We start from the raw sequence: 57,671 nt of genomic DNA on the forward strand, positions 1-57,671 counted from the left end.
AGCGCTCCGACTCCCATTGTTTACCATCGCTCGTGATAGCGACGTGCGCCATATACAGCTGCTGACTCGCCCATCCTTCTTTACGATCCGGTGCTAATGCGCGGCGAAACAATGTCCATTGCACGCCATACGCTTGTCCACTAGCGTCGGTTAAGGTCGCGGTCAAATACCACCATTCAGTAGCAAAGCCTGAGTGTGCCGCCATGTCTTGGGGATAGGAAGGCGTATGGTCTGGGGTTACAGGGGCAAAGCCACTTTGCGAATCAAAAACGGCAAAATTTCCACTGGTATCAGGAGACGATGCGGACTGCTGACCCCACCATACCAGCGCGCCGAGCGCGATGATCACTCCGCCTCCTAACAATGAACGTATCATTTTCCGCTTCCATCGCTGAATCACTTCACTGCCTCTTTTTTACTGCGCATCACGCAACGACGCCGCCGCGGTGCGTTTTAGCATGCGATAAACAGGCCAAGCCCCTGCGACCATAAGCGCCAACATGGATAGCCCGATCGTGGTGGCATAGCTGATCGGGAAGACACTCATGGTCATGGTCCACCCAAACGATGCTTTCAGGACAACATGGATCAACATGCCCGCCAGCACAAGCCCCAACGGGATAGCAATCAGCGCACTGGTGAGACCAAGCAACACTAACTGTCCTCCCCCGAGCGCAATGAGCTCACGCCCTGACAGGCCAAGGTAACGTAGCAAGCTATATTGCCGTTGGCGCGATAGCTCAGTCGCCAAGGTCGAAAAGAACAACCCACATATCGCGACAACCAACATCAGTGCACACAAGCTTTCCGTCACAGTAAACGTGCGATCAAAGATACGCATTGCATAACGCATGATATCCGCCTGGTTTTGCACCTGCCCGGTGGTCAGCAAAAAACGGTGATTGATGCGATCAACGAATTGCTCAGTTTGCGTGTCCTGATTCAAGACCACCGCCAGTGATGATCGGCCTTTCTTTAGCCATTGTCCCGCATCACTGCGTGTAGACACCACAAGCTGGCCGTAGGGGTTACCATAATCGTAATAGATCCCAGCGACCTGCCAGCGCTCGCCCATCGGCGCAGGAAGATTGATGCTCTCCCCCACGCCCACGCCAAATTTAGCCGCTAACGCCTCGCTGAGTAATACGACACGCTCTTGGTGCACTTGTGCCCAATAATCAGGCTGAGCCGCCTTCATCGCCAACGTTTGTTTCTCAGACGGACGGTTTCCTACCGACAGCACTTCAAGCCGTCCTTGGTTTGCCGTCAGCTCACGCCGGTAGTTGGTCCAAAATTGCGCCACGTCTTTATTGTTGACCAACCATGTTTCCATCTCATCGAGAGCGGCATGACTCGGCCGAACATAAACGTCCGCAGCCAAGCGCTGCTGTAGCCAAGTTTCAGTGCTGGTGCGAAAGCTACCGACCATGGTTTCCATACCAATATGCGCCGAAATCGCGAGCATAAATGCCATCGCCGCCACACCACGGTAACTTAAACTTGCCGCCGCATCGGTGAAAAACCATCGCCATCGCGCGCCCGTATAGGCTGCTGCGCTGGCATGAAACAGCCAGCCACACAAATAAGGCAGCGCTAAAGCAGCACTTAACATGGTAAAGGCAATCAAGGTAAAGCCTTGCCATTGGCTGGTCTCCCAATACGATACGCCCCACGCCGCCACGCCAAGCAACACCGCTAAGATCGCCTGCACGGCATACTCTCGATGTGTGCCACGCATCAAGGTCATCCGTTGCGATAAGCGCCCTGGTGAGGTGCTGACTAAGCGCACTAGCGGCCAAGCTGATGCCATCGCCGCCCCCAAAATAGCGAGGAGTAAACTGTAGAGTCCCCATTGCCACTGCCAATGCATGACTAAAGTGATATCTGCGCCGTACAAATCAGACAAGGTCGTAGCAACCGCGGGGAGTAATTGGTTGGCAAGCAACATACCCAACACATTGCCACTGACCACGCCAAGTAGCACCCAAAGTAATAACTCTGTCGCCATAACACCAGAAAGCTGGCGTCCATCAACGCCTAGCTGCCGAAGGGTACCGACCAAGGGCTGACGCTGGGTCATGGAAAGGGAAATCGCCTGATAAAAAATAAACAGCCCCACCACAAAGGCCAATAATCCCATCGCAAGCAAATTTAAGTGAAAAGCACGGGTGAGTGGGCCTAGTTGGGTTGATTGGGTTTTGGTCAGCGTCAAGGCTGAAGGTAAATTGTCACGAATCGTTTGTCGTTCCGCTTGAGACAAATCCCCGCATAACACCTCGGTAAACCCAGTACGAGGCGAAAGCTTACGCAGTAGCGCCATATCCGCCACCAAGTAGGTGCCCATACTCAGCGCATCATTATCGATAATACGCAAAGGGCCGATCGGCGGGTAATCCAACAAATCGATCATTTGCCCCTCTTCCCAGCCTTTGTGCTCAGCCATGGCTTCTCCTACATAGACAGGATAAGGCACTGAAATGGCATCCATGGGAGACAATGAGGGGGCGTCATCTGTACGCTGATTCGCGATAAATGGCAGCATCGCGATCGCATCCACTCCCATCAGATGAATATCGCTAAGTGACGGTGTCACAACGTCGAGACGATCAATCGGCACACATTGCGTCAAGCCTTGACGGCGCAAGCCAATGTAAAAAGCATGCGGCACGCGCTGTGTTCGCTCGGTATGATGAATGCTAAACGGGTACGGATTGCTAAAAAGCTGTGCACCTTGGCGATAGCTTTGCTGCGCATGCTGGTTTATCGATAACACACCAACCAGCAAAGAGACCCCCAGGGTTAACCCAAGCCAGACGAGAAAGACTTGAAACGGGTGGCGGCGATAATGCCCCCATAAAGCGCTAGCGACGGGCCCGAACACTGAGCACGCCTCCTTGTAGCCCCACACTACCTTGCAAGTAGCTGGCCACGGTATCACTGTGTGTCACCAATAGCAGCCCAGCTTCCTGCTGACCGGTTAGCGTGATAAGCAGGCGCATCACCGCGTCCGCATTACGCTCATCCAAACTTCCCGTTGGCTCATCGGCAAGTAGCAGTTTGGGCGACATATATAACGCGCGTGCGATGGCGGCGCGCTGCTGTTGACCACCAGACACTTCTTCTGGGTAACGATTGAGCAATGGCATCAAATCAAGCTGAGAGACAATTTGTCGCCACAGACAACCGTCTTCTTTCAAACCTTTTAATTGGCGACAAAAGCGAATGTTATCCGCAATAGAGAGGGTGGGAAGCAGGTTAAATTGTTGGAAGATCAAGCCGATGTTTTGACGTCGAAACTGCGTGCGTGCCGCCTCGCTCAATCGGTGAAGGGGGGTATCGTCAAACCAGATCTCGCCACTGTCGGGTTTATCCAGTCCCGCAATCAAATTTAACAAGGTACTTTTACCCGACCCACTTTCGCCCATCAACGCCAATTGGCTAGTCGACGACAGCGACATCGCGGCGCCTTGCAGCACAGGGTGGAAATCGCTCCCATCCTGATAACCTTTACACAGCCCTTTAATTGCTAACATGCCAATGCACACCCTTATAGTGTCTTAAAAACAGCAATAAACGAGAACTAGGTCACACTGTTTGATTAATTTGGCAATGTACCCCAATTAAGAGGCTGAGAAAAGCGTTAAAACCGATGGGCAGCTTCCCAATTTATATTTCGTTTATCCTTAGCCATCATTAACAAGATTATTTAGCCAAACGCCCGACTTCACCCGAATCAAGGACCCTATCCATTTGACCACTTCTTCCACTCCCAGGAGCACATACACCCAATAAACCGGCCACTCAAAAACCGCCGCGGCGGCCAATACCACTGGAATGCCGATGAGCCACTGTGCAACAAAATCTTGCCCCAAGCAGTAGCGCACATCACCACCAGCACGCAGTACCCCAACAATCATCGCCATGGGGATCGTTTTCACCACAATCAACGCACACATCGCCCAGTAAAAATAAGCCGTGATCTGTGCGGTCTCACCCGTTAATGCAGGGAAGAAACTTAACACCCAGGGCTGAATCATCAGCATCAAACAGGCAATTGCCACGCCGGCAATAAAATTAAATACCGCCACCTGCCAGGCTTGGTGGTAAGCGGTGTCCGTTTGTTGCGCCCCAAGGTTATTGCCGACCAAAACGGCGGCAGCATTGGCGGTGCCAATCAAAAACGACAGTGAAAGTGACTCGACGGGCGTGATAACCGCAATAGCCGCCAAGCCTGATTCGTTAACGTGACCGATAATCGCGTGGTAAACGAACAAGCCTGACGACCACATTAAAAAATTAAATGCCGTCGGTAACGAAAGTGATAAAAAGCGCTTTACGGCGAGTAGCGTTAATGACGCACGCCAATCAGCCAAAGAGAAGGCAACCAAGTGTTGACGGCGATACAAATAGACATACAAGGCAACAACCTCAACCATACCGCTAAGTACAGTCGCCACCGCTGCCCCTTTCGAGCCCAGTTCAGGCGCGCCCAGATTACCGAAGATAAATACCCAGTTGAGCACCACGTTGACACTGATCCCGACCCCACTAAAAAAGGTGCTGATCCCTGGCTTATGCATGGCACGAAGCCCGGCAGCCAACCCTGATACACTGGCCAGACAAAACAGGGATAAACCGGCAATTTGCAAGTAGTCTTGGCCCAGCGCAATAACGGTGGGATTATCACTGGCAAACCCCACAATGACATCTGCATAAGCCCAAAAGACAAACGCACTTAACGCCGCCGTGGCATTGGTTAAAGTCACAGTCAGCGCCGTTTTTTCACGAAAGCCTTGCCGATCACCCGCGCCCCAATATTGTGCCACCAGCATAGAGCCGCCGGTCATGGCGCCGAGAATCAGTAAGGAGGAGACAAACATCGCTTTACCGGCAATACCAATGGCGGCGACATCCGCTTCACTCAACTGTCCCACCATCAGGATATCGACCAAACTGCGGCTCGAAAACATCATGGTTTGCAGCGCAATCGGTACCGCAATTAAAAGTAAGCGTTTTAAAAACACAGGATCAAAGAAAGGACGGGAAAGTACGGTCACACACGACTCCAACCTATAGGTAACCTAGTTAGTTTACGTGCCTTTAAAACAGAAAAAAACGCCCGAGGGCGTTTTCTTATCTGCGAAGACACTCCGATTAATGTGGCATCACCATTAAGCCATCGGCTTGATTGTTCGGCCAAATACGGTACTCAGCATGGTATTTGACGATCGATTTATAGGCAGTCACTCTCGTCGGTGCTATCCATGCCTGATGCGCCCAGGCTACGACCGCCTGCTCAGGCCCCCGGACATAAACGCTCAGTGGTGAGACCAAGCGCTGCTCATCATCAAAAGCCGATTGCATCGCGTCTGGACACACGGCCATTGAATGCTGCCCACCCGATATGATTTTCACTTTTCGGTCAATCGTATCTTGTGTATGTACGCACCAACCCGCTTCAACCGCACAATCAATCCACTGCTGTAATTGCGATTTGTGGACAGGCTTGGCAGGTTCGCCAACCGGAAACCACTCGGCATACACTGTTTGGATTTGAGCAAATTCAGCGCCGAGACCCGCCTGCGTGCCGGCACTGCGGGCACGTTGAGTCCAACGTTGTAAGTCCGCTTTAACGCTGTGATGAAAACGTTGTTGCTTCACCGCTTGCGCCACCCAGCGACCAAGAAACGCCTCACGCGCATGGGGCGCATCGGCCACTTTTTTGGCGGCGATCGCTGCCGCGAGATCGTCAAAGGCGGCGGCCATCACAGTTTGAATTTCGGTGACATAACTCATGGTTCTTTGCTTGCCAATAGCCAATAGAAAGCGGCAGAGAGTATCGCACAAAGGGCGATCGCGCCAACCATCCCCCAGGGCGTACCGTCTGAAGCAACGGCAACCCCTGCACCAACCAACGAGCCAATACCAAACCGTATTGTCCCCGCTAAAGAAGACGCGGTGCCTGCCATTTGCGGATAGCAGGCCAACAAGCAAGCCATGCTATTGCTGCCGATGGTTGAAATTACCCCAACATACATCATCACTGGAATCACAGTGCCCCAAAGCCCAATATCTAACCATTGGAACACGGCAATGGCTATCCCCGCAGCCAGCTGCAACCCCAGCCCTAAGCGCAGCATCCAATGCGAGCCCATTTTGCGAACCAAACGGCCATTAATAAAGGTCATCACAATCAGACAGACAATGTTTAACGCGAACAAGTAGCCAAACATCTTCGCGCTCACACCGTAATAATCAATGTAAACAAATGAGCCTGCGGTTAAGAAAGAGAACATCCCAGCAAAGGAAAACCCTGAGCAGAAGATCATTCCTACGGCAAACGGTGTTTTGAGCATGCGGGCATAGTTACGCAATGACGCGCCAATACGCATAGGCGGACGATTGTGTTTAGGTAAGGTTTCAGGGATCCGGACAATAATGCAAAGCATCACAAAACACGCCCAACCAGCCAGTACCCAAAAAATCGCGCGCCAATCAAACCAAGTGAGCAAATAGCCACCAATCATCGGTGCCGCTAAAGGCGCAATCGTCATCACCAAGGTGATAAAAGACATGGTGCGCGCAAACTCTTCACGCTCAAACATATCACGCACCAAGGCTTGAATAATCACCGCGGCAGCGGCCCCCGCAAATCCTTGCGTTGCACGCACAACAGTGAGTACGTCGATATCTTGGGCCATCGCACTGACCACTGCACAAACGAAAAATAGTGCCACACCGGCCAGCATCACTGGTTTACGACCATAACTGTCAGAAATCGGACCATGAAAAAGCTGTCCAATGGCAAAGCCGGCCGTGTACGCAACCAAGGTTGATTTCACCGCACTGCTTGGTGCATTTAAATCCGCGGCAATCGCTGGCATCGCCGGGAGGTACATGTCGATCGCTAACGGTGTCAACGCAGCAATCGCACCAAGCACCAAGATCAAAAGCCAACTTAATTGAGTCGGGGACGACGTGACAGCCGATGATTGCGACATAACTCTCCTTAACGTAAAAGACAGGACAAAGGGAAATAACGTGAGCGTGGTCAAAGTGTAACAATTTATTGTGTCGCCATGGGAAAGAATGTCTTTCTTTTGGTCACGTTGTCGTAACACATGCTTCTCGATGAGCAATAAAAAAGCACAGCCCATGCTGTGCTTACCGTTACTCAACGAGAGGCAACAATGACGGGGCTAACCAGTCACCTGCGTTAACCCAGTAACGCGATCTCTTCGTCTGTTAATGGACGATATTCACCGGGCTCTAAGTGTTCGTCTAAGACCAAGTCACCGATTGACTCTCGATGCAACGCATCGACTTTATTGCCCACTGCCGCAAACATACGTTTTACTTGATGATACTTGCCCTCTTGAATAGTGAGCAGTGCCTCATAATCATCAACTTTCTCGAGGGTTGCTGGTAGCGTGGGTTGCTTCTCGCCTCGTAGCATCACCCCTTCTTCAAAGGCTTTTGCCGTCTCCGCGCTGATCGGATCAGCCAGCCACACACGGTAGGTTTTGGTGCACTGATGTTTAGGAGATGTAATACGATGTGACCACTGACCGTCATCGGTAAACAACAGCAGTCCCGTTGTGTCCGCATCCAAGCGCCCAGCAATGTGTAACTTTTCCGCATTGACTTCATCGAGCAATACAAAGACCGTCGGATTAAACGCATCCTCATGCGAGCACACCACGCCAGCAGGCTTGTGCATCATAAAATAGCGCGGGCCTGACAACGTAAGGGCACGTCCCTCAAACGCCACTTCCACTTGATCGCTCACTTTGACGGCACCCGACTTGATCACCTCACCATCAACCGTCACCAGCTCGCTTTTAAGCACACGCCCTGCTTGCTTTCGTGTCACCCCTAAGGTTTCACATAAAAATTTATCTAATCGCATATTACCGCTTATTGCACCTTTGTTTGCCGCGGATTATACGTCACATTGCGGCTCAGACACAGATCAAGTTTTACGAGATCTGACGGAAAAACACGCCTTGATGGGATAAACTGATTATCATCGTCCACGTGATGGACATATGTAAATGCAAGCAAAACAAAACGCTTTTTGCTGAGACGCCGAGTCTGTCACAACCTGCCAATCAAAATATTGTTGGTGATTGAGCATGCCAATTTGGCGAGTATGATACGGTCGTCTTGACCAATCAGTGATAAAGAAGGAAACACCATGATTGTCTCTCTTCGCCGCCCTGACGCCGATGCCTTTGAAACCTTATTGACGCTGTCACACGAACAGCACGACCACGAAGCGCTGCCCTTTGATCGTACTCCCGTCGCGGCCACTTTCAACACCTTGCTCTCACAACCCGAGCGTGGTGATGTTTTTCTGATTGATGTTGAGCATGAGGGAGAAACCGAAACGATTGGCTTTTTAGTCGTCGCTTACAGCTTCAGCGTGGAAAACGGCGGTAGCGTCGGTGTGATAGACCAATTCTTTATCCAACAAAGATGGCGACGGCAAGGCGTGGGGTCGCAAGTGATCCCACACGTTGAAGCGCGAGCCAAAGAAAAAGAGTGTGTGGCCGTCATCCTCGAGGTCAATATTGGCAACAAAGGCGCTCGACTTTTCTATGAGCAGTTCGATTACCAGCCTCGCCGCCAGCACTGCATTATGACTAAACGACTTTAATTCTGTACCTGACGTCACATGTCAGTAAACTAAACGGCCTCACTTAGGCCGTTTTTTCGTTATGTATACCCTACGCCCCTATCAATCTGACGCGGTTAAAGCCGTGCTGCATTATTTTCGCCGCCATACGCCTCCTGCTGTCGCCGTGTTACCGACCGGTGCGGGAAAAAGTTTGGTGATCGCAGAGCTCGCACGTATCGCCAAAGGTCGAGTACTGGTGCTCGCTCATGTGAAAGAACTTGTCGAGCAAAACCATGCCAAATATGAAGGCTATGGATTAACGGGCGGGATCTTTTCCGCTGGACTCGGCCGCAAAGACTCTGACGACAAAGTGGTTTTTGCGTCAGTTCAGTCAGTGGTAAGAAACTTGGATGCCTTTGCAGACCAGTTTTCCTTACTGGTGATAGATGAGTGCCACCGTGTTCCTGACAACCAAGACAGTAGTTATCGCCGCGTCATTGCGCATCTGCAAACGGTCAACCCTGGCCTCAAAGTGTTGGGACTCACTGCCACCCCTTATCGACTCGGACAAGGCTGGATTTATCAATACCATACCAGTGGCAAAGTGCGTACGACTGCTTCCCGGTTTTTCCGCGACTGTGTTTTTGAGCTGCCGATTAGTCACTTACTTGATGAAGGCTTCCTTACCCCTGCCCATGTTCTGGATGCACCGCTACTTAGCTATGACTTTTCCCAAGTATCACGCACCGCGAACGGTTATTATCGGGAAGCGGATCTCGAGAAGGTGGTTGCCAATGCCCCTCGCGCGACACCGCAAATTGTCGAACAAATTATTGCGTATGCACAAGAACGCCAAGGGGTGATGATCTTTGCCGCCACGGTCAATCATGCGCGGGAGGTTCTCTCTTATTTGCCAGACGGTTCCGCCGCGTTGATCGTAGGTGACACGCCTGGTATCGAGCGAGATCGCTTGATCAGTGCTTTCAAACAAAAAGCGCTCAAGTACTTAGTGAACGTATCGGTACTCACGACGGGCTTTGATGCGCCTCATGTGGACTTGATCGCGATTTTACGCCCCACGGAATCGGTCAGTCTCTATCAACAAATTGCCGGGCGTGGTCTTCGCCTCGCGCCAGGAAAGCAAGATTGTTTGATTCTCGACTACGCCGGGAATGTCTACGACTTGTACCAACCAGAAATAGGCATGCCCAAACCTGATAGTGACAGCGAGCTGGTGACGATCCCCTGCCCCGCATGCGGGTTTAATAACAGCTTTTGGGGCAAACTGGACGACAATGGCTTTTTGATTGAACACTATGGCCGCCAGTGCCAAGGCTATTTTGAGGATGAAGATGGCGAACGCGAGATCTGTGGTTACCGCTTTCGTGCCAAGTTTTGCGATGAGTGTGGCGCCGATAACGATATTGCCGCACGTCGCTGTCACCAATGTGACGCCCCCTTAATTGATCCAGACAAAACACTCCGTGAAGCGCTCAAGCTCAAGGATGCACTCGTGGTCGCATGCACCGACATGACCCTCACCGCTGGCAAAAACCGCTATCAAAAACCACAACTTAAAGTGACCTATCACACCCACGAGGGCAACGATTTACACGAGGTGTGGCCGCTGGCCAGCAAAAAACAAAAACAAGACTTCCTGGCACGATTTGTCCGACCTCACCTGGTCGATCGGCACCGCCCCTTCGACGCCACCGCCCCGACCAAAGTGGCCGCGTCACAGCACCGATTTCGTCCGCCCGACTTTGTGATTGCACGTAAACAAGGCCGATTCTGGCATCTGCGTCAGAAAATCTTTGATGTGGAGAGCTTTATTGGCCAAGACAGGCTAACGGCCATGTTAGCGCAAAGCCGAGGGCAAGCTTTCGCAGAATCCGACGCGAGTTGAAAGCACTAAGGGTCCATTCAAAGACGCCTCCACGAGCAAAAGGCACCGTGTGGGCGGCTTGGGCGGTGATGAATCCCGCCTGTAAAGCTTGTTTTAGTGGTCAAGCAGTGCTAATATCCGCGCTCGTTTTTGGGTACTGAGTTAGGTCGCTACGCTCAGTACTGTGTTTTCACTCTAAAGAGAGTTATTAATTATGTTTAAGTTCGAAGCTGAAGTACGTACAGAAAAGGGTAAAGGTGCGAGCCGCCGCCTACGTCATCAGAAGAAATTCCCTGCGATCGTTTACGGTGGCAACCAAGAGCCTGTATCAATCGCACTTGACCACCCAGTGGTTGTTAACCAAATGGACAAGCCTGAGTTCTACGAAGGCATCATCCTGGTTATCGATGGCCAAGAAGTAAAAGTTAAGCCACAAGACATCCAGCGCCACGCGTTCAAGCCAAAAGTTGAGCACATGGACTTCATCCGCATCTAATCGCATTTGCGATCATGATGAGATGAGAGAAGGCGCCTTTGTGGCGCCTTTTTTGTTTTTATTGACTGCTCGTCTAGCGTAAAAATCAACTTCGTGTGTCATATTACCGTCATAATTAGAGACCTTGATCACTAAAAAGAAAATGAAATTAATAACAGTACTCCACTTTGCCTACCCAGTTAGTTAGTATAGCCACCCTTTCAATACACACGTTATGTCTCACTATGAAAAACAATATCTTTCTCGTGGCGTTAATATCGCTAACTCTTGCGCTGACTGGCTGCTCAGCGACCAATACTCTCGTTAAAAAGCGTAACCTTGAAGTTCAGACAAAAATGAGCAACACCGTTTTCTTGGACCCAGTAGCTCCATCAAAACGAACAGTATTTCTGCAAGTTCGGAATACCTCTGACAAGCCTAATCTTGATATTAAATCTAGTATCAAAGAAAAAATTGAAAGCCGCGGATATAAAGTCCTCGAGGACCCTAGTAAGACTCACTACATGATCCAAGCCAATATTCTGCAAGTTGGTAAAGCTGACTTACGTGACAGCGAAAACTTTTTGTCACAAGGGTTTGGTAGTGCTGTTGGTGGCGCACTGGCTGGCGCGCAGTTTGGCGGTGGTTCAGCACGAGGAGCTACGTCATTAGCAGGGGCTGCAGTTGGACTAGTAGCAGATGCACTCGTTGAAGATGTATATTACTCAATGATCACCGATTTACAGATCTCTGAAAGAGCGTCAGATGGTGTTGTTGTGACTGAGGCTTTGGACTCTCAACTCGCTCAGGGCTCTACTAGCAAAAAGGTAGTAACGTCCACGGAGAAGACACAGTGGAAGAGATATCAGACTCGTATTCTCTCCACAGCAAATAAGGTTAACCTAGAATTTGCTGAGGCAGAGCCTGAGCTTAAGAAAGGATTAACCCAATCAATTAGTGGTTTGTTATAAATGGCTTTAATGCGCTCTTTCTAAGGGCGCATTCGCTTATATCAAGCAGTATTAGCCTCTCTTCTTTATAGTGATTTCTACCTCGTCATCTTCTTCACGAACACCACCACAAAGAGCGCCATGGTAAAGCTCCCCAGAAATGCCTCAAAAGCAGCAATAAAGCGAGCAAAGCCAGACGGTGTAATATCGCCATATCCTAGGGTGGTAAAGGTCACCACGCTGAAATACAGCGCATTCAGCAACTCATAAAAGCGGGCTTCGACGCCAGTCAGATCCGGATAAATCGGGTTGGCTTGTGTGGTACCCAGCGCAAAATACGCCAGCGCACAAGACGCAATCACTAATACGGAAAAAATCACTACCCGTAACGGATCCTCACCGTAACCACAAAACAAATCGACCGTCTTCGATAGTGCGCGCTGAAAGCCGAGCTTCGGCATCTGATAACGGCGAAACCGCATTTCCTTTTTGAAAAAATATCCCGCTACATCAAACAGCCCTTGTTTTTCACATTGTTTGCGGATGTTGCGGCATACCTCTTCCGATTCTTGGAACAAAGATTGACGCCGAGACGGATCCTTTTCCAAAAAAGCCAACCGCTCTTGCTTAAGTTGCGCTCCCCAATCGACATTTTCGAGCCCCGTGCGCGCCATATCCGCCCCCAATAAATTGCTGCCATCGAGACGGGTACAATTAAGGTTGGCGCGCAGTAAATTGGCTTTCATTAGCGACGCATTGCGTAAGTCCAGGCCAAAGCAATGCGCTTCGGTTAAATTCGCACGATAGAAATCCGCACCTTGGCAGGAGTAACCTTGCTTGTTACCACGATTGACCAAATGAATGTCAGTCAAGTTGGTGCGCGCCAGCTGAAAACCATCCAGTGGCCGGCCCGAAGCTGCCCACGCTTCTACATCCGCTTTTACGTCATGGTGTCGCTTGTCAATGTTAGGATCATGCCAATAGCAAAGACCGGACTCACCCGCTTGCTGATCACATTGCCACCCATTTCGCGCTTTAAACCCACATACTTTACCGCTCATCGCTCGCCCTCCTATTTCTATTTTAGAAAGGACGTGCCAACTCGCCAGCGAACATGCCGTTCAATCAAGGGAGAGGGAAAGCAAATAACTAAGACGAGGAGTCGTCGTTTAGTTCATCGAACAAAGAAGGTTGGTAAGGCAGGGGCTCTGCGTCTAAAGCCGCATCTTGCGCCTGTTTTCTTTTCGCACGCAAGATGCGCAGGTAACGCTGATGGCAAAGGCGGACGACATTGCGTTTTTGCTCGTTGGTAAACGTATACCAGTGAACACGCTCGTCGCGGCTGCGAAAGCATCCTTTGCAATAGCCTTTATTGTTGACCTGACAGATGCCTTTACACGGGTTCGGCACCTCGAAAAAATCGAGCTGTTCCACGTCGACCTCCCTGCTGATTCTTTCATTCAAGCGGGTGGGCAACGAAATTGCAAATTTAGATTAAAACAACCCCAGTTGCGGCAGCGCCAACGTATCAAACTCTTTGCCAATAAAAGGTAAAATACCGTCAGCAATCGGCTTAAGCTGTTTATCGATATAGTGCTGATAGTCAATTGGACTACGCAAATAATCGCAGGGTTCCGGGCCATTTACCGTGATCACGTATTCTATCCAACCACCACGCTGATATTGCTCGGGACGCCCAAGTTTACGGTTTTCGCTCTCTGCCATCCGCGCCGCGCGCACGTGCGGTGGCACATTTTTTTGATACTCCGCCAAGGGTCGGCGCAGCCGTTTGCGATAGACCAATGCATCGTCATGCTCACCCTGATTGGTACGCTCGACAATCTCACGAATAAACCCGTCTACCTCGTCACCATCAAACACACGTTGGTATAACTGTTTTTGGAAAGTTTGTGCCAACGGGGTCCAATCGGTACGAACGGTTTCTAACCCCTTAAACACCAGTGTTGCCTCGCCAGACTGTCTGTCTACTACGCGGCCGGCGTAGCGCTTTTTACTGCCCGTTTCTTGACCCCGAATGGTTGGCATGAGAAAGCGTTGGTAATGGGTTTCGTATTCGATTTCTAAGGCCGAGTCTAACCCATATGTGTCGCGTAAATGGCTTTGCCACCAGCGATTGATTTCACTCACTAATTGCTGACCAATACGGTCCGCTTGTTCGCTCGATTGCTCACCACCCAAGGACACAAACGTCGAGTCCGTATCGCCATATATGACCTCAAAGCCCTGCGCCTCAATCAATTCACGGGTGGTTTTCATGATTTCATGGCCACGCATGGTAATCGACGATGCCAAACGATGATCAAAAAACCGACACCCTTGTGAGCCCAGCACCCCATAAAAGGAATTCATTATGATTTTTATCGCTTGTGAAAAGGCTTTTTCACCGGCTTTTTTTGCCCGGTCGCGGGCTTGCCACAAATCATCAATCAAGGCGGGGAGATAATGTTTTTCACGATGAAAGACGCCGCCTCGAAAGCCTGGCACCGTGTCCGCGTCCTGCCCTGCCTCTTGCGCTTTAAGTCCTTCGATAAGCCCTAAGGGATCGATAAGGAAGGTGCGGATAATAGAGGGATAAAGCGATTTGAAGTCCAAGACCAACACCGAGTGGTACAACCCAGGCTTTGAGTCCATCACATAACCGCCGGGGCTTGCTATCCACCCTTCACTGGCAAGGTTAGGCGCCACATATCCCGATCGGTGCAGGCGTGGTAAAAACAAGTTGGTAAAGGCCGCTACCGAGCCCCCTATACGGTCAAGTTCCACCCCGGTTAACCGCGATCGTTCAATGAGAAAGTCGAGTAAATGGGTGTGATCAAATATACGGTTGACTAAAACACAGTCTTGTAAGTTGTAGGTCGCCAGTGCGACTTTGTCGTGATGAAACATGCGATTGATGGAGGCCATGCGATCATGGGGATTATTAATCGCTTTTCCCTCTCCCAATAACGTTTGTGCAACCGCCTCTAGCGCCCATGAACGAAACCCATAAGTCGCGGTTTTTAGTGCGTCGATACCATCAATCACCACCCGCCCCGACAAACTGATAAAACCAGGTTTATTGCTCCCCCCATCCCGCCAATAAGCTCGCTCTCCGCCACGCCCAAGACGTAGATCACGTTGATAGATGTGGGCGCGCTTCACAAGCAAGCGAAAGTCAAAATCAATCACATTCCAACCCACCACAACGTCAGGATCGTAATAGGCAAACCACCTTTCTAGCGCGCTCAGTAATGCTTCTTCGTCATCGACCCACTCTATCCAATCAGGGGCATTGTCTTGCGGGCTGCCCACCATGATCACTCGGCTATCTTTTTCACTCGCGAGTCCCACTGAATAAAGTTGCCCTTTTTGTGAGCATTCAATATCCAAAGACACATGATGCAATGTGGGGGTGTAGTCTGCTTGTTTCGCTTTGCCTTGCGTCACCTCTAGGTAGCCTTGACGTTGACGTGCTTGACCGGTGAACAACAAGCTGCCACAAATGTATCGCTCCATTAAATAGCGGTCGGCGAGCCGAATATCCCCTTCATACAAAGGAATAGCCGCCCCGCTTATCACCCTCTGCCCCTCTTGCGCGCGCTTCACACTACTGAAATAACAAGCCGCCACGGGGGTGTGTTGAAAGGTGGATAATGACACCGCTTTACAGTAAGCGTGAGGATCAACCGATGGGAGTAAAGCATCCACACGCGCTTTTTCTTCTTGAGGCACAAAAAACACGCTTTGCTGATCATCAATACACAGCTTTACGGGACCATCTGGCGTCGATAGCCACAGTACAATCGACGTGGTTTGGCCGCGATCACGCTGTTGGCGCGTGATCACGAAGCCTTGCTGCATGTAGGACGAAGAGAGTGAGGGCACAGGCGTTATCACGGTTGCATTGTGTAGGTCATGCATTCAGTGTAACAAACCCCACCAACCACTGTATAGATAAACAGCCCTAAGTAAGTTGGTCGGGATCCTCAGCGCGCCCGGCAACACCAATGACAACTACCCCAACCACCACGACCACAGCCGCGCTAGTGAGTCGCATATTCATCATGCTACTTTGATCCCAAGCCACCAGACCCATTAAGGCGAGCAAGACGGCCACCCAAATGAGCTGTTGTGCCAACAATCTCTGGGTTGATGCCATCATGCGCCAAAATACCCCAGCAGCGAACACAAACAATGCACCAGCAAGGACAGCAAACCCGACACCGCGCAGCGAAAGAAAACCATTGGGTAAGGTAAAGATGATTAGGGGCAACACCAACAATAAACTCATCCGTAAACTGGTCGCCACGATAACGTCGGCTTGATGAGCACCTTGGGTCACTTGCAGCCAAAAACTCGCCCATGCAGCACCACTAATCAGCCCTAGCACCATGCCTAACGGACTGGGGGCATACATGCCCGGCGCGAGTAAATATCCCAGTCCTGCGAAAATCAACATTAACCCCATCCACAACCAATGTTGATGCGTTGAACGGGATACCAGCCCCAAGACACCTTGCACACTCGCCACCACGACCAATCCCAAGGTGGCGATATCAAGTAATCGGCAGGCGAATACCGCGCTGGTCACCGCCAGGAAAAGCAAGCCTGCAAGGCGCCATGTGGTAAAAGGCGGCATTTGACGCGAGGCGAGAGCTTCCCCTTGCCAACGGTTGGCCACGTCCTTTAGCGGGGAAAGTCGCTGTCCTACCAACGCCATGACGGCGGCAGATAACAACCAAAGGCCAATGTAACTGGCCGGATCAATCCATTGATTAATCACACGGCGGCCCACCTCGGCATTGATCACCGCAACCACAACCACCACTAACGTGCCAATGACACGATTCGCTCTTTTCATTCGTCCTCATACCTTATTACTGATTCTTTCAACAAGACCGAACGCAGCCACCCATTCTTTCAACCCTTTGTTGTCTCTTGCGGACGCGATACAATACGCGTTTGTTCGTTTCCGGGAAGTATGCATGTCAGATCCGAAAAGCAAAGCGCTCAAAAAAATTGCTAAGTGTCTCGAGCTCAGCAATTCCGCCAATGTGAATGAGGCAGCGCAGGCGATCAAAATGGCCGAGCGGCTGATGCGTAAGCATGGTCTCGACCAGGACGACATTGACTTCATCAGCATGGGCAAAACGCGCTCAGAAAAGCTATTACCCGCTTCAATTGGCCAATCGATCTTAAAAATCATTCGCGGTATCAATAGCCGGTTTGGGGTGGAGTGTGTGCTCGTCAATCACAAGGGGCTAAAGCAGGCCGAGTTTATTGGTGATGCAGACCGTGCCATCTTTGCGGCCTTTGCCTTCGATGTGGTCTATCGTGATATGAATGAACATATCGGCCAGTTTCGCAATAGCTTTGCAGGCACAGGCACCAGTACGCAAGAGGTGACGCGGCGCGTACAGTCATTTACCACAGGCTGGCTTGAGGGCGCGCTCGATAAACTTCCTCAGCTTGACGCGCGTGATAGCGACGACAAAATCAAAAGCTATATCGATAAAGAGTTCGCCAATATTGACCGCGAGACCTTTAAGCAGCAACTGAAAGAAGCCATGGCGGCCATGACCGATGACTACGAGCGTGGAATGAAAAAGGGCCGTGAAATCTCAGTCAGTCGTCCCGTAAGTGGTCAAGGCCCTCAAAAGCGCCTGACGGGAACCCGCAAGTCATAATCTTGTTGAGTGACAGGCCGGCTTATGTCCGGCCTGTGTCAGTACTTTCCCATCGATAAGACATCTGTGTTAAACCTCGTCAAATCAAGGTTAAATCCCTTTTCTCCGGTTGAGTTACACTGCGCTGGCGTCTAGCCTAGGATCAGTGTCACGTTATCAATGGCTATTGGCGCTGTCCGCTGGCAGTCCAGTTGCTATGAGCTAATGTGAGCCTATAACAAGCAGCAAATGCGTAAAATAATTCTTCATATCCTTACTGAGGAGACAGTGGCATGAAAAAAATAGTGACAAGCCTAGGGTTATTAATCGCGGTGGCACCTACCGCCTATGCACAGCAAGACAGTGGCCTATATATGGGTGGCCGCATTGGTCCTTCGTTTTTAGAAGATAGCTGTGTGACTGACACCGATTGCGGAGATTCAGAGCTCGGCGCGGGGATTATCACCGGGTATGATTTCAACGATTGGTTTGCGCTCGAAGGCACCTATGATTACTTAGGCCGCTTTGATACCGCATTTGACCAATCAGGCACCACTGTTGGCGCCTCGGGCGATCTGACCGCACTTACACTTGCGCCCAAATTTTCTTATCACTTCAAACCTGATACGGCGCTTTACGGTAAGCTTGGTGGCGCCATGTGGGACTTTAATAGCAACGCCGGCGATCGTGACGATGTGTCACTAATGGGGGCGTTAGGTGTCGATCACCAAGCAACAGAAAAACTTAACGTTCGCCTTGAATATCAGCACATCAACGATATGGATGATGGCTACTTCTCAAGCGTCGATAACAATTTGGTCACTGTCGGTATGACGTATCACTTTGGACGCACTAACCACGAGCCAATGCCAGAGCCAATGGTTGAAGAGCCGGTGATGGAAGAGCCAGCACCAGAGCCACAACCTGTGGTTGAGCCGCAATCGATCGTGCTATCAGAAGCTGGCGAAACAGAAATGTTTGGTTTTGACAAAGCCACACTCTCTGAACAAGCAGCGGCGTCGTTACAGCCCTTAGTTGATCGCTTGCTTCGCCACGAAGAAGCCACCGCGACGATTGTCGGTCACACGGATAGCAAAGGCCCTGCGGCTTATAACCAGAAGCTGTCTGTTGAGCGAGCGCAAGCGGTGGCAGACGTGTTCTTGGATGCGGGTATCGATGCTAGCCGCCTCACCGTGGAAGGCAAAGGCGAAGCCAATCCTATCGCCAGTAACAACACGCCGGAAGGACGCGCACAAAACCGCCGCGTTGAGGTAACCTCGCCTGAGATAGTGTACGTGGAAGTCAATTAACTCCACCCGCACTTAAAATCACTAAACACCCAACAGGCCACCGTTTGAGCGGTGGCCTGTTTTATTGTGCTCGCGAGATTAAAAATTGACGGAGGGCGCGACAACACCTTGTAAATGGTTCTGCATCAAACGGTCTATTTCGATTCTGTCTTGATCACTCACGCCCGCCACCCGCGGGTATCTTGGCGCTGAGCGATCGTTATGATAAGCGCCTTCCCATCCCTGAGTGGTGGTTAAAAAGGCGCGAGCAAAGTCCGTCGAATAGCGCAAACACCCTGCCATTACCGTATCCACATAGGATTGCGCAATCGGCTTATCTGCATCTGGAGCACGCCGTGCATCAGCAACGTATACATACACGGGACCATCCAGGATAACGTCTTCGGGCAAAACAATGTTTGATTCGGCTAACTGTAAACGCTGATAACCCGCTTCGCGCCGATCAAAATCGGGCAGTGATTGTGGGTCAATGTTTACCAATACCCCGTTGCATTCACCCTCCCCTTCAAGCACCACCAGCGGTGAGATAAATGCCTCACTCACATTGCTCCAATGGCGGCTAAGTCCACTGACAGTCACCGGACAGGCCCACCCTGAGTCGCCTGTCAGCGCCCGTGAGGCTGGATTCATCAAACTCCCGTACCCAAATAGATACATGACGTTGCAAACTCCTTTATTGCATTCGCTGGCAGAACCAGAGGCGCTGCCTTGCTTTTCTCTCTGAAATTGCCAGAATATCCGGCAACGTTGTAAACAAGGAAAGTGATTATGGAACAACTAGATAAGCTGGAAGCTCACTTCAAACGTCTATCGCATTTTCAGCACCTTGCCGCAATCTGCGGTTGGGATCAAGCCACCATGATGCCAGATGGCGGCAATCACGCCCGTGCCGACGCCATGGCAGAACTCGCCCTCTACTGTCATCAACAAATGACCCAGCCAGAGCTGGGTGACTGGTTCGCGGACGTGGATGAAAAATCCCGCCACCTAAGCGCCACACAAAAAGCAAGCGTGGCAGAGATGAAGCGCCAATGGCAGCAAGCCAGCGTACTTCCCGACACCTTAGTCAAAGCCAAATCTTTAGCGGGCGCTAAATGCGAGCATGCTTGGCGTCAGCAACGCCAAGATAATGACTGGGACGGGTTTGCCAAAAATTTAAAAGAAGTGGTCGCCCTGGCGCGTGAAGAAGCCCATATCCGCGCTGACCAGAAGCTGTGTGCCCCTTATGATGCGCTCCTTGATTTGTACGAGCCCGGGATGACGGCCGAGCGTATTGATGAAGTGTTTGGTGCCCTCAAACAATGGCTACCAGAGACCATCCAAGCCGTGGTCGACAGGCAAGCACAACAGCCGGTGATCACGCCCAAAGGCCCTTTCCCACAAGCGCAACAAAAAGCCTTGGGTGAACACGTGATGAAGCAGCTTGGGTTTAGCTTTGAGTATGGTCGACTCGATATCAGCACGCACCCATTTTGTGGTGGTGTGCCCACCGATGTGCGCATTACCACCCGCTATGATGAGCAAGATTTCACCTCGGCATTAATGGGCGTGATCCACGAAACCGGCCATGCGCGCTATGAACAAGGATTACCTCAAGACTTAGCAGGCTTGCCGGTGGGCCAAGCGCGCTCGATGGGCGTACATGAAAGCCAAAGCCTGTTTTTTGAAATGCAGCTCGCCCGCAGCGCCCCCTTCGCGACTTTAATCTGCCAACAAGCCAAACAGGCCTTTAACCGCCAGGATGATCCCGCGTTTCAGATCGAAAACCTCCACCGCGTGCTCACTGAGGTATCACCTGGCTATATCCGTGTTGATGCCGACGAGGTCACCTACCCCGCGCACATTATGCTGCGCTATGACATTGAACGCGATCTGATCAGTGGCAAGATGGAGGTCGAGCATATCCCTGAGCGCTGGGACAACGCAATGCAGCAATACCTTGGCCTCAGCACCGCCGGGAATTTCAAAAACGGCTGCATGCAAGATATCCACTGGACCGATGGCAGCTTTGGCTACTTCCCTACTTATACGCTAGGGGCCCTCTATGCCGCACAATTAATGCAAGCGATGCGTCAGCAGTTGGACGTGGATGGCATTATCGCCAGCGGCAATCTGTCACCGATTTTTGATTGGCTGTCCCAACATATCTGGCAACGCGCCAGCACCACCTCAACCGATAACCTACTCAAAGACGCCACCGGCGAAGCCCTTAACCCCGCCCACTTTCGCGACTACATTCAAGGGCGGTATTTGTAAGCCTCTCTACATTCCCCACGCCAGCCCAGCTGGCTTGGGTTTCTTCAGGTTAATCTGTTAATTCCATCACATTTCTGTACAATGCGCGCTCAGTCATATTTATCTTTACACCCTCCTCGCTGGGCCGTGAATTTATCGCTTGTCATAAACGATACGGGCCTTGGTTGAGTACAGTCGCTAGGAAACTCTTTTGATTTCAATCGCCAATATCACCATGCAATTTGGTGCCGAGCCGCTATTCGAAAACATCTCTGCCAAATTTGGTAACGGAAACCGCTACGGGTTAATCGGTGCCAATGGTTGTGGCAAATCAACCCTGATGAAAATCATGAGTGGTGCGCTCACGCCTACCGCAGGCAATGTGTCCGTCACCCCAGGACAAACCTTGGGCGAGCTCAGCCAGGACCAATTTGCCTATGAGCAGTATTCAGTGATTGATACGGTGATGATGGGTGACCGCAAGCTGTGGGAAATCAAGCAAGAGCGAGAGCGCATTTATTCTCTGCCGGAAATGAGCGAAGAAGACGGTATGGCCGTGGCGGAACTAGAAAGCCAGTTCGCCGAAATGGACGGTTACACCGCCGAGAGCCGCGCGGGCGACATTCTGCTACAAGCGGGTATTGCCGAAGAGCTGCACTTTGGCTTGATGTCGCAAGTCGCGCCAGGCTGGAAATTACGCGTGCTGCTTGCTCAAGCGCTGTTCGCCAATCCTGATATTTTGCTGTTGGACGAACCAACCAACAACCTGGATATTCATACCATCAACTGGTTGGCCGGTGAGCTGCAACAGCGCCAGTGCACCATGATCATTATTTCGCACGATCGTCACTTCTTGAACGCCACGTGTACACACATGGCCGATATCGATTTTGGTGAGCTTCGTGTTTACCCCGGCAACTACGATGACTTTGTCGCAGCATCTAGCTTGGCACGCGAGCAATTACTGGCCAGCAATGCCAAAAAAGAAGCCGAACTGAGTGAGCTGCAAGACTTTGTTAACCGTTTTGGGGCCAATGCCTCCAAAGCCAAACAGGCCAGCTCTCGCGCGAAACGCATGGAAAAAATCCAACTTGATGAAGTCAAAGCATCCAGTCGCGTGCACCCTTACATCCAGTTTACTGAAAGTAAAAAGCTGCATCGTCAAGCGGTCGAATTGCGCGAGGTAGGCCATGCCTTTGACGATTCGCCCCTGTTCCGCGGTGGCCACTTCTTACTGGAAGCCGGCTCGCGTCTCGCCATTATCGGCGAAAACGGGGTGGGTAAATCAACGCTGCTGCGCTGTTTGGTCGGTGAGCTTGCGCAAAGCGAGGGCACGATCAAATGGTCAGAGAACGCATCCATTGGTTACTGTGCGCAAGATAACAGCGCCGAGTTTGATAACGATCTCACCGTGTTTGAGTGGATGTCGCAGTGGCGTACGGCCAAGCACGATGATTTGATGGTTCGTGGCATTTTAGGCCGCTTACTGTTTTCGGCTGATGATGTGAATAAAAAAGCCAAAAGCTGTTCAGGGGGCGAGAAAAACCGCCTGATGTTTGGCAAATTGATGATGCAAGATATCAATGTGATTGTGATGGATGAGCCGACTAACCACATGGATATGGAAGCCATCGAGTCACTCAACAAAGGGCTAGAGCAATTCCCTGGCACCTTAATTTTTGTCAGCCACGACCGTGAATTTGTTTCCTCACTGGCCACCGACATTATTGAGATAAAAGATCAGCAATTGATCCACTTTAATGGCAGTTACGATGAGTACCTCGCCCATCTAGAAAAAGTGCGTGCCGTGGCTTAACGCTGAGACTCACCAACACTTTGCCGCTGAGGTGCTTTATTTCAGCGGCGATCCTCGCTATACCTAGATCACGGTTCTCTTTTCTGCTAATGGATGATCATGATGAAATACGCGGCGACCTTTCTGACGCTCTCAAGTCTTATTTTCGCAACACCAAGCTACGCACTGTTCGGCCAAGGCGATAAAACGACCGATGTGATGACGCAAATGGCGACGCAATTCGCGGATGACCAGGCCAGCCAATCTCTCCTTGTCCAGTCGATTACCGACCAAGTGGATGTAAGTTCAACGCAAGCCGCCGGCGGCGCCAGTGCATTGTTAGCGATGGCAGCTAATAACCTCACCGGTAACAACCAACAAGAGCTTGCCAATCTCCGCCCCGATTTAACGTCACTGTCTTCGCTCCTTGGCGGTTCAGGCGTCAGCAGCGGCATTGGCTCCATCAGTGCATTATACGACGTCACACAGCAGCTCGGGATTGACCCTGCAACGCTTCAACAATTTGTGCCCATTGTGCTTGAGTACCTTGGGCAACAAGGTGCCAGTCAAGGGTTGCTCAGTTCCCTAACCCAACTTTGGCCCTAACCTCACACTCGCTTTCCACACGCGGCCTTGAGGGTCGCGTGTTTATTTAACAAACCGGCAAGAAAAAAGCATCGAGACGCGTTATCATATCCGCCTTGTTGTTCAACGCCGTGTGATTATGCCTGCCTTATCTCTCTCTGCGATCCCCATTGGGATCCGCTATATGCTCCTCTCTGCACTCGGGTTCGCGCTCATGTCGGCCTGTGTGAAATATGTCAGCATTAACGGCATCCCAGTGTTTGAGATTGTGGCATCGCGAGCCTTGGTCTCGCTAATCATCAGTTATACCGATGTCAGACGCAAAGGCCTATCACCTTGGGGCAACAACAAACCGTTACTTTTATTGCGCGGCGTATTGGGAACCATGGCATTAATGTGTGTGTATTATGCGGTAACGACGCTGCCACTCGCCGAAGCCACCGTGTTGCAATACACCCACCCAGTATTTACCGCCATCCTTGGGCTCGTGCTGCTCAAAGAGCGTTTACAAGGGGCGACGTTAGTGTGTATCGCCCTGTGTTTAACCGGGCTCTATATTATGGTGCAACCTAACCTCAATGCATCCATTGACGATGCACTTCCTACCTTTAGCGTGGTAGTGGCGTTAATGGGCGCATTCGGCAGCTCGATTGCCTATGTGATTGTGCGCAAACTCAGTCGCACCGAAGACAGCTCAGTGATCATCTTGTATTTCCCCATGATCGCCTTACCGGTTTCCACCGTGCTGATGTGGCCGTCTTTTGTACTGCCCAGCCTGTCACTGACCTTGCTGTTGGTGTTAGTCGGCGTCTTTACCCAAGTTGGCCAATACGGCTTAACTAAAGCGATGCAAACCCAACAGGCGGGACAAGCCTCTGCCTACGCCTATATTCAAATCGTGTTCTCGACATTAATTGGGGTATGGATATTTAACGAAGTGCCCTCGATCTGGACATATATCGGTGGCGGGTTAATTGTCGCTGGCGCGTTGTTCAATGCCGTGGGACACCGCCTCTTTCGGCGACGTATCGTATAACACTCGCATATTCAAAGGTTTAATACGAGCAAAACTGGCTTCATTTGAGGCCAGTTTTGGTTTGCGAAGCCTCCTTCGTCAATGGCATAAGCGCCAACTCGATCGTACAAGCTTGGTGTGATTTGCGCCGCGCGCCTCCGACATTGAGGCTAACGATTAACCTCGATCGTGACAGGCGCCCGTTGGCAATTTCCACATATCCAACACCGTGCTGGGGCTTGTGTCACCCACGCTGCCTATGCGGCAGTGAACCATCATGGCTAACATCGACGGCCAGCCGAATTTTTCTAAGCTGCCTGTGCGTAGGTCGGACAAGCGCCAGTGCAATGTCAGCCATCTATTACCCAAGCGGCCTGCGCGCCTCCGACATCGGCGCCAACGATTCACCTCGATCGTGACAGGCGCCCGTTAGCAATGTGCACCTATCCAACACCGTGCTGGGGCTTGTGTCATCGTCGCTGCCTGTGCGTAGATCGGACAAGCGCCAGTGCAATGTCAGCCATCTATTACCCAAGTGGACTGCGCGCCTCCGACATCGGCGCCAACGATTAACCTCAATCGTGACAGGCGCCCGTTGGCAATGTCCCCTATCCAACATAGTGCTGGGGCTTGTGTCATCGTCGCTGCCTGTGCGGCAGTGAACGTAAGACCGTCAATATCACCCATATCCAGCTTTTTCTAAGCTGCCTGTGCGTAGGTCGGACAAGCGCCAACTCGATCGTACAAGCTTGGTGTGATTTGCGCCGCGCGCCTCCGACATTGAGGCTAACGATTAACCTCGATCGTGACAGGCGCCCGTTGGCAATTTCCACATATCCAACACCGTGCTGGGGCTTGTGTCACCTACGCTGCCTATGCGGCAGTCAACCAAAGACTTGGTTTCTTGAGGGGGCGATTAGATTTTCTAAGCGGCCTATGCGGCAGTGAACAGCCCCTTTCGCCATATCGTCTGCATCTAAGCTTTCTAAGCTGCCTATGCGGCAGTGAACTCTTGCCGATATCGATCAGAACATACAGTCGTTTTCTAAGCTGCCTGTGCGGCAGTGAACACCGCCGTCAACAATATCAGCAAGGTCTTGTATTTCTAAGCTGCCTGTGCGGCAGTGAACACGCTAGACTATCCACTGCTTGCTCTAGGCGATTTCTAAGCTGCCTGTGCGGCAGTGAACAAAAAACAAGTATGGAGTGCCGACACCCTTATTTTCTAAGCTGCCTGTGCGGCAGTGAACAAGAACAACAAAGGAATGTGCCCCCCGTAGTTTTTCTAAGCTGCCTGTGCGGCAGTGAACACGCCAATGGCGACCCTGTTGACGATGTGTCATTTCTAAGCTGCCTGTGCGGCAGTGAACAGCACCAGACTATTATGCCTCTAGCTAATGGATTTCTAAGCTGCCTGTGCGGCAGTGAACCGTAAGTCGGTTGGCCTGCCTGCAATATTGATTTTCTAAGCTGCCTGTGCGGCAGTGAACAAAAACTGGTCGAGGGTTTTGCCCTGGATGTTTTTCTAAGCTGCCTGTGCGGCAGTGAACTAAGCGATTAGTTAAGGACTTTAAAGCAACAATTTCTAAGCTGCCTGTGCGGCAGTGAACTATAGAATAACGTAACAATCGTCAGTGACAACAGGCCGTTAGGATAAAAATGGACTTTTACCCTTGTTAAAAAGCACCTGCTGTAACTGACTGTATTTTCGGTTTATTTTTAAAGAGCCAAAAAGAAGGGGTAAAGAGGGGTTGCCCCCTCAAAAACACGGCACCGCACTTTGCTGGTCGGGCTCTCGTCTGCTTAACCCATAACAGGTGAATGGTTGGCCATTATTGGGCGGCTGTTTGGTGAGTTCCCGCTCGATATACAGGGCGAACTCGGTATTTGGCTGCCCTGCTCGTTTTTGGCTCGACAGGCTGGTCACTTGAATAAAAGGCAGGGACCAGCGTTTGTCGTCCGTTTTAATGTTTTCCAACAAACGACGCTTTACTTCCTCCTCATCGTAACCATTTTTGCTGGCAATCGCGGCCGCTCGCCGATCGAGTTTTTTATACAGTCGCTGCGGCGATTTGTAGTTCCAGCGTTTAAAGTAGGCATAGTCTTTCACCCCGTCTGGCACCGGCTTAACGGCTTTGATATGCACGTAATCGGTCAGGCGTGACAGCCAGCGCTGAATATTAAGCTGCTCAAATGCCGCCTCAGTTTGCGCAAACAGACGCAACCGATGGCCGAGTGGAAAATCACCTTGGCGGTAATCCGGAAACCCCACCGCAATGGCCGATTGATTCGGTCCGATTTTGTTTTCCGCTAAGGCAATGTGCACTTGCTGAAACACCTTGTGCCAGAGAAAATCTGCCGAAATATCGGTGTCGGGCAACAAGGTGATATCAATGTAATACTGCATTGTGCCTCCTTACGCGCCAAACACGCCGCCGCGGATCAGCATCGCCATAATGTAATGCTGCTGCTCGAGCGTTGGGGTTTTGTCTTTTAACATCCATCCATCGAGCAAGTTGTAAAAGTCGTTCTTTTCTTTGGGCTGACGATACGCCGCTCCGCGGTTAGTTACTGAGCCATAAGGTTCAATGGCAATTGCGCCCACTTCATCATAGGCAGGATGCCAGGTATCAATAGTGCGCAGCGCGTTGCCGATTTTTTGTGAGTGCATCGCGGCTTGGCCATCTAATTGATATAAGAACTTGCTTTTATCGCCTTTACCGCCGCCCATCACCAGCTCTTGAGAGGGGTAGACCGCTTGCCCTTCGCCCAGTTGGCAGTAGGCTTCAACATGAATAAGCGCATGCGCTTCTGTCAGGCCATATTGGATCACCTCTGCCAGCGCGGTGACATCCGGGTGCGCGTCAAAATCGTGCAAGCTAAATTCGTAGCTATCAAAACTAAATTGCTTCTCGCCTGCGGTGACCACCACCTTAACTTGCTCAGCACCGACACGGTTGCGCCACAAAAAACGCCCATTAGCAATGTTGTGTGCATAACGTTGCGCCAGTTCTTTAAAACCGGTTTCTGATTGATAGTCACGCACTTTATCAGCCAGTGCTTGCTGATAGTCTGGATTGTTACAGGTTGACGGCACATGCAACCCACTGAGCACACGCAGCGAAAAAGCCACTTTGAGCGTATCAGCATCATGCGGTAGCGCTGCAATATCGACCGTTTGCAGGTTGGCTTTAGATACTTCCGCATCCAGTTTGGCGGGATCATTGGCAGTGGCCGCTTTTAAGCGGTTCGAAATCGTGCCTCGCACCGATTTCTCTCCCACTTGAATGGGTTGCCAATCGCCTTTTTCCCAGTTCCCCGCATACATTAGTGCATCGGAAGGTACCAGTTTCGCTTCAAAGGCAAGCACGGAAGGGGTGGTCAGTTTTTTATCAGCCATGATGAAGTCTCCTTAATTACAAAAAGTCGGGGTCAAAGTCAGTGTTATCATCCGTTGTGGGAACAACGTCTGGTTCAATGGGTTCGTCATGTGTTGCTGCCATCACACGGGCAAGATACCAAGGATGCTCACCGTGATAACGCCAGCATGCGTCGTCGATATCCTTAAGGCGGTGGACGCTACGCCACTCACCTACGCTGTATGCCGCTTCGACAAAACTTACTGGTACCTCCGGATCGCGCACATTGGCGACCTCACCTGCGGCATAACAAGGGGAAATCGCGCGGTAGCCCGTCATGATCGGCACCAAATATCCTGGCTTAGGTTTGGGCACGCGTTGCCATTGCGCCGGAATCGGTTGGTTATCGTCGTCAGGTACGTGTTCATCATCAGCGACAGCGTGGTACGTCAACATGGCAAACTCACACCACGCATCAAATAAGCTGGCTTGCGCATTGTGTTGCAATAGATGTTGATGATGCTGGGCGAGATAATCATGTCGGTCGCAAAGGACAAAGCCCGGCATGAGGCGGCGCAACGCTTTTTTCTGCATGCTTGCATCCGCGAGCAAATCAACCTCGCCAATGGTTAAGATTTGCCCACCAGCGAGCCGTCGCTGAGGCGCCAAATCTTTCACTTCTGCGATCAATTGTGCTGCCGCGGCTTTATCACCAGCAATCAATCCCTCAACCTCGATCAGCAAAGAGACTTGCATGTTCATGCGTCCTTCTTCATTGATCGATGCTGTTTCTCCTTTGGCGGTGACCGGATTGCGGGTTAAGGCAAAAACATAGTCGCCCCACCCTGTGGGCTGCCGCACATGAACATTGTTTTCATGGCTGACCACGGTCACGCCACCTAACCGCAACCCCAAGGCACCAGGAAGTTGACGTGATAGCGCATGGGCAAAGCCGAGAAAGTGCGTGATCGCCGGAAAACCATAAGTCAGCCCTGCGATCGCATTCGCGTTTTGCACCTCAATGTGCTTAAGCAATAAATACTGTGCCATTATCGGTTCTCCTCAAATTGAGGCGTGTCGCGCTCAAACGCTTTGAGCTGGGTTAGGAACACTTTGCGGATATAATTGAACTCCGTATCACCAAGCAGGTAGTGTTGTTTGTCCTCAAGCTGGCGCAGTAACCAAGCGGCAAAATCAGAGGCAACAGTGTCCAGCCACGCTTGTGCGTCACGCTCTCGCTGAAATTGATCGTCAGGGTTGTACACATCCAGCCAAAGTGCATGTTCACGTTTTAGTCGGCATGCTTGATCATCAGTGCCTTGACTCCAACCGGCTGGAACTTGCTGCTGAACCCGCGCGGCATAGTCAAACACCAAGTCAGTGAGTGGCAGAATAAAGTCATGATCGCGCCGATAACGGGTGGCAAAATTACGATCCCGTTCGGTAAGGCTTGCCAGAAATGCGCGAAAATCGTGAAGCAAGTGACTGGCTTGGTAGGCTAAACGGCGATTAAAGATGCTGGTTTGCTTGCTTGGATCCTCCGGCTGCTGCTGATAGCTTGGCGGGGCGGCATTGAGTAAAAAACCCTCGCCATGACGCTCACTATTAAGCTGTGACACGTTTTGCGGTTTAGAGCCGCCAAAAGTTTGTTTAACAGTACGCGGAAAGGCTTCTAACCGCTCTGGGTGATAATGCTGTTTGTTCTTTGCCTCACGAATCGCTTTTATTTTTTCACCAAACCGTGTCGCACGGACCTTAGTGTACAGCGTGTGCGCGAGGCTGGATGAATATAGCGGACACAGCAGGTGATACTCACCTTCATTCACTGGAAAGTAGGTTTGCTTAATCAAATTATGAGCCGATAACACCTGATCGCCGAGTGCCAGTGAAAAGCCCGCACGCCAAGTCTCTAGCAAGGTAGCGTCATCAGTGAGTAGCTTAAGCACGTTGATATGGCCGGCTTGTAACTGAGAAATGAGTGACTCACCTTCCACTGTGATTTTTAAAAAACGCGCCACATCCAACGCAGCCGCATTGCCGACCGCATCAATGGCTTTATCGGTCAGCGAATAGCTGGTGAGGTAGTGAAATTCACTCTTATCGATCTCAGTCACCAGCATGCTACTCGCTTTAGCATCACTGTGAACAAATTTGGGGCAATGGGTGGCGAGACTGATTTGCTTGGCTCGCGTTGCGGCGTCTGTGATCCAATGAATTGGCTCAAACTTCGCTTCGATCGGCGCCGCTTGTTCCGCATAATCGGCATTGGCGATCGCCTCTTGCTCTTGGCTGGCCGCGGCTTTTAAGGCCTTATCGCGCGCCTTTTGCAAGGGCTCAAGCTTCGCCTGTTTGCGCTGTCCAATATATGCCAGCAGCGCATCGTATAGGCTGTGTTCCATAAGCGCTTCCTTTATCCTATTTGTTCCATTAAATTTTTTATTCCCGATAAGCACCCAGTTGTGGATGCCAACACCAAGTGATATTTTGGCCTTCCCGCTCAGCCGCGAGACGTATTTCGCCCAAGTGCTGGCTCGCTTTTTTTACCGGCCATCCCAGTTGGTCAGCAAAGTGCTGATAAACCGCTTCAGGATCAACGTCAAACCACCAATGGCAACCGGCTGCTAGCGATATATCGACGGGTTTAAAGCGATATGAGTGATCGGCGTATTGGTAGGGATAACGTGAGGTATCTAACTGCTGCCAAGCCAGTGTGTCATCGTCGTTATAAGCCAACACAAAGCTTTCTTGGGGCTGGCTGTGACGAAACGGAGTACGCCGGATCAGTTCGCCGCTCCAGCTAGCATGTTTTCCGGGGTAACGTAGTCCAGCGGCTTGACTGATCAGTGTTTCATTCCACCAAAGCTCGGCTTCCTTGCCAGTTCGGAAAAAATCAGACTGATATTTTTCCCCGCCCGTCAACTCCAACGTAAAGCGCAACGCACGGTGTTCCTGTACGCCCCAGTGGCTCACCGGCTTAGCCGCTCTTTTTGCCGACGAAGCAAATATAAATGCAGATTTTTCCAGCTTAGGGATTTCCTGAATACGCGGCGTAGCGGAAATTGCAGTCAGCCCTTCATCAAGCGTGACCTTGTAACCTTTTTCAAGCGGGATAGCAGCGCTTTCAAAGCCTGGCTTACAATAAGCGGGATGCCTGCCTTTTAACCCACGGACGTTCTGCTCGAGCACATGAATATTGGCGGTCGCCGGCGCTTGCTGGCGGTGACGTTGTACCCGCCCCGCCAACTGAATTAAGGCACGCATTGAACTCGGCTCGGCAATGGCCCAGTCGTAATCGTGATCGCGTCCGACTTCCACCACCGCCGTGCCCACCACCACAAACATTAAATGGTTGGCATCACAGTGTTCAATGGCATCGCGAATCTCTGGCTGCTCGAAAATCGCCGCTTCATCATGGCGATTTAACGCCGCATCGAGGCGGCTCTCTCGATAAGACCGCAGCGCCAGCGGAAACTGTGAGTGGTACGGGCAAACAAAGAGCGCATGATCCGGATCTGGCGAGATTTGCACCAGCGCGCGGGTCAGCGCGACCATAGGGTTTATATTGGCCATGCGCACCACGCCTATCGACACTGTTTTGCCGGATGCATGAGTTTGGTGATGCGCATGGTGCAGCTGATGAATATGGGTATGGATAAGTTGCGCTAGCGGCCCAAAATCGAGATGAGATTCGCTGGACTTAGAGGGAACAGCCAAAGAGGTAATCGCGGAGGTGTCTACCGCCTTCCCTTTGCGTAGCACCTGTTGCTCGCCCTCTAATCGCTTAACGCGTTTTGCGACAAAGTCGCGGTGGTAAGTCACGTAACCGGTTTTACTCGTCACCGTCTGGATCTCGCTGGTAAACTCATCAAACCAGCCGCAAATCACAGGCGCATCGTCAGCCTCATGCGTCGAAGCGTTGTCGCCAAACTGGGCATGATTAAACTGCGCCCTGCCCGCACGATAGGCATCAAACAAGCTTTTTACTAACGAAGGCGGCAAGGTCGCCGATGACAGCAGCACTCGCGATCCCAACATGCCTGCCCAATTTACCAAGCGGCACAGCGCCGGTAAGTCTTCAAGACCAAAATCATCGGGCTCATCAAGCACTAAGTCGGTACTGAGCAAACGCAACATAGGCGCAATTTGATGGCCGCCGCGCAGGCTTTCAGTGGCGGGCATCAGATGATCAATCGTGCTCACCAACACCGGCGCACTTACCAATTTCTCCAGCTTAGGCTGACTACTTAGCCAGTGTTTCAACCGGCCATCGTATATTTGCCCTTCGTAGCTAATAAACAGTTGCTTGAGAAAGTCTTCGGTAGATTCACTGCCGCCGGAAGACTGATGTGACGTATTTTGCGCCTCGTGCAAGCGCTGGATTGCTTGCGAGCCAACGAGCACAGCCAACTCATCATCGCCAAGTTTTAGCAAGTCGCGATACGCGTCGCCGGTTTGCAAGGTAAGTGTTCTCAGCCCCAGCGCCACCGAGAAACGGCACCCCTGCCAAGGGTCCGATAACGCATACATAATGCGCGCGTTGGCGATGGTTTTCCCGCAGCCTGTGGACGCCATATTAATGCCGAAAAATCCCTGTGTTTCCGACTGAGTAGCGATAGTTTTGGTTTTCCGATAAGCGATATCTTGCCAGCGATACTTTTCTTGTTCGGCGCCTTGGCTAAAACGGCGGTGCTGAGCAATCGCCGGCATTGTCCATTTAAGTGAGGGTAAATTCTCTGCAAAGCGTCTCGCATTAATGGCCACACCGATATTGTGCTCATCTAACTGTTGTTTAGGCGGCGCGTTTTTGCGTTTGCCTTGAGACGGGTCTGTATTAGCAATCGGCACGTAATGGCGATCGCGCCATTTGGGCTTGGATTTCTCCAGTGGCAGTGACGAGTAATAATGATCCGCTAGCATTAATGATAAACGTGCCATATGGCTGAGAAACCGCTGCGATAACCAATCAACTTGTCCATGAGCGCTCCACGGATATTGGCGGGCACGCTGGGCCAATTGACACGCTTTGTGTTGCCAAGGCTGGCTTAAAAACGGGGTGCCATCAGGAAACCGCCAGTTATCGGCAAGTGCTTGCGGGTCATATTTACCAAGGTTAAGCGCGTTGGGCGCATTCCAGTGGCTGCCAAAGCAACGGCTCAGCCATTGGTCGATTTGCGAGAGTTCAACTGGCGCGTTGTCGGCATCATAGTTCACGGGCAACCGATGATGCGAGACAATAAGCCAAGCCACGATACGTGCAAATGGCGATAAGTGATCAAAGACCGGTTGATAGTCGTCTGTTTCAGTAAACAGTCGCGCCAGTATCGCAGCTTCATGCTCAACGGCGGTTTCAGGCGTAAGCTCGCTAAGCTCATCAAGCCATTGCTGATCCGCCTTGCCTTTGACAAACGCCTCGAATAAACGCAACGACACCCACTCATGGCGATACGGTTCACCTTGGTGTACTGTTTGGCCGCGAAGCTTTTGCTGAAACAACGCATTGGCTTTCCCAAAATCATGAAACAATCCCGCCATGGCCGTTGCCAGTACAATCACCTCATTAAGCTGCCAGCCCTGCTCCCATTCTTTGTGGCTAAAGTCCAGCTCAGTACGATTAACCGGCACATTGCCTTCTAAGTTAAATTTGCGGCGATTACCCACAATCCACACGAGTTGGCTATGAGTTCTCGAACGAATCCAATGACAACTGACCGCGGTGCTGCGGCTGGCGGTTTTGCTCAGCATTTTTCGCACCGTATTTAAGCCATCTTCGGTGATCAATGTTTGCCAGGTGTTGTCACCAATTCGGTTGGCAAAGGCATCAAGCACGCGGCGGGTTTTCTTCAGTGCCTTTTTCTCGCACTGAGAAATAAAGGTCACCATCATCGTTGCGGCTCCGTCATCTCATCGTCGGAATCATCTTGCAGCGCAATGGCTTTGATGGTGTTGAACATAAAGTCCATCGCTTTGTGTTCAATAAAGGCTTGCAGAACTTGCTGGCGAAACTCTTGTTCGGTGGCGTTTTCTTTAGCGCATATAAACGCCCAAGGCAGCACGGTGGCATCTTTGATTAAGTCCGCGGCATCAAACACCAGCGCGCCGCGACGGGTTTTGCCATGCATCACCGCAAATCCGTGCGGGATCCCAAGCACCCATAGACAACTCGCCGCCAAGCCATAAGCTAGGTAGTTGCCATGATTTAAAAAGCGGTTGGCGAGATCGTCCGCCTCATGCTGACGTTTAAAACCGTTTTTTTGAGTACGGTTCGCCGCGTGTTTGTAAAGCGCTTTGGTGAGCTGCGCTTCGGTAAGCAATAAATCCGCCGGCTTGCTGGCTTTGTCAGTTCGCTCCACAAAGGTATCGAGTGCGCCGGCCAATTCGGCCACATCAAACCCTTCAAGCTTGAGCTCACGGCTCGCTTGCCAGACCTGCTTTAAGTAACTCAGGCGTGCCAGCTGAAAAGTTCGCGCAGCGTCCAATCGCTTTTGATCATCAAACCAAAATGACAACCACCCTTGCAGATATTCAGTAGGTCGATACTCGCTTTGCGGTGTAAACCACTCAACCTCAGTTGCCATATGCAGTGGTGTACCGCCACCTCCGCAGAAGCCAACCAGCACGCCCGCTTGCGAGAGCATACGCATCGCCGCTTGAGTGATTGATGTGCCAGTCCCGAGCAACAACACCGTGGTATTGGCAATGGGGATATTAAAGTAGAGGTTTTCGCGTTTCGCCTCCGCCAAGTACAACACACGCCCATCTTTTTGCATCACACGGCAATGCTCGAGGTAGTACATATTGGCGCGTTTAGAATGAAGGATGGTTTTAAGATCCGAGGGCGAGAGATCGTCCATGGGTGTCCCTTTCGTGATTGTCCGAGTGACCAAGCAGATCACTCACAAGCATTTGAAAGGTAACAAAAATAGCAACGCATGCCCGTGAAACAAGGCACAGTTTAGGGTTTGAAGGAAGATCGCATTCTGATGTCTGTGCGATTGTTATGCGAACCAGATAATACTAATCAGCCAAGATTGCCCGAGATTACTCGGTATGATAAGTGGATTTTGACCCATAAAAAATTATCATATATGATAAAAAGAAGTAAGAGATGAACTGGAACATTGTTTTTTACCCAGGCGTGGAAGAGAGCATTCTCAACATGCCTCCTAAGATTCAAGCGCGAATGCTCAAGCTGCTTGAACTAATAGAAAAACATGGCGCAAACTTAGGTCCTCCTCACACAGAATCAATAGGTAACGGCCTGTTTGAAATTCGTGCCAAAGCAAAAGAAGGGATCGGACGCAGTCTATTCTGCTATTTAGACGGCCCCAACATCTATGTCCTTCATGCATTTGTGAAGAAAAGCCAAAAGACACCAAAGAACGACTTAGCATTGGCAACAGGGCGTATGAAAGAGGTGAAAAGTGAATAGCCTACAAGCACTAAAAGCGAAAGCATTGCAAAAACCAGACGTGAAACAAGCATACGATGAATTGACGCCTGAGTTTGAGTTGATCGATATGTTACTCAGTATGCGTAAGCAGGCCGGGCTAACTCAACAGCAGGTTGCAGAACGTATGGGGACGAAAGAAGGCAATATTTCTCGACTTGAAAAAGGGAAAGGTAATCCAACCCTTAAAACCCTGCTTAGCTATGCAAAAGCATGCAATTGCAAGCTTAACTTTGGCTATAAACATGCGTCAAATTGACGTATATGGTCATTGCTAGTCATACGCTTTTATTGACCTTTAACCATCCCCTTCTTCCTCGATGCCACAACCACTAACAATGAACTGACATAAAAAACAATTATTTTCAGTGTCTAAGCTGCCTGTGCGGCAGTGAACATAGCAAAGAATTTGAAGGAAGATCGCATTAGTAGTGCGTATGTCAGTAGTTATCAATCACAATGTGCGCACTAACCAATAGTGAAATGGTTAATAATGTCCATTTCTTTATGAGGAACACCAATGATATCAATTGCATGGCGTCGGATAAGATAAAAGACAAGATGTTGTCCTTCAGGAAAGCAATAGTATCCGTCTTCAATGTCTGTTCTATGCTGGCCTAGTTGCGGGTTCTCTGCTAGCCAGTTAAACCGCGCAGCTAGACGCTTTAGATAAGTGTTACGCTGCGCCTTTCCCCATTTCCGCTCAGTATAACGACCAATATTTTTAAGATCATCACGTGCTCTGGGCGTAATACGAACCTGCTTTTTTGTTTGGCTCGCCGTCAAGATTCTGCGTCCAAGTCGTTAATCAGTTCATCCATTGAAAAGTCATCGACAAACGTATCACTGGCTGCCTGTTGAGCCCCCTCATCAAGATGTGCGCGCAACACATCCAGTTTGGTTTTGCGTTCCTCAAGCGTGCGTAATGCATCACGAACAACCTCGCTAGCAGAGCCGTACCGGCCACTTGCTACCTCGTTTTTAATAAACACTTCCCAGTGCTCCCCTAAGCTTAAACTTGTTGTTGCCATAACTATCGCACTTATTCATAAATATGAATAATGAATATAGCGCTTTTTGTAAGTGACTCCCAACTTTTTGACTCATATTGATTCAGCCGAACAACGTTGGATTTACAGCAGCACACATAAGACTTCTCATTCAATCCTTTCTAAGCTGCCTGTGCGTAGGTCGGAGAAGCGCTAACTCGATCGTACAAGCTAGGTGTGATTTGCACCGCGCGCAGTGCAACTGGCGCCTCCGACATTGAGGCCAACGATTAACCTCGATCGTGACAGGCGCCCGTCGGCAATGTGCATCTATCCAACACCGTGCTGGGGCTTGTGTCACCTACGCCAATGGTATTATCGGGCCAAAAGTGGCTATTCCGATAACCAATGTACGCCAATGGCACCGCCGATATTAAAATGGTGTGTAGGTCGGACAAGCGCCAGTGCGATGTCTGTCATGTATTACCCAAGCGGACTGCGCGCCTCCGACATTAAGGCCAACGATTAACCTCGATCGTGAAAGGCGCCCGTTGGCAATGTCCCCTATCCAACATAGTGTTGGGGCTTGTGTCACCTACGCTGCCTGTGCGGCAGTGAACCGAACATCACACGGTACTACGCTGCGACTGAATTTCTAAGCTGCCTATGCGGCAGTGAACGTGATGTGTTCTTCTATGTCATTCGCGCTAACTTTCTAAGCTGCCTATGCGGCAGTGAACATGACGTCGAGCGGAGCAAAGCTGATACCGTTTTTCTAAGCTGCCTATGCGGCAGTGAACGTTCAGCATGATGCCGATGGTGATTTTCACTGTTTCTAAGCTGCCTATGCGGCAGTGAACAAGCACAACCTTCAGGATTTTTTTACGTTGCTTTTCTAAGCTGCCTATGCGGCAGTGAACCTCAATGTCTGAGTGCCTGTGTGATTTGAGCGTTTCTAAGCTGCCTATGCGGCAGTGAACACAAGCAAGTGGCCAAAGGAGTGAAACCGCTATTTCTAAGCTGCCTATGCGGCAGTGAACTGCATAGTCCTGCATCAGTGCAAACAGTTTGCTTTCTAAGCTGCCTATGCGGCAGTGAACGTCTTTGTTGAACACGTAAGGCGTGACGCGCATTTCTAAGCTGCCTATGCGGCAGTGAACGCCTGTTCCGCTTTCTGCCGCACTTCTTCATATTTCTAAGCTGCCTATGCGGCAGTGAACCTTAACTTGATCGCGCACTTGCTGACACTAGATTTCTAAGCTGCCTATGCGGCAGTGAACTTTTTTGCGTGTTTTTCGGTGTTTAGTGTTCCTTTCTAAGCTGCCTATGCGGCAGTGAACGCTTCAAAACTGTGTTTAGTTTCTGCGACTGATTTCTAAGCTGCCTATGCGGCAGTGAACTGACGGCAGGCTTTTCACGGCCACGGCTGGGATTTCTAAGCTGCCTATGCGGCAGTGAACAATAGAATAACTTAATAGTCGTCAGTGACAACAGGCTGTTAGGATAAAAATGGCCTTTTACCCTTGTTTAAAAGGGGATTCCGTAACTATCTGTATTTATTGTTTATTTTTAAATAGTCAAAAAATAAGGGTAAGAAGGCGCCGATTTAGCGCCCGGTTTGGCTGGATCATGAATCAATGGTGAAGTTCTCGTGCAGGGCTTTCCAATGATCACGCAGCATCGCTTTGTGCTCCGTTAACATCGGTAATTGCTTAAGTTGATTTGGCCACATATTTCGCGCCAGGTTGATCGTATCCAATAGGTGCGGTTTGATCATTTGCCACGGCACACCCACATCTTGCGACCAGCGTTCGAAATGGCTCAAACCAATATCATACCAACGCTTGCTTTTCGCCATTTTCAACGCAATGTTGTCATATTCAATATAAGGCTGCGTAAAGACCACATCATAAAGCGGTGCTAAACGCGGCAACATGCGGTAGGGGTAACAGATCGTCCAATTTTTTAAGTGCGCATCGCCGTTCCCGAGCAAGATATTAATCAGCAGCCTGCGTGCCATTTGCTGTATGTCTTCTCGCCCATTAGCGCTCTCGCGATATAACACTTTTCCCAACTGCTCATAGTTCACTTTTTGATATTTATCTGAAGGATATAAGCCAAATACCTGTGCAAAATCCTCCGCATGTATTCGGCCGTCGGGTCCGCGATCAAAGCGTTGTATGCCATACGCAAGAGGCTCGTTTGGCAGCTGAATATTGGGTAAACCCTCTAACTCAACCACATTAATCAAACGTCTTTCGGGAACCACGGCGCCGGCCTGCGCAGCGAGCGTCATACATGTGAACTCGTTGAGAGGCACCCCTTTATGCACGGTTGAGGGCGTTTTTATGATCCATGAGTCTTCATTGGCGTCGTGATCAATATGGTATCGCCCATCACGGTGCGATGAAGAAAACTTCATTTGTACGCCGGCTAATGAGAATTTGCTATCAGCATGCTTAACATCAATCTGCTGCGGCGCGGTTGAAAGCCTTTGCGCCAATGCCCAACGCGGTAACTCGCCCGCTTTAATTGGCGTCGCCACAATAGCACCGGGCAGGTTTTTACCCATGTATGCCAGTATCGCGAATTCATTGTTTGTATGACACTGTAACGCCTTTGACACGACATCTCTTAATGCGCCTTCTGGGAGCAAGTTGGAGAGCACTGGCGGCAGTTTGTCCGTGCGAATTTGTGGTGTGCGTAAGTATTGCGGATCGCGACGTTGCCTCAACGAAAAGGTTAAACGCTCATGCTGAGAGGTGGCGATAAACGCCGGATTAAACGTGAGAATATTCTTCCCACCCGCGTAGTGGGTGACAATCGCTACGTCAACGCCATGCAGTTGAATGTTTAGTCCCTCAACCTTTTCACTGGTTTTGGTCATCGCTGCGCTCCGTCCCTAACCAAAAGTCGAGATCGTCGTTATCATCATCTTTATAACGATCGAAGTTTACCGGCTCATCGACAGTCTGAGACGTTTTGGGCGTAAGCGTTAATGTCAGGTCGAGCCCTTCGAGCACACGCAGCAAAGTCGATAGCCGGACATCACTCCCCGCCTCTACTCGCTGGTACTGCTGTTGTTTCATGCCAATACGCATGTACATGTCAGACTGCTCTAGTCCAAGTGACTTGCGACGCGCTTGCAATGCACGCGCGATATCTTTTAGTGACACCATCACACCCTCAAACAACTTTAATGTTGTACTACAGCCTATATACAACATATTAGTTGTCATTTAAGGAATTACAACATATTCATTGTTTAATAAGTCACAACATCAAGACTAGCATGGTGCATTTACATCGTTTGATATAAGCGCCAATCGAGCCAGGCGCCCGTTAGCAATGTCACCTATCCAACATAGTGCTGGGGCTTGTGTCACCTACGCTGTCTGTGCGTAGGTCGGACAAGCGCCATTGCAATGTCAGCCATCTATTACCCAAGCGGCCTGCGCGCCTCCGACATCGGCGCCAACGATTAATCTCGATCGTGACAGGCGCCCGTTGGCAATGTCCCCTATCCAACATAGTGCTGGGGCTTGTGTCACCTACGCTGCCTATGCGGCAGTGAACGGCGTGATCGCGCTCGATACCGCGGTTTCAACTTTTCTAAGCTGCCTGTGCGGCAGTGAACAGCATTCAGGTCGGTTTTAACCGTTGGCTTTATTTCTAAGCTGCCTGTGCGGCAGTGAACGGCTTGAGATTTGATTTCTACTATGTGGAAAATTTCTAAGCTGCCTGTGCGGCAGTGAACCCTGTTCGACCTAGACCCCGATGATTTGGATTTTTCTAAGCTGCCTGTGCGGCAGTGAACGAATAGATTGGTATTTCATGCGCCCGTGCGTCTTTCTAAGCTGCCTGTGCGGCAGTGAACACAACTAAAACGCGGTGAGGCGTGTTGCTGACTTTCTAAGCTGCCTGTACGGCAGTGAACAAACAATCCGAGGAATGAAGCAATTTGACTCATTTCTAAGCTGCCTATGCGGCAGAGAACAGCCGCTGGCGTTTCGCCCTCGGCTAGTTGCGTTTCTAAGCTGCCTATGCGGCAGTGAACACCGGCGTCTTGAATCTGCTTGATTTTTTGATTTTCTAAGCTGCCTATACGGCAGTGAACAACACCGCAAGCAATAAAAAACCCGCCCGAGCTTTCTAAGCTGCCTATACGGCAGTGAACCAAATCCGTGACGAAGTGCTGGCCCCTCGCAATTTCTAAGCTGCCTATACGGCAGTGAACCGGAATACAAGCGCACACAAAAAACGCTGGCATTTCTAAGCTGCCTATACGGCAGTGAACTTTGTGCTGGCTCTGGTGTGCGGTTATCTTCTTTTCTAAGCTGCCTGTGCGGCAGTGAACCATCATGGCTAACATCGACGGCCAGCCGAATTTTTCTAAGCTGCCTGTGCGTAGAGATACAAGGTCGGACAAGCGCCAGTGCAATGTCAGCCATCTATTATCCAAGCGGACTGCGCGCCTCCGACATCGGCGCCAACGATTAACCTCGATCGTGACAGGCGCCCGTTGGCAATGTCCCCTATCCAACATAGTGTTGGGGCTTGTGTCACCTACGCTGCCTGTGCGGCAGTGAACCATCGTACGCACGGACCTTTATCTCTTATCTATTTCTAAGCTGCCTGTGCGGCAGAGAACGCGACTTCCTGCAAGCGTTTCGCTTGCGCTTTTTTCTAAGCTGCCTGTGCGGCAGTGAACTACATCCTTGAGCGGTCTTTCCATAGCGATATTTTCTAAGCTGCCTGTGCGGCAGTGAACTCCGAGAATTGCGTCATCTTATCCGCAAATCCTTTCTAAGCTGCCTGTGCGGCAGTGAACGATAAACAAAAAGCACGTAACGAACACGGTTGTTTCTAAGCTGCCTGTGCGGCAGTGAACAAGTTGGCGACCTCGATTGCGTTACCGTTAGCTTTCTAAGCTGCCTGTGCGGCAGTGAACCTGATAGGTTTCCTTAAATGGCTCACCCTCGCTTTCTAAGCTGCCTGTGCGGCAGTGAACTGGCCATCTCGTCAATCGCCACAGGTGGCAGCTTTCTAAGCTGCCTGTGCGGCAGTGAACAGGTAGTATAGGATTTTTATCAACTCGCTTGATTTCTAAGCTGCCTGTGCGGCAGTGAACTTGACGGCGGCGGCGCTGGCCTCTGGCGTATTTTTCTAAGCTGCCTGTGCGGCAGTGAACAATAGAATAACGTAATAATAGCTCGGAACAACAGGCTGTTAGGATAAAAATGCTCTTTTACCCTTGTTTAAAATGGCCTTCCACAACTCTTTGTATTTAATGATTATTTTTAAACCTCCCCAAAAGAAGGGTTACAAAGGGGTTTTATGTATCCAACTTCAATGATCCGCGTTGCTCAACGTATACGTAATTATTAGTCCAATGCGAGGAGGAGACTATGCGACTGACTGAGCCTGGTGACGTAGACCGGATCATTGAAATGGCGTGGGAAGATAGGACCCCGTTTGAGGCGATTGAAGCACTCTATGGGCTACGCCAAGATGATGTGATTGCTTTAATGCGACGTGAATTAAAACCGCGTAGTTTCAAAGTATGGCGTGCGCGTACACGTGGTCGCAAAACCAAGCACACGGCCCTGCGTTCAAAGAGCGTGATGCGTAGCCATTGTAAGACACAATACAAGCTTAAAGCCGCCAAAAAGTGACCATGTTGACGATAAGTGACAGCATCACCGCATCGGAATATGGGTGAATACCGTCCCTACGCGGTATTAAACCAAAGTGACAGCCAATTTGTCACTTTCTTATAACACTCACCCACTCCGTCTCAAGCTCAACAGTTCCGTACTATAATCTTTATTTTCAATAACTTACCAAGTTAAACACCGACTAATCCAACCGGTTATCCACAGTTTCTGTTGATAGTAAACGCGGAACGATAAACTTAATTTTTACTTTATTATCAGAACTTTAAACACAAAAAACGTTTTTTTATAGAAAATTCTTGACGGCTGGGCGGATAAAGGTGCAATCCATACGGTTAACCGAGCCAGCGGCGTGCTACTTCCATCAATAACTTATCTTTAAAAGGGTGAGCCAATAATGTCACGCCATAAGGTGTGTTTTGATGCTCAAATAACGGGATAGTGAGCTGAGGTAAGCCACATACATCCGCCAGCGCCATGAGTCGTCGCTGGGATAAGTTAAACGCATCACCGTCTGACGCATCCGAATCACGAGGTAAAATGGCGCCCGGTGTGGATGGGATCAGTAATACTTTATCGCTCGGCCACATGGCACAAACGGTATCTCTCAACTGTTTGCGGGTTTTCTTCGCCTGATAATGCGCTTTGTAGTCGACAGCTTGTAAGCGGTCTAAATACTGTTGCGTTGAGGTGGGCAAATCAAGCTTGGCCTGTTTCAACCATGCGCCGTACATCAACAGAAACTCTTGGCTGGCAATTGACACCTGCGCATTTTCAAGCCGCGACAGCACCAGTTTGTTCATAGTCAACGTCGACTCTTGCGGTAAGCTTAAATGCTCAAGATGCTGGTAGACCTGCGCCATCGCTTCATCACTGTAGAATAACGCAAAAACCGCTTCGGCGATGACCACGCCTTGGATATTCGTCACGGCGGAGGACGGCTTGGCCACCAGCTCTTGGAACTGACTTAGCGGGCCAAGCGCCGCGCTGCACACACCCACATTATCAAAGGTTTCCGCGACAGAGATGATCCCCTGGGTATCGATAAGGCTTGGCGTGGGACGATATCCAAACAGTCCACAGTGTGCAGCAGGGATCCGTACGCCGCCAAATGCATCGTTACCAATGCCCAAATCCGCCAGCTTTTTTGCCACCGCCACCGCGATACCTGCGTTTGCCCCTCCGACGCGGTATTGGCGAAAGTGAGGATTGCGAAGCTCCGCATAAAACGGGTTAAAACCGGTAATACTGAAGCCTAAAGGATCCATTTGCAGCTGCCCAATCAAGCTGGCGCCCTGGGCCATCATGGTTTTGACAACCGCAGCGTCTTGGCTGGCGGCGGTGCGTCCCTCAGACCATGAGGGGATCCCGATACCAGCGACATGTTCCTCAACAGACACCGAGTGGGACACTGCCAGTTTATAACGCCGAAACACCCCATTTAGGCTATCTTGACGTGGTGGATCGAACGGGTGCGCAAACATCGCTTGATCGAGCATGTACACAGGCCTCATCAGTCACGCTTATTACTTATTGATCAGTGTAATACATGTGCGTGAAATCAGGCGCAATTTCACGGTTTTCCGCTCTGATATCTTGAGCGTGCCCACTCGCGGTCTGCGATCTCGCTATCGATTTCCGTGCGAGGCAATGATTAAAGCGATGTGAGATGCGTGCCTAGTCGCGATACTGTTTATAAGTTTACCGCGGTTAAACCTGGTACTTGTCGACAGGATTGTTCAAAAGCGCTGAGTTTGGGCGCCAAGTCAGCACTAACGAAGGTGTGTTCGAGTATTTGTACCTTACGTGCCAACTGCCAACTATCCACCGACGCCCCCTGCCCGTAAGGAATGGCATAAACATGAAAGTGCTGACGCTGTGCTACGTAATCCAAGTTTGGTGGCACACGGAGAGGCTGATAGCCCTGATTAAGGTAGATATAAAACTCGCCCATACAATTCGCGACCACATATGACCCTTGCTCACTGCGTAAGGCCAAGTAAGGCCGTGCGGTCTCTGCATATTGATTGATATGCCACTGATTCGCGTCAGGATTAAGCTGAATCATAGGGGCAACGGGTATCGCTGGTGCAGGCGCCGCCTGAGGCTGAGGCTCATTATTCGCTTGCGTGGGCTGAGACTCTGAGGGCGCTGGGTCGATAATACGTACACGTTGTGCGGTCTGGTCCTGATCTTGCCCCCAAAAGCGGTCAACCCATTGCTGCCATTGGCCCAATGGGCTTATCAGCAGCGCCATCATGGCCCAAGACACAAGCACCCAGCGCCAAGATAAACCAGGTTTGACTGGCTTTAATGTCACTGGTGTCGCTTTGCGAGTGAGATCAGTTTCCAATTGCTCCGCGCGCGATAGCGCTTCTTTTAACTCACGGTTCACCTGTACCAAGTCTTTTTTACGTTGGTCCTGCTCGCGCTGTAACGCGTGATACTGAGATTCCAATGAGTGATGCTGTCGCTCAAGCTTTTGGTATTGCTCGCGCCATTGGCGATTATCAAATTCGAGTTTGGCAATTTTGGCTGTCAAGTGTGCGGGGATTTGAGTATTGGCTTGGCGAGACTTCAATGTTCGATTTTCTTGTTGTAGCGCCGCCAGTTCTTTTTGTAGATGCGCAATTTGGCTGCGCAATGCTGCCTGACTGGCACCACTTAGCGGCTGACCCAGCGCACTGCCCTCGCCTTTACCTGACTTAACCGCTTGATAGGCTTCACTGACCAGCTGCATTAGCCCCGTACTGCCTCCTTTATCTGGATGTACGCGGCTAGAAAGTCGCTTATAGCGCTGTTTTATTTGCTCGGCATTGTCGCCAGCGTTCACGCCTAAAAGTTCGTTCCACGTGGTCATGCTGCTGCTCGTTATCCTACTCGTTGCCTGTCCAGATTAGCCAATTTATCGGCCAATGTGGGAAAAAATTAACCCCTTTCATCTTGTTTTCAAGTTAACAAACTCGGCGAAGGCATGCGTCGACATCTCTGTTGTTAGAAATAAATACTAAAAGTTTGTGTTTTTTGCCATTAAGAAAGAATTATTCCCCATTCACTGATTTTTGCATTGCATTCATATTTCTGTGATCTATCATACTTTCCGTCATAACGACGTTCCGATGAAGACAGCAGGAGAGAGGTGGCTGACGCCATCCGCCGAAGAAGTAAATCTTTCAGGCACTTAATTGTATGGACTGCTGTTGGAGGAGACTCTGGAGAGACCCGTTAGTTCGGGCGCCGAAGGAGCAAGCTTGTTTTCAAGTGAAACTCTCAGGCAAAAGGACAGAGGAGATACCCACCCCAATATGTAGCACTTTTGTTAATATTAGTGTGGTCTATCTCCTCCTTTGATGTTTAAAGGGGGAATGAATGCCATTTTTTTCGCAACTACCAGATATACAAACACTTCTAGGCACCATTGACGATTGGATATGGGGGCCACCGCTTCTTTTGCTACTCACCGGTACGGGGCTCTTTTTTACAGTACGGTTAGGGCTACTCCAACTCCGTCGCCTGCCGTTTGCGCTCAAGCAAATCTTTAAGCCGTCGAACGCCAAAACCCAAGGGGATGTTTCAGGGTTTGCGGCACTGTGTACAGCCTTATCCGCGACCATAGGTACCGGAAATATCATCGGTGTGGCCACCGCCATTTCTCTTGGGGGCCCAGGGGCACTGTTTTGGATGTGGCTCGCCGCCTTTTTGGGCATGGCGACTAAGTACGCCGAGTGTCTACTCGCGGTGAAATACCGTGAGGTCGACCATAAAGGCAATATGCTCGGTGGGCCGATGATGTACCTGTCTAAAGGCGCCGGTAAACCCATTCTCGCCAAGCTCTTTGCTTTATTTGGACTGGGCGTGGCATGCTTTGGCATAGGCACCTTCCCACAAGTGAACGCGATTAGCAGCGCGGCGACCCACTTATTTAACATTCCTACTGTCGCCGTTGCTGGACTTTTGACCGTACTTGTCGCCTTAGTGACATTAGGCGGAGTTAAATCCATTTCCGCCGTCGCCGCCAAAATTGTGCCTATTATGGCAGTGCTTTATGTAAGCGCGTGCTTATGGGTCCTCGTAGCAAACGCCGCGCAACTGCCACAAGCCGTCAGTTTGGTGTTTGAGTCTGCTTTCAACGGTATGGCCGCAACCGGTGGCTTTGCGGGTGCCGGCATGATGCTGGCGATTCAATCGGGTATTGCACGTGGGGTATTCTCTAACGAATCTGGCCTCGGGAGTGCGCCCATCGCCGCGGCCGCAGCAAAAACCGACTCCTGTGTTGAGCAAGGCTTAGTATCAATGACCGGCACCTTTATCGATACGCTGGTGATTTGTACCATGACAGGACTGACCCTGATCCTAACACAATCTTGGTCTGGGGAGCTCGCAGGCGCCGCCATGACCTCACATGCGTTTGCGGTAGGGATGGAAAGCAGTGTTGGTCCGATGCTGGTCAACATTGGCCTATTGTTTTTTGCCTTCACCACCATTTTAGGTTGGCACTATTACGGCGAGCGCTGCGTCGCGTACCTGTTTGGCAAAAAAGCCATTTATATCTATAAGCTATTCTTTATCGGCTTAATTGCATCCGGTGCCTTTATTCAATTGAATACGATTTGGATACTGGCCGATATCGTCAACGGCTTAATGGCGATTCCTAACTTGATTGGTTTATTGCTGCTGCGCAAGGTGGTCATTGCGGAAACCCAAGCTTACTTTGCCACACTAGACAACCGGACTCGCGCAACCAATGTACAGAGCCAAGAAAACAACGCCGTTGTTGATGCACAGTGAAAGTGATTAGCGACTCGCTAAGAAGTTGAACAGCGGATAAAAAAGCCGACGTGTCGACGCGTCGGCTTTTCTTTTCTGCTCATTGTTCGCGTTCACGCATTGCATCGCGTTTACGCATAAAACGATTAGGCGTATTGACGCTGCGCTTCATCAATACCCAGTTTGCCTAAAATCGCACGCGGGTTGACAAAATTGCTCACACTTACGTCGTGCTCGACTTTATCGCCCACGGCGACAAATTCGTAGTTTAGCGACTGTGTGGCTTGTTTATCCCACACCCCATCACCAAAATAAATGCGCCGCTCAAAATGGACACCGTAATCTTGTTTAGCGCGGAACGCAGCCAATGCCATCACTTCGCTACGACTCATCGCATCTGAACACGAAGAAAAAACAATACCGTCAATATTAAAACCAGCGGCTTTAAGCTTCATCCGCGCGGTCTCTTCCCAGCCTCCTGTTGCTATCGCCAAGGCAACGGTCGGCATATGACGCATCTCATCAATAAATGCTACCGCACCTGGCAACGGCTTTAATCCGTGGTTAGCAATTGCGCTGGCCAGTTTATGCGTAAACACGCGCTTAATTTCTCGAAACAACATGATCTTTTCGCGCTGAAGATCATGACTATCAATCAGCTCTTCAATGATCCCCGCATCGGTGACATTGGTGTAGCCACCCCAATCATCCGGCACCGTTAAACCAGTGACTTCATAAACAGCTTGACTAAAACACTCGTGGTCCATTTGGCAGCTATCGACCAGCGTGCCATCCACGTCTAACATAAATAAATTTTTCACGCGCATTTCCTCAAACCCCGTTGCGTCCCACAAGCGACCGACTTGTGATTTGATCTGGCGCTTTGCCGTTCTTTGTCTTGGATCCCTAGCCAACACAACGGGAATTATAACATTATTTTTACATTTTGAACGACTATCGGCCGCTATCATACGCCCATGCTCACGCAGCGCAACTGACCACGCCACGTGCAGCGACATCAACAAAATTTTTGAACAAGTTTAACGAATCTGTACGCTGGTGTTCATTGTGAAAGTCTCTAGACTACATCGAGTCAACAAAACAACCTCATGGGCAAAACGCCATAAACTGTAAGGAGAGACGCATGAAAGCGCTGGTATTGAAATCAAGTATTCTTGGCCCCTACTCAAGCTCAAACGCTGTGATTAACAGTGTGGTGGATGAGCTGTCTCCAGACACGCTGATTGAGCGCGATCTTGCTTCTACCCCATTGCCGATTCTCACTGGGGACAATGTAGGCGGCCTACGCGGTACAGGTGAACTCACTGATGCCCAGCAGCACGTGCAGCAAGCTTCAGATCAGTTGATTGAAGAAGTTCAGCAAAGCGATACCCTAGTGATTGCTGCGCCTATGTACAACTTCACTATCCCCGTGCAACTCAAAGCTTGGATTGATCTCGTTGCCCGTGCGGGGGTGACTTTCCGTTACACTGAAAATGGTCCCGAAGGTCTACTGAAAGGCAAGCGTGCCATTGTGGTCACCACACGCGGTGGGATGCACAAAGGGGGCACGACCGACCATATCACGGGTTACATGCAGACCGTACTGGGCTTTATTGGGATCACCGACGTCGAGTTTGTTTACGCCGAGGGGCTGGCAATGGGCGAAGACACTGCAAGCCAAGCCATTGATGAGGCCAAGCAAACACTGAAACGCTTAGCGTCTTAGCGTCTTAGCGGCGGATAACGCATGCTTTTGGGTGTTCGCACGACGTGAACGAACCGACCTTTCCACCTGCCTTATCACGATAGCCTGCCTGCGTGCAGGCTCTCATTATCGATCTTCACTGCTGACTGACTGTTTTTATACGCATCAGCGTTTCAATATTGCACCGGTTAGCTCAGGATTGGTGATACGCGATGCCAGTGTTACCATACTGGTTTATCGCAGGATTTTGCGCCTGCTTTCTTATTGACCAAGTTGGATTCGATTGTGACAGACGCCGACCAGCCAAGCTTTTTTTTCTACGACTTTGAAACATTCGGCACCCATCCAGGTAAAGACAGACCTTGCCAATTTGCTGGCGTTCGTACCGACAGTGACTTTAATGTCATCGGTGAACCCTTAGTCCTGTACTGCCAACCACCCAATGACTACTTACCGGCTCCGGAAGCCTGTTTGGTCACCGGGATTACACCGCAACTGGCACTGAAAAAAGGCTTATCCGAGCCGGAGTTCATCGCGCAGATCCATACAGCCTTCTCGCAACCCAATACCTGCATTGTCGGGTATAACAACGTGCGCTTTGATGATGAAGTCACGCGCTACACGCTGTACCGCAACTTTTTTGACCCGTACGGCTGGAGTTGGCAAAACGGTAATTCGCGCTGGGATTTGCTCGATGTAATGCGCGCCTGCTACGCACTGCGTCCGGATGGTATTGAATGGCCCCACGATGACAACGGTAAACCCAGCTTTAAACTAGAAAACCTCTCTGTTGCCAATGGTATAGAGCATAGCGACGCACACGATGCGATGGCGGATGTGCACGCGACCATAGAGCTGGCGAAAAAGGTCAAGGCGGCACAGCCACGGCTATTTGATTATTTGTTAAAACATCGGAATAAAAACAAAATCAAGCACCTGATCGATGTGGTGAATATGACGCCTCTCGTGCATGTCTCTGGCATGTTCGGCACCGAGCGAGGCAACACCAGCTGGATTGTGCCCGTTGCTTGGCATCCTGATAACCCTAATGCCGTGATTACTGTCGATCTGGCCCGTGACCCGGCCCCTTTGTTTGAATTGGACGCTGATACGTTACGCGAGCGCCTGTATACCCCGCACCACGACCTCACGGAAGGACAGTTACCGGCACCACTTAAACTGGTGCATATCAATAAATGCCCCGTTCTCGCCGATGCAAAAACATTACGACCAGAGGATGCTGCCCGACTCGGTGTGGATCGCGAAGCGTGCTTACAACACCTAAAAGCATTGAAAGCCGCGCCAGAATTACGCGAAAAGCTCGTTGCCGTGTTTGCCGATGCCAAGCCTTTCAACGATCAGGACGTGGATACGGCCCTGTACGCGGGCTTTTTCTCGAAAAGCGACCGCAGTGCGATGGACATCATCCGTGCACGCGATCCTGAGAATCTTGCAGCCCTGGATCTCAGCGTTGATGACTGGCGCATCAAGCCGCTGTTATTCCGTTATCGCGCGCGCAATTACCCGTGGACACTCACCGAAGCCGAGCAGCAAAAATGGTTTATGCATCGACGTGATTACTTTGAGACACACCTTCCTGCTTATATGGATAACCTGCAGCATCTCGCTGAACAGCACCAAGCTGAGGAGGATAAAGTTCGCGTTTTAAAAGCGATTTACCACTATGTGGAATCACTGGTTGGCTAACACTGGCACGGTTGCTAAAGACGCATCGCGAATACACCATCCGGTCAGTAAGGCGACCTACCATCACTCCGACCTTAGTCTACCTATCAGGTAGCGGTGGTGGACAGGTTTGGTCGCCTTTTATTTTTAACGTCATGTTTTTTAAGTTATTAACTAGCAATGCTGACACACTGCCCACTTTGTCCTACCAAAAAAAAGATAGCTTGACCAGTTGCAGTTCTGTGATTTGAGTCCACACTTTTAAAAAGGATGTTGTTTGGAGTGTGGCAATGATGACAACAAAAGTAGATACGCGCTGTTACCGCTTTCCCGAGGTTGATTTTGAACCAGAAAGCCGTACGTTATATTGGGCCGATGACACGATGACGGTTCTCTCTTACGAAGAGTCTCGTTTACTCGAGATGCTTTGCTACTATGCCGGAGAGGTACTCTCTAGCCGCACCTTATTCAAACAAGTGGCCTTGCCCGACAGCTCATTTGCCCAGCATCAAAGTGTGGTGACATCATTAATGGCCAAATCCTACCGCAACGGCAAAAAATGCCTTCCCTTTGAAGTAGTCGGTGAATTTGGTTTTCGTGTGTCGCTTCCGCAGCAAACACTTGCCAAACGTCCAGGACGAGCAGCAAACGCTGCATCACAGACGCCTCCACCGTCTTTAACGCACTCAACGACCATTGAAGAGTCGTCGTTTAGTATCGCTAAACCACTCACGATCCTAGTCACGGCAGCGGCGGTCATTATTGGCATGACAGCATTATTGACTCAAGCTTAGCGTGTTTGATGCCCGTGGTGCGCCACGGGCGTGTCGTATTAGGTCGTCGTTTTTGCTTTGTCCATTGGCTTTAAAATCTGAGAGAGAGATAATGCCACGCCGCTATTTACCGCTTCTGTTGTTTATCACGCTGCTCAGCCTCTCCACCCCTACCCGAGCCACCATTGAACAAACCTATGTCGCACACCTTGGCGAACTACCTGGCTTGATCAATTTGGATGGTAGCGGCGCGTTTGTCGATTTCGTCCGCTATCTTGATGCGCAAGACCCTAGCACCAAGATTATTATCGAGGTTTTCCCTATTCATCGCGCGATAAACAGTGTCGCACAAGGGCGAGCCGACTTTGGTTTACCCGCGGTGCGTCCGACGCGGGAAGTGTCCACCTTGCCTTTCGACTTTAGCGAGGTGTCATTTGGCCAGGTCACACATGTCCTTTACACCAATAAAGCGCTCCCGCTCTCGGTCAAAGCGCTGTGGGCAACCCCCTCGCGCTATACCATTGAAGCCGTTCCCTATTATATGCCCTTTAAGGTGCAACGCTCGCACAGTATTAAACAATCTTTGTTGCGCTTGGCCGCGGGGAGAATTGATGGTTTCGTTTGGGCGCAAGAGGAAGCTGACATGGCACTTAAAGAGCTAGGTTTAACCATGATCAAACGCGCACACTTTGCTGACTTCCACGATGTCTTCATCATTCCTAAGGGCGAAGCGGGCCGAGAAATCGATGCGTATCTCACACGACTGATTACTCGCTTGCGTGACCAGGGCGATCTCGCGCGTGAGTATCGTAAGGTACATCGCCCCTATGTCGATTGGCAGCCATAATGCATCAACCGTCTTTCGGCTCGCGAACGTGTCTGCCTACGCACGTCGTCATGATGGCCACATTAAGAGGCATAAAAACATTGATGTCACTCTAACTTTCAGCAACAAATCTGCTCTTGCAAAACATGCGTGACATTACTCACACAATTATTGAAAAGGCTTCTCTACACTGTCCTCCCGTTAACGATAAAGAAGAGATGCTATGCGAACCGCACTAACTGACGCACTGACACAATTACCCGACGCCCTACAAAGCGTCGTCTCTGATTGGATAAATGACGCAAACTTTGGTGCTACCTTCACACCAGAGCAGGTGGCGCAGATGGAATCCGCCAGTGGCCTTAACGGCGCCGCACTGCGTCTTGCTTTATTGCCTTTGGCGGCGGCCTATGCGGTTACCCCCATTTCTCAGTTTAATGTTGGTGCTATTGTCCGTGATGAAAGTGGCACCCTGTATTTAGGCGCAAACATTGAATTCACCGGGGTGCAGCTAGGGCAGACAGTGCATGCCGAGCAATGCGCTATCAGCCATGCTTGGACAAAAGGGGCAAAACGCCTCACCGATATTACGATCAATTACAGCCCATGTGGTCACTGTCGGCAGTTCATGAATGAGCTCAATGGCGCTGAGTCCTTGATCATCCAGCTGCCACAATCCGATCCTAAAGATTTGCACACCTATCTACCCGAGCCGTTTGGTCCTGCCGATTTGGGGATTGACTCTCGCTTATTGACTGACGAGTCCAATCAATTATCAACGGATGATATCGATATTCCATTGCTAAAAGCCGCCGCTGACGCCGCTAACCGCAGTCACGCGCCCTACTCAGGTAACTATAGCGGGGCCGCGGTTGAAACCAATGATGGCGAATTTTTCTCTGGCATGTATGCCGAGAACGCGGCTTTTAACCCAAGTCTTCCGCCTCTTCAGGTTGCATTAATTGCGGTCAATATGGCGGGCTACCATTGGACAGAAATTCGCTCTGTTGCGTTGGCCGAAATGGCAACGAGTACAGTCAGTCACCTTGCCGATACCCAGGCAACACTGGATGCCATTGACCCAGATATTCCCTTAGTGTATTCAACCCGCTAAGCGCCCTCCTTATTTGTCCGGTCCTCAGGGGATTTCAGGTCGCCCTGAGGTCGGATTTGCGCTACTATCCGTGCGTCTTTTTTCGGATAGTCACGGCAATGAAACAGATTCATAATCCACTCCAAGGTGCGGCCTGGATGCTGACCGCAGGCCTGTGTTTTGCCCTCGTTAACAGCCTGTCTCAGTACGTTAGTTTTAAAATGGGCTTACCCTCTACCACGGTTGCCTTCATTCAATACGCCATCGCCTTGGTTGCGATGATCCCCTGGTTGAAGCAACTCGGGATCCGTCAAGCACTCAAAACCCAACACCTTGGTCAGCATTGTCTGCGGGTGTTTGTCTCCGTGATTGGCATTCAACTGTGGCTGTGGGCGCTGGCCTACCCAGTGCCCATTTGGCAAGGGATTGCGCTATTAATGACCTCACCGCTATTCGCAACGGTAGGCTCTGGGCTGTTTTTACGAGAGCGAGTGGGGATCGCGCGCGGTCTTGCGACGCTCGCTGGGTTTTGCGGCGCCATGATTATCCTCGAGCCTTGGTCAAATGCGTTCACTTGGGCAACGTTATTGCCTGTTGGTGCGGCGTTTTTCTGGGCCACCTACTCGTTGATGGTGAAACGTTTATCCGCCTATGACCCTCCCACCACCATGGTGGTATATTTACTTTTGTTGATCACGCCCTTTAATTTGCTACTCGCCGTGCCTGATTGGACGCTCCCTCAGACATCGACTGCTTGGTGGATGTTATTTGGCGCCGGCATACTGACCGCCCTCGCCCAGTGGGCCATTGCCAAGGCATATGCTGTTTCCGATGCCTCTTTTGTGCAGCCTTTTGATCACGCTAAACTCCCTCTTAACGTCCTCTTTGGTTGGCTGGTGTTTAGTTGGGTTCCACCCGGCCGACTGTGGTTAGGGGCGGGTATTATTATTGCAGCGGTCTTTTTTATTACTCACTGGGAATCACGCCAATACACGCAGGCACAAAATAAGCTCGCATAGTCGGTTTGCCAGTTTCTACGCTTTCTTGCCCACTAAGACGGCTGCTTACGCCGTCAAAGAGCGTGCGACGTCAAAGAAAAGGGGCCGTCATGGCCCCTTGACACACTCTCACCCACATCGGCCACTACGACACCGCGGCTTTGATTAACCACACTTGTTCACCACGCTCGCCGTCGGGTTCCGTGTGTGTCTCGAGCAAACTGATGTCTAAGCCTTGGAACGCCTCTTCTACCACCGACGCATCAATGGAAAATGGCGGCGTGTCATCCGTTTGCGGATAAAATAAGGTAATCAGCAGCAAACGCCCTCCAGGTGCCAGCAAGGTTCGAATATGGCTGACATACTGCGCGCGCATAGCAGGCGGCATGGCCACCAAGGCGGCGCGATCATAAATCAATGGCATAGGACTCAGGCGCGCGGTAAAGAAATCGCCATTGATCAGCTCCAGTTCATCAAAACAATAGTGCATATGCCCTGATGGGGCGCGATAAACCTGAGGGGTATATAAGTTTTCCGAAAAAAAGGCACGCACTGCGATCTCACTAAGCTCGACGCCAATCACATGCTGATGTTTTTTAGCAAGCCAGTTGAGATCGATCGACTTTCCGCAAAGGGGCACCAAAACCGTTTCGTCACTTTGTGGGGCCAGTGATGACCAGTGGCGGATAAGCATCGGGTGTACCGTATCGCGATGAAAGCCTATTTGGTTTTCAGCCCAGCGCTGATGCCAGAACGCTTGTTCCATGCTCTCTCCAACGTGATGAAAACGGTGATTTTAGCAAGTTATTTCCCCAAACTCACTAACGTCGAGACTCAGGCGCGTTAGACGCTATTATCGATCTTGATCACAAACTAGCCACTAAGTGACTTGCGAGTGACGCCACAAAACATTACTGTTTAAACATACAGTATTGATTATATATACAGGTGTTTTATGTACGTGACGTCTAATGTGTCAAATCAAGCTAAGGTCCAGTCTCCCGCGCGTGTCACGCCATCATCTTGCTATCATGCTGCTTTTACCGCCGCCACACAGGTAAACGCACACTGGCAAGCGACCTTACGCGCGATTGCACTGCAAGCACGCCAGCCCAAGTGGGTCACGATCATTAATCCACCTCGCGCTTTAAATGCGGCACAACTTAGCCTCTGGGGCATTAATGCGAATCAGGTACGCGTGGTCCATCGCCAAGCAGGGTACGATGATGAAGCGCTTATTGATGCGGCGTTAGCGGCTGACACCTCATGTGCCATTATCGCCTTTACCCCAACAGACAAGCCGTTCAATTACTGTGAGCAAAACAAACAAGGGATCGCGCGCGTCGATCCCGCCTTTATCCAGCGTCATTAATTCACGCAGTATCAATAAGTTGGTAGCATGGCTGGTTAGGATTGAGGATTAAGACCTGAGGGTAGCGTTAGGCGAACCCATTCACGGTTCTCATTGCTGTACTCAATTTGCGCATCGGTTTGCTGGCTAATCGCCTCCATTTGTCGATATTCAAGGGCATAAGGCATTAAAATCGTTAGCTCTTCAATGCCTTGTTGACGCGCAAGACGTGCCAGCTGCACCAAATTGGCCGTATCGGTGTTACGCACCGACATCACGCGAGTGGCTTGCTGGTATAGCTGCTCTTGTGCAGAAAGCGGGGACACTCCATCACTGGCTTGATGTTCAAGCACAGTCGTAAAGATGGGTAATAAACTGCGAAAAATATCGGTAAACGTCCAGTTTGGTTGCTGACTCTCACACAAAAAGTGGGTGTAGTCGAAAACGACTTCTGTGGGCGCTTTCAGCTGGGTTGACAGCACATCCATGGCTTACCTCCAGACAGAAAATGAAATAGACACTCCCACTATAGGCAGTTTTAAACGTATGTCTGGAAGATCGTACAGTATTTTGCGCTTGATCATGCTTTAGCTAAGGGAATGCGCAATAAAGACAAACTTTATTAACACAATAAAAACAAATAGTTGATAATAGAAAAGTTTGTTTACCCTAGCATCACAATGCGGGGAGAAAATCAGGCAAGAATATTGGTGAGTCGAGTGAACATCCGCTTACGTATCAAATACCATCATCAAACACGTAAGCGGATGCGCAAAGGGATCAACAAGCTTTGTATATCACCTTATTGGCGGCGACTTGAACACGCTCAACGGCGCCTTCTTCAGTCAATTTTTTCAATGCACCTGTCGCCCAAGAAGCCGCTTTCGTGTCTTCTTGACCAGCCGCAAGGCCAATCCCTTTTGGATTAATGCCGTCAGGGTTTGCTTGAACAATCTCGAGTACTTGTTGTTGCTTTGGCGTCAATGAAGAGGCTGAGCTCGCCACCGGTGCCTTAGCGGCTGGTTTTGCGGCTGGTTTTGCTGCTGGTTTCGCAGCGGCAACCGATTTTGATTTAACCGGACGCTGACGTGCTGGCGATGATGCCTTAACACGTTTGTTGAGTTTAAGTTGTACCTTACGCTTGTGAGAGATTTTCATTCAATCATCCTACTCCGACGCACTACGTTCAGGCTTGCTGAATGCAGCGGGTGAAAAACAAAGCGCGTGTTATACCAAATTTCCATCCACTTTTGTAGGTAACCGCCCCCTAATAGGCGCAAAGATCGTGATATTCAGCGATAAATGTTTACCAATCCAGTGATTCTTAGGCAAACTAATCAGACACTATGCGCGTATATTTAACGGGTAGTTTGTAAAAAAGACGGGGCGGTTTTGCCACCTCTTGCGAAGAATGGATGATCATGGATGCTTTAAAGACGATCAAAATCTATCCTCCTCAATTTGAAGCGGCGCGCTGGAGCATGTTAGCCGCCATGGCGGTGGCGTTTCTTTTGATCTGCTTTTTCCTCGTCCAACCGACGCTCTCGCTTGGCCAGGGTTTATTGGGATTGGCGGCCATCATTGTCATTTTATATGTCGTTAACCAGTTGCTTCAACGTGTTCAGCTCTCTTTTTCATTGTCATTTATGCACTTACAGCACCATAGTTTTCGTGGTGGCTGGGCGCTTAAGTGGCGAAACATTGAAGCCATTGGCATCCCGCACCTCCACCGGCAAGGGTTAGGTGAACCGCTTCCATGGGTTGGAATAAAAATTAAGCGTTACGATGCGCTCTTAGACAGTATTAGCTTGCGAATGGTGACCCACATTATTATGACCCAACGCGCGTTACTCATCACTGCGTATCGGCGTGGAGACCATAAACCCAGTAAACCGCTGGAAGACATGATGTTTGATGACACCCCGTATCGGGGAAGCAACGGCGTGCTATACAAAGGATTGATGGCCATGCTGGCAAACCGTATGCGCTATACCAGAGAGTTACTCGGGTACGATTTGTTTGTCAGCGAAGACTTGCTCGATAGACCCCTCGAGGACTTTGTTGGCGTCGCCCGGCGCTATTTGGCCGCTGCCAGCGGTGATGACTAAAGACTAGCCTTTAGCATCAGATAGCTGCAAAAGGCCGGCTGTTCTCAACGGTAGATTAGAACGCTCCCGTTAAAAAGGGGTTCGTTTTCCGCTCGTGACCCAAGGTCGATGTAGGGCCATGGCCAGGGATAAAGGTCACATCATCCCCAACCGGCAGCAAGGTGTGTTTGATGGCGTTGATCAAGGTGGCGTGATCCCCTTTGGGAAAATCAGTTCGCCCGATACCACCGTTAAATAGCACATCTCCTACCCAAGCGGTTCGCCCTTCCAGATCGACAAACACAATGTGGCCAGGGGTATGTCCAGGGGCAAACAACACCGAGAGCGTACTATTACCCACGGACACGGTGTCACC

At 50.5% G+C, this 57,671-nt stretch carries 51 protein-coding genes, 4 CRISPR repeat arrays and 1 riboswitch (2 of these 56 only partly in view); of the genes, 22 read left to right on the forward strand and 29 right to left on the reverse strand.

Annotation, left to right across the window (positions count from 1 at the left end):
- The 7 genes from EHW56_RS01530 to rsuA form a co-directional block, all read right to left on the reverse strand.
- Positions 1–376, reverse strand: partial view of a lipocalin-like domain-containing protein gene (locus EHW56_RS01530; RefSeq protein ID WP_152795117.1) — the start only. The gene continues 713 nt to the left of window position 1, outside the view; the window shows 376 of its 1,089 coding nt (coding positions 1–376); the start codon lies at positions 374–376; its stop codon lies beyond the left edge, outside the window.
- 39 nt (positions 377–415) lie between these two features.
- On the reverse strand, positions 416–2,881 hold the full coding sequence (locus EHW56_RS01535) for an FtsX-like permease family protein (protein ID WP_172969945.1): 2,466 nt from the start codon (positions 2,879–2,881) through the stop codon (positions 416–418).
- Positions 2,862–3,533 (reverse strand): ABC transporter ATP-binding protein, encoded by a 672-nt coding sequence (locus tag EHW56_RS01540; RefSeq protein ID WP_046073188.1) that lies wholly within the window; start codon positions 3,531–3,533, stop codon positions 2,862–2,864. The genes EHW56_RS01535 and EHW56_RS01540 overlap by 20 nt, the downstream gene beginning before the upstream one ends.
- A 150-nt stretch (positions 3,534–3,683) precedes the next feature.
- A complete protein-coding gene (locus EHW56_RS01545) occupies positions 3,684–5,057 on the reverse strand; it encodes an MATE family efflux transporter (RefSeq protein WP_370517130.1) in 1,374 nt (457 codons plus the stop codon).
- 97 nt (positions 5,058–5,154) lie between these two features.
- Complete coding sequence (locus tag EHW56_RS01550; RefSeq protein WP_046073186.1) at positions 5,155–5,796, reverse strand: DUF2913 family protein; 642 nt, start codon at positions 5,794–5,796, stop codon at positions 5,155–5,157.
- Positions 5,793–7,001, reverse strand: coding sequence for a Bcr/CflA family multidrug efflux MFS transporter (locus tag EHW56_RS01555; protein WP_152799007.1), 1,209 nt, complete (start codon positions 6,999–7,001; stop codon positions 5,793–5,795). Before EHW56_RS01555 ends, EHW56_RS01550 begins: the two co-directional genes overlap by 4 nt.
- Positions 7,002–7,216: 215 nt before the next feature.
- Positions 7,217–7,909: a 16S rRNA pseudouridine(516) synthase RsuA gene (gene rsuA / locus EHW56_RS01560; RefSeq protein WP_077577783.1), complete on the reverse strand. Its 693-nt coding sequence runs from the start codon at positions 7,907–7,909 to the stop codon at positions 7,217–7,219.
- A gap of 288 nt (positions 7,910–8,197) precedes the next feature.
- Here rsuA and EHW56_RS01565 point away from each other — a divergent pair, with 288 nt between their 5' ends.
- The 4 genes from EHW56_RS01565 to EHW56_RS01580 all read left to right on the forward strand — a co-directional run bounded on the left by EHW56_RS01565 (position 8,198) and on the right by EHW56_RS01580 (position 11,951).
- Positions 8,198–8,659 carry a GNAT family N-acetyltransferase gene (locus EHW56_RS01565; protein WP_046073183.1) on the forward strand — a complete coding sequence of 154 codons (462 nt, stop codon included), beginning with the start codon at positions 8,198–8,200 and terminating at the stop codon, positions 8,657–8,659.
- A 61-nt stretch (positions 8,660–8,720) separates the two neighbouring features.
- Positions 8,721–10,526, forward strand: coding sequence for a DEAD/DEAH box helicase (locus tag EHW56_RS01570; RefSeq protein ID WP_152799010.1), 1,806 nt, complete (start codon positions 8,721–8,723; stop codon positions 10,524–10,526).
- A 193-nt stretch (positions 10,527–10,719) separates the two neighbouring features.
- Entirely contained in the window at positions 10,720–11,001 is a 282-nt protein-coding gene (rplY, locus tag EHW56_RS01575; protein ID WP_046073181.1) for a 50S ribosomal protein L25, read from the forward strand.
- 224 nt (positions 11,002–11,225) lie between these two features.
- Positions 11,226–11,951 (forward strand): complement resistance protein TraT, encoded by a 726-nt coding sequence (locus tag EHW56_RS01580; protein WP_077523036.1) that lies wholly within the window; start codon positions 11,226–11,228, stop codon positions 11,949–11,951.
- Between the two features lie 77 nt (positions 11,952–12,028).
- Here EHW56_RS01580 and EHW56_RS01585 read toward each other — a convergent pair whose 3' ends face one another.
- From EHW56_RS01585 to EHW56_RS01600, 4 genes are all read right to left on the reverse strand, one after another.
- Entirely contained in the window at positions 12,029–12,991 is a 963-nt protein-coding gene (locus EHW56_RS01585; RefSeq protein WP_077577781.1) for an ion channel, read from the reverse strand.
- A gap of 88 nt (positions 12,992–13,079) precedes the next feature.
- Complete coding sequence (locus EHW56_RS01590; RefSeq protein ID WP_172969946.1) at positions 13,080–13,364, reverse strand: DUF1289 domain-containing protein; 285 nt, start codon at positions 13,362–13,364, stop codon at positions 13,080–13,082.
- A gap of 60 nt (positions 13,365–13,424) precedes the next feature.
- The gene (locus EHW56_RS01595; protein WP_152799266.1) at positions 13,425–15,791 is read right to left on the reverse strand and encodes a DNA polymerase II; all 2,367 of its coding nucleotides are present in this window, start codon (positions 15,789–15,791) and stop codon (positions 13,425–13,427) included.
- A 103-nt stretch (positions 15,792–15,894) separates the two neighbouring features.
- Complete coding sequence (locus tag EHW56_RS01600; protein ID WP_152799013.1) at positions 15,895–16,791, reverse strand: hypothetical protein; 897 nt, start codon at positions 16,789–16,791, stop codon at positions 15,895–15,897.
- A 124-nt stretch (positions 16,792–16,915) separates the two neighbouring features.
- Here EHW56_RS01600 and EHW56_RS01605 point away from each other — a divergent pair, with 124 nt between their 5' ends.
- The gene (locus EHW56_RS01605) at positions 16,916–17,617 is read left to right on the forward strand and encodes a DUF2786 domain-containing protein (RefSeq protein WP_046073177.1); all 702 of its coding nucleotides are present in this window, start codon (positions 16,916–16,918) and stop codon (positions 17,615–17,617) included.
- 272 nt (positions 17,618–17,889) lie between these two features.
- Positions 17,890–18,906, forward strand: coding sequence for an OmpA family protein (locus EHW56_RS01610; protein WP_152799016.1), 1,017 nt, complete (start codon positions 17,890–17,892; stop codon positions 18,904–18,906).
- Positions 18,907–18,984: 78 nt separating this feature from the next.
- On the opposite strand, the gene EHW56_RS01615 is transcribed toward EHW56_RS01610, so the two are convergent.
- Entirely contained in the window at positions 18,985–19,563 is a 579-nt protein-coding gene (locus EHW56_RS01615; RefSeq protein ID WP_152799019.1) for a gamma-glutamylcyclotransferase family protein, read from the reverse strand.
- Positions 19,564–19,674: 111 nt separating this feature from the next.
- Here EHW56_RS01615 and EHW56_RS01620 point away from each other — a divergent pair, with 111 nt between their 5' ends.
- The 4 genes from EHW56_RS01620 to EHW56_RS01635 all read left to right on the forward strand — a co-directional run bounded on the left by EHW56_RS01620 (position 19,675) and on the right by EHW56_RS01635 (position 24,557).
- Positions 19,675–21,162 (forward strand): carboxypeptidase M32, encoded by a 1,488-nt coding sequence (locus EHW56_RS01620; RefSeq protein ID WP_152799021.1) that lies wholly within the window; start codon positions 19,675–19,677, stop codon positions 21,160–21,162.
- A gap of 190 nt (positions 21,163–21,352) precedes the next feature.
- Positions 21,353–22,957, forward strand: a complete 1,605-nt coding sequence (locus EHW56_RS01625; protein WP_077577774.1) for an ABC-F family ATPase — start codon at positions 21,353–21,355, stop codon at positions 22,955–22,957.
- A 99-nt stretch (positions 22,958–23,056) separates the two neighbouring features.
- The gene (locus EHW56_RS01630; protein WP_227486461.1) at positions 23,057–23,542 is read left to right on the forward strand and encodes a DUF2780 domain-containing protein; all 486 of its coding nucleotides are present in this window, start codon (positions 23,057–23,059) and stop codon (positions 23,540–23,542) included.
- Positions 23,543–23,660: 118 nt separating this feature from the next.
- The gene (locus EHW56_RS01635; RefSeq protein WP_152799024.1) at positions 23,661–24,557 is read left to right on the forward strand and encodes a DMT family transporter; all 897 of its coding nucleotides are present in this window, start codon (positions 23,661–23,663) and stop codon (positions 24,555–24,557) included.
- Between the two features lie 840 nt (positions 24,558–25,397).
- A CRISPR array of direct repeats spans positions 25,398–26,146; the repeat unit is 28 nt; unit sequence TTTCTAAGCTGCCTGTGCGGCAGTGAAC.
- Positions 26,147–26,295: 149 nt separating this feature from the next.
- Here EHW56_RS01635 and cas6f read toward each other — a convergent pair.
- Genes cas6f through cas1f form a run of 6 tightly spaced genes read right to left on the reverse strand, consistent with a single transcriptional unit; the run spans position 26,296 to position 34,746 of the window.
- Positions 26,296–26,943: a type I-F CRISPR-associated endoribonuclease Cas6/Csy4 gene (gene cas6f / locus EHW56_RS01640; protein WP_152795395.1), complete on the reverse strand. Its 648-nt coding sequence runs from the start codon at positions 26,941–26,943 to the stop codon at positions 26,296–26,298.
- A gap of 9 nt (positions 26,944–26,952) precedes the next feature.
- Positions 26,953–27,936: a type I-F CRISPR-associated protein Csy3 gene (gene csy3, locus EHW56_RS01645; RefSeq protein ID WP_152795397.1), complete on the reverse strand. Its 984-nt coding sequence runs from the start codon at positions 27,934–27,936 to the stop codon at positions 26,953–26,955.
- A 16-nt stretch (positions 27,937–27,952) separates the two neighbouring features.
- The gene (csy2, locus tag EHW56_RS01650) at positions 27,953–28,945 is read right to left on the reverse strand and encodes a type I-F CRISPR-associated protein Csy2 (protein ID WP_152795399.1); all 993 of its coding nucleotides are present in this window, start codon (positions 28,943–28,945) and stop codon (positions 27,953–27,955) included.
- Positions 28,945–30,294 carry a type I-F CRISPR-associated protein Csy1 gene (gene csy1 / locus EHW56_RS01655; RefSeq protein WP_152795401.1) on the reverse strand — a complete coding sequence of 450 codons (1,350 nt, stop codon included), beginning with the start codon at positions 30,292–30,294 and terminating at the stop codon, positions 28,945–28,947. Before csy1 ends, csy2 begins: the two co-directional genes overlap by 1 nt.
- Positions 30,295–30,331: 37 nt before the next feature.
- Positions 30,332–33,778, reverse strand: coding sequence for a type I-F CRISPR-associated helicase Cas3f (cas3f, locus tag EHW56_RS01660; RefSeq protein WP_152795403.1), 3,447 nt, complete (start codon positions 33,776–33,778; stop codon positions 30,332–30,334).
- Positions 33,775–34,746: a type I-F CRISPR-associated endonuclease Cas1f gene (gene cas1f / locus EHW56_RS01665; RefSeq protein ID WP_152795405.1), complete on the reverse strand. Its 972-nt coding sequence runs from the start codon at positions 34,744–34,746 to the stop codon at positions 33,775–33,777. The genes cas3f and cas1f overlap by 4 nt, the downstream gene beginning before the upstream one ends.
- 254 nt (positions 34,747–35,000) lie before the next feature.
- Here cas1f and EHW56_RS01670 point away from each other — a divergent pair, with 254 nt between their 5' ends.
- Entirely contained in the window at positions 35,001–35,324 is a 324-nt protein-coding gene (locus EHW56_RS01670) for a type II toxin-antitoxin system RelE/ParE family toxin (RefSeq protein WP_152795407.1), read from the forward strand.
- Positions 35,317–35,601, forward strand: coding sequence for a helix-turn-helix transcriptional regulator (locus tag EHW56_RS01675; RefSeq protein ID WP_172969947.1), 285 nt, complete (start codon positions 35,317–35,319; stop codon positions 35,599–35,601). Before EHW56_RS01670 ends, EHW56_RS01675 begins: the two co-directional genes overlap by 8 nt.
- 209 nt (positions 35,602–35,810) lie before the next feature.
- Here the strand turns inward: EHW56_RS01675 and EHW56_RS01680 are convergent, their stop codons facing one another.
- The 4 genes from EHW56_RS01680 to EHW56_RS01695 form a co-directional block, all read right to left on the reverse strand.
- A complete protein-coding gene (locus EHW56_RS01680; RefSeq protein WP_152795409.1) occupies positions 35,811–36,128 on the reverse strand; it encodes a type II toxin-antitoxin system RelE/ParE family toxin in 318 nt (105 codons plus the stop codon).
- On the reverse strand, positions 36,125–36,373 hold the full coding sequence (locus EHW56_RS01685; protein ID WP_152795411.1) for a type II toxin-antitoxin system ParD family antitoxin: 249 nt from the start codon (positions 36,371–36,373) through the stop codon (positions 36,125–36,127). Before EHW56_RS01685 ends, EHW56_RS01680 begins: the two co-directional genes overlap by 4 nt.
- 550 nt (positions 36,374–36,923) lie before the next feature.
- Positions 36,924–37,791: a CRISPR direct-repeat array (repeat unit 28 nt; unit sequence TTTCTAAGCTGCCTATGCGGCAGTGAAC).
- Between the two features lie 167 nt (positions 37,792–37,958).
- Positions 37,959–39,218 carry a type II toxin-antitoxin system HipA family toxin gene (locus tag EHW56_RS01690; RefSeq protein WP_152795413.1) on the reverse strand — a complete coding sequence of 420 codons (1,260 nt, stop codon included), beginning with the start codon at positions 39,216–39,218 and terminating at the stop codon, positions 37,959–37,961.
- Complete coding sequence (locus EHW56_RS01695; protein WP_152795415.1) at positions 39,202–39,510, reverse strand: helix-turn-helix domain-containing protein; 309 nt, start codon at positions 39,508–39,510, stop codon at positions 39,202–39,204. Before EHW56_RS01695 ends, EHW56_RS01690 begins: the two co-directional genes overlap by 17 nt.
- A gap of 369 nt (positions 39,511–39,879) precedes the next feature.
- Positions 39,880–40,748: direct repeats of the CRISPR family, unit length 28 nt; unit sequence TTTCTAAGCTGCCTGTGCGGCAGTGAAC.
- A 146-nt stretch (positions 40,749–40,894) separates the two neighbouring features.
- Positions 40,895–41,522: a CRISPR direct-repeat array (repeat unit 28 nt; unit sequence TTTCTAAGCTGCCTGTGCGGCAGTGAAC).
- Positions 41,523–41,739: 217 nt separating this feature from the next.
- On the opposite strand from EHW56_RS01695, the gene EHW56_RS01700 reads away from it, so the two are divergent.
- Positions 41,740–42,006 (forward strand): TIGR03643 family protein, encoded by a 267-nt coding sequence (locus EHW56_RS01700; RefSeq protein ID WP_046073170.1) that lies wholly within the window; start codon positions 41,740–41,742, stop codon positions 42,004–42,006.
- A 335-nt stretch (positions 42,007–42,341) separates the two neighbouring features.
- Here EHW56_RS01700 and EHW56_RS01705 read toward each other — a convergent pair whose 3' ends face one another.
- Together EHW56_RS01705 and EHW56_RS01710 are read right to left on the reverse strand one after the other, a co-directional pair.
- On the reverse strand, positions 42,342–43,505 hold the full coding sequence (locus tag EHW56_RS01705) for an amidase family protein (RefSeq protein ID WP_172970613.1): 1,164 nt from the start codon (positions 43,503–43,505) through the stop codon (positions 42,342–42,344).
- Positions 43,506–43,699: 194 nt separating this feature from the next.
- Positions 43,700–44,866, reverse strand: coding sequence for a J domain-containing protein (locus EHW56_RS01710; RefSeq protein WP_152799027.1), 1,167 nt, complete (start codon positions 44,864–44,866; stop codon positions 43,700–43,702).
- Positions 44,867–45,208: 342 nt separating this feature from the next.
- Positions 45,209–45,302: riboswitch (glycine riboswitch) on the forward strand.
- Between the two features lie 73 nt (positions 45,303–45,375).
- Here EHW56_RS01710 and EHW56_RS01715 point away from each other — a divergent pair.
- Positions 45,376–46,794, forward strand: a complete 1,419-nt coding sequence (locus EHW56_RS01715) for a sodium:alanine symporter family protein (protein ID WP_152795420.1) — start codon at positions 45,376–45,378, stop codon at positions 46,792–46,794.
- Between the two features lie 125 nt (positions 46,795–46,919).
- Here the strand turns inward: EHW56_RS01715 and EHW56_RS01720 are convergent, their stop codons facing one another.
- The gene (locus EHW56_RS01720) at positions 46,920–47,594 is read right to left on the reverse strand and encodes an HAD family hydrolase (protein ID WP_231637370.1); all 675 of its coding nucleotides are present in this window, start codon (positions 47,592–47,594) and stop codon (positions 46,920–46,922) included.
- 323 nt (positions 47,595–47,917) lie between these two features.
- Between EHW56_RS01720 and EHW56_RS01725 the strand changes: the two genes are divergently transcribed.
- From EHW56_RS01725 to EHW56_RS01750, 6 genes are all read left to right on the forward strand, one after another.
- Positions 47,918–48,502 (forward strand): FMN-dependent NADH-azoreductase, encoded by a 585-nt coding sequence (locus EHW56_RS01725; RefSeq protein ID WP_077577759.1) that lies wholly within the window; start codon positions 47,918–47,920, stop codon positions 48,500–48,502.
- A 264-nt stretch (positions 48,503–48,766) separates the two neighbouring features.
- Positions 48,767–50,188 carry an exodeoxyribonuclease I gene (sbcB, locus tag EHW56_RS01730; protein WP_077607096.1) on the forward strand — a complete coding sequence of 474 codons (1,422 nt, stop codon included), beginning with the start codon at positions 48,767–48,769 and terminating at the stop codon, positions 50,186–50,188.
- Between the two features lie 269 nt (positions 50,189–50,457).
- On the forward strand, positions 50,458–50,961 hold the full coding sequence (locus EHW56_RS01735) for a hypothetical protein (RefSeq protein ID WP_052707982.1): 504 nt from the start codon (positions 50,458–50,460) through the stop codon (positions 50,959–50,961).
- A 91-nt stretch (positions 50,962–51,052) separates the two neighbouring features.
- The gene (locus tag EHW56_RS01740; RefSeq protein WP_152799031.1) at positions 51,053–51,787 is read left to right on the forward strand and encodes an ABC transporter substrate-binding protein; all 735 of its coding nucleotides are present in this window, start codon (positions 51,053–51,055) and stop codon (positions 51,785–51,787) included.
- 202 nt (positions 51,788–51,989) lie between these two features.
- Positions 51,990–52,880 carry a cytidine deaminase gene (gene cdd, locus EHW56_RS01745; protein WP_152799034.1) on the forward strand — a complete coding sequence of 297 codons (891 nt, stop codon included), beginning with the start codon at positions 51,990–51,992 and terminating at the stop codon, positions 52,878–52,880.
- A 98-nt stretch (positions 52,881–52,978) separates the two neighbouring features.
- Positions 52,979–53,878, forward strand: a complete 900-nt coding sequence (locus EHW56_RS01750; RefSeq protein WP_172969948.1) for a DMT family transporter — start codon at positions 52,979–52,981, stop codon at positions 53,876–53,878.
- Between the two features lie 124 nt (positions 53,879–54,002).
- On the opposite strand, the gene EHW56_RS01755 is transcribed toward EHW56_RS01750, so the two are convergent.
- Positions 54,003–54,623 carry a thiopurine S-methyltransferase gene (locus EHW56_RS01755; RefSeq protein ID WP_152799035.1) on the reverse strand — a complete coding sequence of 207 codons (621 nt, stop codon included), beginning with the start codon at positions 54,621–54,623 and terminating at the stop codon, positions 54,003–54,005.
- A gap of 189 nt (positions 54,624–54,812) precedes the next feature.
- Here EHW56_RS01755 and EHW56_RS01760 point away from each other — a divergent pair, with 189 nt between their 5' ends.
- On the forward strand, positions 54,813–55,229 hold the full coding sequence (locus EHW56_RS01760; protein ID WP_046073161.1) for a hypothetical protein: 417 nt from the start codon (positions 54,813–54,815) through the stop codon (positions 55,227–55,229).
- Positions 55,230–55,264: 35 nt separating this feature from the next.
- Here the strand turns inward: EHW56_RS01760 and EHW56_RS01765 are convergent, their stop codons facing one another.
- Both EHW56_RS01765 and EHW56_RS01770 read right to left on the reverse strand, forming a co-directional pair.
- The gene (locus EHW56_RS01765) at positions 55,265–55,696 is read right to left on the reverse strand and encodes a hypothetical protein (protein ID WP_077607092.1); all 432 of its coding nucleotides are present in this window, start codon (positions 55,694–55,696) and stop codon (positions 55,265–55,267) included.
- 292 nt (positions 55,697–55,988) lie between these two features.
- Positions 55,989–56,366 (reverse strand): MarR family transcriptional regulator, encoded by a 378-nt coding sequence (locus EHW56_RS01770; RefSeq protein WP_152799038.1) that lies wholly within the window; start codon positions 56,364–56,366, stop codon positions 55,989–55,991.
- Positions 56,367–56,629: 263 nt separating this feature from the next.
- Between EHW56_RS01770 and EHW56_RS01775 the strand changes: the two genes are divergently transcribed.
- Positions 56,630–57,316, forward strand: coding sequence for a DUF2982 domain-containing protein (locus tag EHW56_RS01775; protein WP_227486460.1), 687 nt, complete (start codon positions 56,630–56,632; stop codon positions 57,314–57,316).
- A gap of 55 nt (positions 57,317–57,371) precedes the next feature.
- Here the strand turns inward: EHW56_RS01775 and EHW56_RS01780 are convergent, their stop codons facing one another.
- On the reverse strand, positions 57,372–57,671 hold the 3' end of the coding sequence (locus tag EHW56_RS01780) for an MBL fold metallo-hydrolase (RefSeq protein WP_046073157.1). Its footprint extends 345 nt past the window's final position; 300 of the gene's 645 nt are visible here — the last part of the coding sequence; its start codon lies off the right edge, out of view; its stop codon occupies positions 57,372–57,374.

The organism is Salinivibrio sp. VGrn1, assembly GCF_009377995.1.
Classification (GTDB): domain Bacteria; phylum Pseudomonadota; class Gammaproteobacteria; order Enterobacterales; family Vibrionaceae; genus Salinivibrio; species Salinivibrio siamensis.

Bases quoted from the DNA above. Each gene is read 5' to 3' on its own strand.
- EHW56_RS01765 (WP_077607092.1), bottom strand. From the start codon at position 55,696: ATGGATGTGCTGTCAACCCAGCTGAAAGCGCCCACAGAAGTCGTTTTC.
- EHW56_RS01605 (WP_046073177.1), top strand. From the start codon at position 16,916: ATGTCAGATCCGAAAAGCAAAGCGCTCAAAAAAATTGCTAAGTGTCTC.
- EHW56_RS01760 (WP_046073161.1), top strand. From the start codon at position 54,813: ATGTACGTGACGTCTAATGTGTCAAATCAAGCTAAGGTCCAGTCTCCC.
- EHW56_RS01740 (WP_152799031.1), top strand. From the start codon at position 51,053: ATGCCACGCCGCTATTTACCGCTTCTGTTGTTTATCACGCTGCTCAGC.
- EHW56_RS01585 (WP_077577781.1), bottom strand. From the start codon at position 12,991: ATGAGCGGTAAAGTATGTGGGTTTAAAGCGCGAAATGGGTGGCAATGT.
- csy2 (WP_152795399.1), bottom strand. From the start codon at position 28,945: ATGGCACAGTATTTATTGCTTAAGCACATTGAGGTGCAAAACGCGAAT.
- csy1 (WP_152795401.1), bottom strand. From the start codon at position 30,294: ATGGAACACAGCCTATACGATGCGCTGCTGGCATATATTGGACAGCGC.
- EHW56_RS01630 (WP_227486461.1), top strand. From the start codon at position 23,057: ATGATGAAATACGCGGCGACCTTTCTGACGCTCTCAAGTCTTATTTTC.
- EHW56_RS01750 (WP_172969948.1), top strand. From the start codon at position 52,979: ATGAAACAGATTCATAATCCACTCCAAGGTGCGGCCTGGATGCTGACC.
- EHW56_RS01635 (WP_152799024.1), top strand. From the start codon at position 23,661: ATGCCTGCCTTATCTCTCTCTGCGATCCCCATTGGGATCCGCTATATG.
- EHW56_RS01725 (WP_077577759.1), top strand. From the start codon at position 47,918: ATGAAAGCGCTGGTATTGAAATCAAGTATTCTTGGCCCCTACTCAAGC.
- EHW56_RS01755 (WP_152799035.1), bottom strand. From the start codon at position 54,623: ATGGAACAAGCGTTCTGGCATCAGCGCTGGGCTGAAAACCAAATAGGC.
- rsuA (WP_077577783.1), bottom strand. From the start codon at position 7,909: ATGCGATTAGATAAATTTTTATGTGAAACCTTAGGGGTGACACGAAAG.
- EHW56_RS01580 (WP_077523036.1), top strand. From the start codon at position 11,226: ATGAAAAACAATATCTTTCTCGTGGCGTTAATATCGCTAACTCTTGCG.
- EHW56_RS01695 (WP_152795415.1), bottom strand. From the start codon at position 39,510: ATGGTGTCACTAAAAGATATCGCGCGTGCATTGCAAGCGCGTCGCAAG.
- EHW56_RS01540 (WP_046073188.1), bottom strand. From the start codon at position 3,533: ATGTTAGCAATTAAAGGGCTGTGTAAAGGTTATCAGGATGGGAGCGAT.
- cdd (WP_152799034.1), top strand. From the start codon at position 51,990: ATGCGAACCGCACTAACTGACGCACTGACACAATTACCCGACGCCCTA.
- cas1f (WP_152795405.1), bottom strand. From the start codon at position 34,746: ATGGACGATCTCTCGCCCTCGGATCTTAAAACCATCCTTCATTCTAAA.
- EHW56_RS01610 (WP_152799016.1), top strand. From the start codon at position 17,890: ATGAAAAAAATAGTGACAAGCCTAGGGTTATTAATCGCGGTGGCACCT.
- EHW56_RS01615 (WP_152799019.1), bottom strand. From the start codon at position 19,563: ATGTATCTATTTGGGTACGGGAGTTTGATGAATCCAGCCTCACGGGCG.
- EHW56_RS01775 (WP_227486460.1), top strand. From the start codon at position 56,630: ATGGATGCTTTAAAGACGATCAAAATCTATCCTCCTCAATTTGAAGCG.
- EHW56_RS01600 (WP_152799013.1), bottom strand. From the start codon at position 16,791: ATGAAAAGAGCGAATCGTGTCATTGGCACGTTAGTGGTGGTTGTGGTT.
- EHW56_RS01595 (WP_152799266.1), bottom strand. From the start codon at position 15,791: ATGCAGCAAGGCTTCGTGATCACGCGCCAACAGCGTGATCGCGGCCAA.
- EHW56_RS01565 (WP_046073183.1), top strand. From the start codon at position 8,198: ATGATTGTCTCTCTTCGCCGCCCTGACGCCGATGCCTTTGAAACCTTA.
- rplY (WP_046073181.1), top strand. From the start codon at position 10,720: ATGTTTAAGTTCGAAGCTGAAGTACGTACAGAAAAGGGTAAAGGTGCG.
- EHW56_RS01670 (WP_152795407.1), top strand. From the start codon at position 35,001: ATGAACTGGAACATTGTTTTTTACCCAGGCGTGGAAGAGAGCATTCTC.
- EHW56_RS01690 (WP_152795413.1), bottom strand. From the start codon at position 39,218: ATGACCAAAACCAGTGAAAAGGTTGAGGGACTAAACATTCAACTGCAT.
- EHW56_RS01550 (WP_046073186.1), bottom strand. From the start codon at position 5,796: ATGAGTTATGTCACCGAAATTCAAACTGTGATGGCCGCCGCCTTTGAC.
- EHW56_RS01685 (WP_152795411.1), bottom strand. From the start codon at position 36,373: ATGGCAACAACAAGTTTAAGCTTAGGGGAGCACTGGGAAGTGTTTATT.
- EHW56_RS01705 (WP_172970613.1), bottom strand. From the start codon at position 43,505: ATGCTCGATCAAGCGATGTTTGCGCACCCGTTCGATCCACCACGTCAA.
- csy3 (WP_152795397.1), bottom strand. From the start codon at position 27,936: ATGGCTGATAAAAAACTGACCACCCCTTCCGTGCTTGCCTTTGAAGCG.
- cas3f (WP_152795403.1), bottom strand. From the start codon at position 33,778: ATGATGGTGACCTTTATTTCTCAGTGCGAGAAAAAGGCACTGAAGAAA.
- EHW56_RS01710 (WP_152799027.1), bottom strand. From the start codon at position 44,866: ATGACCACGTGGAACGAACTTTTAGGCGTGAACGCTGGCGACAATGCC.
- cas6f (WP_152795395.1), bottom strand. From the start codon at position 26,943: ATGCAGTATTACATTGATATCACCTTGTTGCCCGACACCGATATTTCG.
- EHW56_RS01570 (WP_152799010.1), top strand. From the start codon at position 8,721: ATGTATACCCTACGCCCCTATCAATCTGACGCGGTTAAAGCCGTGCTG.
- EHW56_RS01735 (WP_052707982.1), top strand. From the start codon at position 50,458: ATGATGACAACAAAAGTAGATACGCGCTGTTACCGCTTTCCCGAGGTT.
- EHW56_RS01620 (WP_152799021.1), top strand. From the start codon at position 19,675: ATGGAACAACTAGATAAGCTGGAAGCTCACTTCAAACGTCTATCGCAT.
- EHW56_RS01555 (WP_152799007.1), bottom strand. From the start codon at position 7,001: ATGTCGCAATCATCGGCTGTCACGTCGTCCCCGACTCAATTAAGTTGG.
- EHW56_RS01770 (WP_152799038.1), bottom strand. From the start codon at position 56,366: ATGAAAATCTCTCACAAGCGTAAGGTACAACTTAAACTCAACAAACGT.
- EHW56_RS01700 (WP_046073170.1), top strand. From the start codon at position 41,740: ATGCGACTGACTGAGCCTGGTGACGTAGACCGGATCATTGAAATGGCG.
- EHW56_RS01715 (WP_152795420.1), top strand. From the start codon at position 45,376: ATGCCATTTTTTTCGCAACTACCAGATATACAAACACTTCTAGGCACC.